General features: G+C 65.3%; 52 protein-coding genes and 1 tRNA gene (2 of these 53 cut by a window edge). 30 read left to right on the top strand and 23 right to left on the bottom strand.

Features of this window, described 5'->3' with window-relative positions:
- A protein-coding gene (gene trmFO / locus OCW50_RS12845; protein WP_262297794.1) for a methylenetetrahydrofolate--tRNA-(uracil(54)-C(5))-methyltransferase (FADH(2)-oxidizing) TrmFO crosses the window boundary here: on the bottom strand, window positions 1-434 show its 5' end (the start). The gene continues 985 nt to the left of window position 1, outside the view; 434 of the gene's 1,419 nt are visible here — the first part of the coding sequence; it begins with the start codon at window positions 432-434; its stop codon lies off the left edge, out of view.
- Window positions 435-520: 86 nt separating this feature from the next.
- Here trmFO and OCW50_RS12840 point away from each other — a divergent pair, with 86 nt between their 5' ends.
- Window positions 521-1,279 carry a glucose 1-dehydrogenase gene (locus tag OCW50_RS12840; protein ID WP_262297793.1) on the top strand — a complete coding sequence of 253 codons (759 nt, stop codon included), beginning with the start codon at window positions 521-523 and terminating at the stop codon, window positions 1,277-1,279.
- 102 nt (window positions 1,280-1,381) lie between these two features.
- On the opposite strand, the gene OCW50_RS12835 is transcribed toward OCW50_RS12840, so the two are convergent.
- Both OCW50_RS12835 and OCW50_RS12830 read right to left on the bottom strand, forming a co-directional pair.
- Complete coding sequence (locus OCW50_RS12835) at window positions 1,382-1,537, bottom strand: DUF1127 domain-containing protein (RefSeq protein WP_262267628.1); 156 nt, start codon at window positions 1,535-1,537, stop codon at window positions 1,382-1,384.
- Window positions 1,538-2,449: 912 nt separating this feature from the next.
- A complete protein-coding gene (locus OCW50_RS12830; protein ID WP_262297792.1) occupies window positions 2,450-3,334 on the bottom strand; it encodes a calcium-binding protein in 885 nt (294 codons plus the stop codon).
- Window positions 3,335-3,622: 288 nt separating this feature from the next.
- Between OCW50_RS12830 and OCW50_RS12825 the strand changes: the two genes are divergently transcribed.
- The gene (locus OCW50_RS12825) at window positions 3,623-4,453 is read left to right on the top strand and encodes a hypothetical protein (protein WP_262297791.1); all 831 of its coding nucleotides are present in this window, start codon (window positions 3,623-3,625) and stop codon (window positions 4,451-4,453) included.
- An 82-nt stretch (window positions 4,454-4,535) separates the two neighbouring features.
- Window positions 4,536-4,856, top strand: a complete 321-nt coding sequence (locus OCW50_RS12820) for a hypothetical protein (protein WP_262267631.1) — start codon at window positions 4,536-4,538, stop codon at window positions 4,854-4,856.
- A gap of 47 nt (window positions 4,857-4,903) precedes the next feature.
- Here OCW50_RS12820 and OCW50_RS12815 read toward each other — a convergent pair whose 3' ends face one another.
- Window positions 4,904-5,188, bottom strand: coding sequence for a porin (locus tag OCW50_RS12815; protein ID WP_262267632.1), 285 nt, complete (start codon window positions 5,186-5,188; stop codon window positions 4,904-4,906).
- A 60-nt stretch (window positions 5,189-5,248) separates the two neighbouring features.
- Window positions 5,249-5,800, bottom strand: coding sequence for a DUF2231 domain-containing protein (locus tag OCW50_RS12810; protein WP_262267633.1), 552 nt, complete (start codon window positions 5,798-5,800; stop codon window positions 5,249-5,251).
- A 214-nt stretch (window positions 5,801-6,014) separates the two neighbouring features.
- Here OCW50_RS12810 and OCW50_RS12805 point away from each other — a divergent pair, with 214 nt between their 5' ends.
- The gene (locus OCW50_RS12805) at window positions 6,015-7,139 is read left to right on the top strand and encodes a GGDEF domain-containing protein (RefSeq protein ID WP_262297790.1); all 1,125 of its coding nucleotides are present in this window, start codon (window positions 6,015-6,017) and stop codon (window positions 7,137-7,139) included.
- Between the two features lie 15 nt (window positions 7,140-7,154).
- On the opposite strand, the gene OCW50_RS12800 is transcribed toward OCW50_RS12805, so the two are convergent.
- Window positions 7,155-8,891: a right-handed parallel beta-helix repeat-containing protein gene (locus OCW50_RS12800; protein WP_262297789.1), complete on the bottom strand. Its 1,737-nt coding sequence runs from the start codon at window positions 8,889-8,891 to the stop codon at window positions 7,155-7,157.
- 539 nt (window positions 8,892-9,430) lie between these two features.
- Between OCW50_RS12800 and OCW50_RS12795 the strand changes: the two genes are divergently transcribed.
- From OCW50_RS12795 to OCW50_RS12775, 5 genes are all read left to right on the top strand, one after another.
- Window positions 9,431-9,646: a DUF6894 family protein gene (locus OCW50_RS12795; protein WP_262297788.1), complete on the top strand. Its 216-nt coding sequence runs from the start codon at window positions 9,431-9,433 to the stop codon at window positions 9,644-9,646.
- An 80-nt stretch (window positions 9,647-9,726) separates the two neighbouring features.
- Window positions 9,727-9,942 carry a DUF6894 family protein gene (locus OCW50_RS12790; protein WP_262297787.1) on the top strand — a complete coding sequence of 72 codons (216 nt, stop codon included), beginning with the start codon at window positions 9,727-9,729 and terminating at the stop codon, window positions 9,940-9,942.
- A 285-nt stretch (window positions 9,943-10,227) separates the two neighbouring features.
- A complete protein-coding gene (locus OCW50_RS12785; RefSeq protein ID WP_262297786.1) occupies window positions 10,228-10,650 on the top strand; it encodes a hypothetical protein in 423 nt (140 codons plus the stop codon).
- Between the two features lie 84 nt (window positions 10,651-10,734).
- Window positions 10,735-10,962 (top strand): DUF6894 family protein, encoded by a 228-nt coding sequence (locus tag OCW50_RS12780; RefSeq protein WP_262267639.1) that lies wholly within the window; start codon window positions 10,735-10,737, stop codon window positions 10,960-10,962.
- A gap of 800 nt (window positions 10,963-11,762) precedes the next feature.
- Window positions 11,763-12,686 carry a hypothetical protein gene (locus OCW50_RS12775; RefSeq protein WP_262297785.1) on the top strand — a complete coding sequence of 308 codons (924 nt, stop codon included), beginning with the start codon at window positions 11,763-11,765 and terminating at the stop codon, window positions 12,684-12,686.
- A 74-nt stretch (window positions 12,687-12,760) separates the two neighbouring features.
- Here the strand turns inward: OCW50_RS12775 and OCW50_RS12770 are convergent, their stop codons facing one another.
- Entirely contained in the window at window positions 12,761-13,570 is an 810-nt protein-coding gene (locus OCW50_RS12770) for a class I SAM-dependent methyltransferase (RefSeq protein WP_262297784.1), read from the bottom strand.
- 641 nt (window positions 13,571-14,211) lie between these two features.
- Here OCW50_RS12770 and OCW50_RS12765 point away from each other — a divergent pair.
- Entirely contained in the window at window positions 14,212-15,282 is a 1,071-nt protein-coding gene (locus OCW50_RS12765; protein WP_262267642.1) for an NAD(P)H-dependent flavin oxidoreductase, read from the top strand.
- 12 nt (window positions 15,283-15,294) lie between these two features.
- Here the strand turns inward: OCW50_RS12765 and uvrA are convergent, their stop codons facing one another.
- Both uvrA and OCW50_RS12755 read right to left on the bottom strand, forming a co-directional pair.
- Window positions 15,295-18,288: an excinuclease ABC subunit UvrA gene (gene uvrA / locus OCW50_RS12760; protein ID WP_262297783.1), complete on the bottom strand. Its 2,994-nt coding sequence runs from the start codon at window positions 18,286-18,288 to the stop codon at window positions 15,295-15,297.
- A gap of 205 nt (window positions 18,289-18,493) precedes the next feature.
- Complete coding sequence (locus tag OCW50_RS12755; protein ID WP_262297782.1) at window positions 18,494-19,831, bottom strand: calcium-binding protein; 1,338 nt, start codon at window positions 19,829-19,831, stop codon at window positions 18,494-18,496.
- A 574-nt stretch (window positions 19,832-20,405) separates the two neighbouring features.
- Between OCW50_RS12755 and ssb the strand changes: the two genes are divergently transcribed.
- From ssb to OCW50_RS12735, 4 genes are all read left to right on the top strand, one after another.
- Window positions 20,406-20,939: a single-stranded DNA-binding protein gene (gene ssb, locus OCW50_RS12750; RefSeq protein ID WP_262297781.1), complete on the top strand. Its 534-nt coding sequence runs from the start codon at window positions 20,406-20,408 to the stop codon at window positions 20,937-20,939.
- A 375-nt stretch (window positions 20,940-21,314) separates the two neighbouring features.
- Window positions 21,315-21,566 carry a DUF6894 family protein gene (locus tag OCW50_RS12745; protein WP_371823101.1) on the top strand — a complete coding sequence of 84 codons (252 nt, stop codon included), beginning with the start codon at window positions 21,315-21,317 and terminating at the stop codon, window positions 21,564-21,566.
- Window positions 21,567-21,719: 153 nt separating this feature from the next.
- Complete coding sequence (locus tag OCW50_RS12740) at window positions 21,720-22,838, top strand: M20 family metallopeptidase (protein ID WP_262297842.1); 1,119 nt, start codon at window positions 21,720-21,722, stop codon at window positions 22,836-22,838.
- Window positions 22,839-22,842: 4 nt separating this feature from the next.
- The gene (locus tag OCW50_RS12735; protein WP_262297780.1) at window positions 22,843-23,346 is read left to right on the top strand and encodes an RNA pyrophosphohydrolase; all 504 of its coding nucleotides are present in this window, start codon (window positions 22,843-22,845) and stop codon (window positions 23,344-23,346) included.
- Window positions 23,347-23,355: 9 nt separating this feature from the next.
- Here OCW50_RS12735 and OCW50_RS12730 read toward each other — a convergent pair whose 3' ends face one another.
- On the bottom strand, window positions 23,356-23,991 hold the full coding sequence (locus OCW50_RS12730) for a MarC family protein (protein ID WP_262297779.1): 636 nt from the start codon (window positions 23,989-23,991) through the stop codon (window positions 23,356-23,358).
- A 69-nt stretch (window positions 23,992-24,060) separates the two neighbouring features.
- Between OCW50_RS12730 and OCW50_RS12725 the strand changes: the two genes are divergently transcribed.
- On the top strand, window positions 24,061-24,963 hold the full coding sequence (locus tag OCW50_RS12725) for a protein phosphatase 2C domain-containing protein (RefSeq protein WP_262297778.1): 903 nt from the start codon (window positions 24,061-24,063) through the stop codon (window positions 24,961-24,963).
- A 126-nt stretch (window positions 24,964-25,089) separates the two neighbouring features.
- Here the strand turns inward: OCW50_RS12725 and rnk are convergent, their stop codons facing one another.
- Window positions 25,090-25,515, bottom strand: coding sequence for a nucleoside diphosphate kinase regulator (rnk, locus tag OCW50_RS12720; RefSeq protein WP_262297777.1), 426 nt, complete (start codon window positions 25,513-25,515; stop codon window positions 25,090-25,092).
- Between the two features lie 1,071 nt (window positions 25,516-26,586).
- Here rnk and gyrA point away from each other — a divergent pair.
- The 8 genes from gyrA (at window position 26,587) to OCW50_RS12680 (ending at window position 34,613) form a co-directional block, all read left to right on the top strand.
- On the top strand, window positions 26,587-29,268 hold the full coding sequence (gene gyrA / locus OCW50_RS12715) for a DNA gyrase subunit A (RefSeq protein ID WP_262297841.1): 2,682 nt from the start codon (window positions 26,587-26,589) through the stop codon (window positions 29,266-29,268).
- A gap of 509 nt (window positions 29,269-29,777) precedes the next feature.
- Complete coding sequence (coaD, locus tag OCW50_RS12710) at window positions 29,778-30,278, top strand: pantetheine-phosphate adenylyltransferase (RefSeq protein WP_262297776.1); 501 nt, start codon at window positions 29,778-29,780, stop codon at window positions 30,276-30,278.
- 33 nt (window positions 30,279-30,311) lie between these two features.
- A complete protein-coding gene (locus OCW50_RS12705) occupies window positions 30,312-30,860 on the top strand; it encodes a peptidylprolyl isomerase (RefSeq protein WP_262297775.1) in 549 nt (182 codons plus the stop codon).
- Window positions 30,857-31,369 carry a UCP034077 family protein gene (locus tag OCW50_RS12700; protein ID WP_262297774.1) on the top strand — a complete coding sequence of 171 codons (513 nt, stop codon included), beginning with the start codon at window positions 30,857-30,859 and terminating at the stop codon, window positions 31,367-31,369. Before OCW50_RS12705 ends, OCW50_RS12700 begins: the two co-directional genes overlap by 4 nt.
- A gap of 49 nt (window positions 31,370-31,418) precedes the next feature.
- Window positions 31,419-31,886, top strand: a complete 468-nt coding sequence (locus tag OCW50_RS12695) for a peptidylprolyl isomerase (RefSeq protein WP_262297773.1) — start codon at window positions 31,419-31,421, stop codon at window positions 31,884-31,886.
- Window positions 31,887-32,017: 131 nt separating this feature from the next.
- A complete protein-coding gene (queA, locus tag OCW50_RS12690; protein WP_262297772.1) occupies window positions 32,018-33,094 on the top strand; it encodes a tRNA preQ1(34) S-adenosylmethionine ribosyltransferase-isomerase QueA in 1,077 nt (358 codons plus the stop codon).
- A 119-nt stretch (window positions 33,095-33,213) separates the two neighbouring features.
- Window positions 33,214-34,395 carry a tRNA guanosine(34) transglycosylase Tgt gene (gene tgt / locus OCW50_RS12685; RefSeq protein WP_262297771.1) on the top strand — a complete coding sequence of 394 codons (1,182 nt, stop codon included), beginning with the start codon at window positions 33,214-33,216 and terminating at the stop codon, window positions 34,393-34,395.
- A 142-nt stretch (window positions 34,396-34,537) separates the two neighbouring features.
- Window positions 34,538-34,613 (top strand) — tRNA-Lys (locus OCW50_RS12680).
- Window positions 34,614-34,893: 280 nt separating this feature from the next.
- Here the strand turns inward: OCW50_RS12680 and OCW50_RS12675 are convergent.
- From OCW50_RS12675 to sigJ, 5 genes are all read right to left on the bottom strand, one after another.
- Window positions 34,894-35,634: an SDR family NAD(P)-dependent oxidoreductase gene (locus tag OCW50_RS12675; protein ID WP_262297770.1), complete on the bottom strand. Its 741-nt coding sequence runs from the start codon at window positions 35,632-35,634 to the stop codon at window positions 34,894-34,896.
- Window positions 35,635-35,738: 104 nt separating this feature from the next.
- Complete coding sequence (locus OCW50_RS12670) at window positions 35,739-36,767, bottom strand: alpha/beta fold hydrolase (RefSeq protein ID WP_262297769.1); 1,029 nt, start codon at window positions 36,765-36,767, stop codon at window positions 35,739-35,741.
- A 76-nt stretch (window positions 36,768-36,843) separates the two neighbouring features.
- Entirely contained in the window at window positions 36,844-37,797 is a 954-nt protein-coding gene (locus tag OCW50_RS12665; RefSeq protein ID WP_262297768.1) for a quinone oxidoreductase family protein, read from the bottom strand.
- Window positions 37,798-37,864: 67 nt separating this feature from the next.
- Entirely contained in the window at window positions 37,865-38,431 is a 567-nt protein-coding gene (locus tag OCW50_RS12660) for a TetR/AcrR family transcriptional regulator (RefSeq protein ID WP_262297767.1), read from the bottom strand.
- Window positions 38,432-38,820: 389 nt separating this feature from the next.
- Window positions 38,821-39,753, bottom strand: coding sequence for an RNA polymerase sigma factor SigJ (gene sigJ, locus OCW50_RS12655; RefSeq protein ID WP_262297766.1), 933 nt, complete (start codon window positions 39,751-39,753; stop codon window positions 38,821-38,823).
- 175 nt (window positions 39,754-39,928) lie between these two features.
- Between sigJ and OCW50_RS12650 the strand changes: the two genes are divergently transcribed.
- Complete coding sequence (locus OCW50_RS12650; protein ID WP_262297765.1) at window positions 39,929-40,384, top strand: carboxymuconolactone decarboxylase family protein; 456 nt, start codon at window positions 39,929-39,931, stop codon at window positions 40,382-40,384.
- Between the two features lie 428 nt (window positions 40,385-40,812).
- Here the strand turns inward: OCW50_RS12650 and OCW50_RS12645 are convergent, their stop codons facing one another.
- Both OCW50_RS12645 and OCW50_RS12640 read right to left on the bottom strand, forming a co-directional pair.
- Window positions 40,813-42,288, bottom strand: a complete 1,476-nt coding sequence (locus OCW50_RS12645) for an FAD-dependent oxidoreductase (protein ID WP_262297764.1) — start codon at window positions 42,286-42,288, stop codon at window positions 40,813-40,815.
- Between the two features lie 26 nt (window positions 42,289-42,314).
- Window positions 42,315-42,656 carry a cupin domain-containing protein gene (locus tag OCW50_RS12640; RefSeq protein ID WP_262297763.1) on the bottom strand — a complete coding sequence of 114 codons (342 nt, stop codon included), beginning with the start codon at window positions 42,654-42,656 and terminating at the stop codon, window positions 42,315-42,317.
- Between the two features lie 142 nt (window positions 42,657-42,798).
- On the opposite strand from OCW50_RS12640, the gene OCW50_RS12635 reads away from it, so the two are divergent.
- On the top strand, window positions 42,799-43,476 hold the full coding sequence (locus OCW50_RS12635) for a phosphoribosyltransferase (protein ID WP_262297762.1): 678 nt from the start codon (window positions 42,799-42,801) through the stop codon (window positions 43,474-43,476).
- A 442-nt stretch (window positions 43,477-43,918) separates the two neighbouring features.
- On the opposite strand, the gene OCW50_RS12630 is transcribed toward OCW50_RS12635, so the two are convergent.
- Window positions 43,919-45,793 (bottom strand): sugar-binding domain-containing protein, encoded by a 1,875-nt coding sequence (locus OCW50_RS12630; protein ID WP_262297761.1) that lies wholly within the window; start codon window positions 45,791-45,793, stop codon window positions 43,919-43,921.
- 464 nt (window positions 45,794-46,257) lie between these two features.
- Here OCW50_RS12630 and OCW50_RS12625 point away from each other — a divergent pair, with 464 nt between their 5' ends.
- A complete protein-coding gene (locus OCW50_RS12625) occupies window positions 46,258-47,571 on the top strand; it encodes a family 1 glycosylhydrolase (protein WP_262297760.1) in 1,314 nt (437 codons plus the stop codon).
- A 17-nt stretch (window positions 47,572-47,588) separates the two neighbouring features.
- Window positions 47,589-48,812: a glycoside hydrolase family protein gene (locus OCW50_RS12620; protein ID WP_262297759.1), complete on the top strand. Its 1,224-nt coding sequence runs from the start codon at window positions 47,589-47,591 to the stop codon at window positions 48,810-48,812.
- 94 nt (window positions 48,813-48,906) lie between these two features.
- On the opposite strand, the gene OCW50_RS12615 is transcribed toward OCW50_RS12620, so the two are convergent.
- Both OCW50_RS12615 and OCW50_RS12610 read right to left on the bottom strand, forming a co-directional pair.
- The gene (locus OCW50_RS12615) at window positions 48,907-49,182 is read right to left on the bottom strand and encodes an Rv2175c family DNA-binding protein (RefSeq protein WP_262297758.1); all 276 of its coding nucleotides are present in this window, start codon (window positions 49,180-49,182) and stop codon (window positions 48,907-48,909) included.
- A gap of 2,136 nt (window positions 49,183-51,318) precedes the next feature.
- Entirely contained in the window at window positions 51,319-51,879 is a 561-nt protein-coding gene (locus OCW50_RS12610; protein WP_262297757.1) for a transglutaminase-like cysteine peptidase, read from the bottom strand.
- 185 nt (window positions 51,880-52,064) lie between these two features.
- On the opposite strand from OCW50_RS12610, the gene OCW50_RS12605 reads away from it, so the two are divergent.
- Together OCW50_RS12605 and OCW50_RS12600 are read left to right on the top strand one after the other, a co-directional pair.
- The gene (locus OCW50_RS12605; protein WP_262297756.1) at window positions 52,065-52,628 is read left to right on the top strand and encodes a response regulator; all 564 of its coding nucleotides are present in this window, start codon (window positions 52,065-52,067) and stop codon (window positions 52,626-52,628) included.
- A 483-nt stretch (window positions 52,629-53,111) separates the two neighbouring features.
- Window positions 53,112-53,561: a hypothetical protein gene (locus OCW50_RS12600; protein ID WP_262297755.1), complete on the top strand. Its 450-nt coding sequence runs from the start codon at window positions 53,112-53,114 to the stop codon at window positions 53,559-53,561.
- A gap of 266 nt (window positions 53,562-53,827) precedes the next feature.
- Here OCW50_RS12600 and OCW50_RS12595 read toward each other — a convergent pair whose 3' ends face one another.
- A complete protein-coding gene (locus OCW50_RS12595; RefSeq protein WP_262297754.1) occupies window positions 53,828-54,997 on the bottom strand; it encodes a sensor histidine kinase in 1,170 nt (389 codons plus the stop codon).
- Between the two features lie 255 nt (window positions 54,998-55,252).
- On the opposite strand from OCW50_RS12595, the gene OCW50_RS12590 reads away from it, so the two are divergent.
- Window positions 55,253-55,639: a response regulator gene (locus OCW50_RS12590; RefSeq protein WP_262297840.1), complete on the top strand. Its 387-nt coding sequence runs from the start codon at window positions 55,253-55,255 to the stop codon at window positions 55,637-55,639.
- Window positions 55,640-55,653: 14 nt separating this feature from the next.
- Here OCW50_RS12590 and OCW50_RS12585 read toward each other — a convergent pair whose 3' ends face one another.
- Window positions 55,654-55,856, bottom strand: partial view of a DUF6894 family protein gene (locus tag OCW50_RS12585; RefSeq protein ID WP_262267700.1) — the 3' portion only. Its footprint extends 58 nt past the window's final position; only the last 203 of its 261 coding nucleotides appear in the window; its start codon lies off the right edge, out of view; its stop codon occupies window positions 55,654-55,656.

The following is a 55,856-nucleotide window of genomic DNA, read 5'->3' as shown; positions in this document are numbered from 1 at the left end:
GAGGTGAGGGGCCCGGTGGCGACGATGACGGAGGACCATTCCTCCGGCGGGAGGCCGGCGATCTCGCCCCGCTCGATGGTGACGAGAGGGTGCGCTTCGAGCGTGGCCGTGACTGCGTTCGAGAACCCGTCGCGATCGACCGCGAGCGCGCCGCCGGCCGGAACCTGGTTGGCGTCGCCCTTGGCCATGATCAGGGAGCCGAGCGTGCGCATCTCCTGATGCAGCAGGCCCACCGCGTTGGTCTCCGGGTCGTCCGAGCGGAAGGAATTGGAGCAGACGAGCTCCGCCAGCCCCTCGGTCTTATGGGCGTCAGTGCCCCGCACGGGGCGCATCTCGTGAAGAACGACCGGCACACCCGCCTGGGCGATCTGCCAGGCCGCTTCCGAGCCGGCAAGCCCGCCGCCGATGACATGGATGGGTTCGATGGTGCTCATGATCATTCTCCCGAGCGGCTTTGTTGACTCCATGGGGAGCGCTGGTCAAGTTGAGCCGAATTACTTTTGGGAAGGCTTAGAACGTCATGCAATCCAGACGCCCCGTCGTCCTTATTACAGGTGGAAGCCGCGGCATAGGGGCCGCGGTGGCGCAGCTCGCCGCCGCGCGCGGCTACGATGTCGCCATCACCTACCGGTCCGAGCGCGAATCCGCCGAACGGGTGCTCGAGGCCTGCCGCGCGTCGGGAGCGTCCGCGGTGGCGTGCCAAGGCGACGTCGCCGTGGAAGCCGACGTGGTGCGGATGTTCGACGAGGCCCAGTCCGTCCTGGGCCCGATCTCCCATGTGGTCAACAACGCGGGCATCACCGGCAAGTCGAGCCGGCTGGAGCAGGCTTCCTCGGACGCCATCCGGGCCTGCATCGACGTGAATGTCCTGGGGGCGATCTGGGTGGCCCGGGAGGCGGCGCGACGCCTGTCCACCAGCCGGGGCGGAGCCGGCGGCGCCATCGTCAACATCTCGTCCGTCGCGGCGAGCCTTGGCAGTCCCAACGAATATGTCTGGTACGCGGCCTCCAAGGGCGCGGTCGACTCGCTCACCATCGGGATGGCGAAGGAGCTGGCCAGCGAGGGGATCCGGGTCAACGCGGTCTCGCCCGGGATGACCATGACGGACATCCACGAGCGCAGCACCCAGGATGCCGGCCGGGTGGAGCGCATTCGGCCCCACATCCCCATGAACCGGATCGGGGAGCCGGAGGAGATCGCCGAGGCCGTGCTGTTCCTGATGTCGGACGCGGCGTCCTACATCGCCGGGGCCAACCTGTCCGTGTCGGGCGGCCGCTGAAGCCTCTGAGAGGGCTTCAGACAGGCGTCCGGACAGGGCTCCAGACAAGCGAAAGCCCGCCGGGAGGCGGGCTCGGGCCTTTTGCTGCGATGCAGCAGAAATTTACGCGAGAGCGTTCTGGCGAGCGATGCTATCGATCTGGAAGCGGGAGATGCCGAGGTCATCGAGCTCGCGGTCGGAAAGCAGCGACAGCTCACGGACAGTCTCGCGATAACGCATGTAAGCGCGGACTTTAGACAGGATGTACGATACGAACATGGGAAGCTCCTAACAGTGACCGGCCCCTTTGACCGGTGGCCTTTGTTCTTGCGTTTGCAGAGCGGATATAAGTGTGTGCGCTGCAAAAGAGGAGTGGTGATAATGTAGGTCTGTTATGCTTTAGTAGCATAACGTCCTAATGCCACGTTAACCGATGTGCGGCTCAGGAATGGCTGCTTGCCCAGGCTCCCCGGCAGGGCAAAAGGAAACGGCCCTGTTTCCAGGGCCGTCGTGATGGCTCCTCGGGGTCCGACGCAGCCGAGCGCGTGGTGCGGCGAAAGCGGGCCACTTTTCACATCGGATGCTCTAGGCCCGCGCCACACACGGATCGCGCTCCACCGTCCCCTGTCATGGCTGGGCCTGTCCCGGCCATCCCGATCTGGTGAGGTGCGGCGCGTCTCGGAAGCGGGATCACCGGGACAAGCCCGGTGATGACATGGAGACGGTGGCAAGGGCCGGTGACAATACCCTCCGCACGTCATGGCCGGGCCTCGCCTTCCTGCCGCCCTCCACACGTCATGGCCGGGCTTGTCCCGGCCATCCCGATAAGGTGAAGCGCGGCGCCTTACGGAAGCGGGATCACCGGGACAGGCCCGGTGATGACGTGGAGAGTGGTGTGAGCGGGTGACAACACCCTCCACGTCATGGCCGGCCTTGTGCCGGCCATCCCGATGCGGAAAAGCGCCGCGTCTCAAACAAGCGGGATCACCGGGACGAGCCCAGTGATGACGTGGTGGTGGATCGGCCGAGCGATCAAGACAGGGGCACGGACAAGGGGACAGCCAAGAGTGGAGCATCGCACGGGAAACCTGGGCCCGCTTTTCACGTCCGATGCTCACTTCCTGAAGCGGCGCATCGTTCGGCGCGGACCCAGCGGGCCACGCCAGCGGCCCTCCGGGTCCGTCCGATGCTCTAGAAGATGAAGAAGTCGGCCTTGGAGAGGTTCAGACCGGCCTTCAGCTGAGCGAACTTCACGGCCGCGACGCCGCCGATTCCGTCGGCATCGTAGAGCAGGGCGCCCGTCTGCTTGTTGTAGATGATCCGGTCGGAGGCATCGCGGGCAGCCGGCCCGGTCGTGAAGGCCGCCGCCGAGAGCCAGCCGTCGCGGCCCGCCCGGGTGAAGACATGGCCGTCGAGCATGATCGTGTCGTCGCTCGGCCGGAAGTCCGTGATCTTGTCGACGTTGCTTCGGGTCGGCCGCTTGTCGAAGACGAAGTAGTCGTTGCCCGAACCTCCCGTCAGCGTATCGTTGTCCGAGCCACCGCTCAGGTAATCGCTCCCGGCCCCGCCGCTTACGACGTCGCGGCCGGCACCCCCGTACAGGTCGTCGTCTCCCGAGAGCCCATAGAGATCGTCCTCACCGGCGTCGCCGTACACGATGTCGTCGCCATCGTAGGAAAGGACGGCGTCGTCGCCCGATCCGCCGCGGATGACATCGTCGTAATCATTGCCGTAGAAGGTGTCGTTCCCTCCGTTGATCGTCACATACCAGGCATAGCCCTGAAGCTCGTCGACGGTCGTGTGGAGATCGAGATCTTCGATGGACAGGATGGTCTGGCCGAAGTTTTCGTAGACCAAGTCGTCGATCACGACGGTGTAGCCGTCGCTCCAATAGCGGGCGGTGAAGGAGTCGACGATCGGACTGCCGTCGATCTCGTACTCGGCGACGGCGCCGTCGTCGTAAACGAGATCCGTTGTCACCGAGGGATCAGCCCCGATGAACGCCCAGCCCGAGCTGTCGGTGCTGGCCATGTTGAAGCCCACACCGGCTGCGTTGAACGCCTTGAAAATCGCCATGACTGCCCGTCCCGATGAAACCACGATAGCGCTAAGCTATGGCCATGACCATGAACTTAAGCTGTATCGCGCTGACGAGCATTGTTCATCATGATGGTAAAGAGTTGATTGACGGTTGCGGCGGGCCGCTCCTGGCGGACGCTCGAGAGATCTGGACATTCATGTTCTTGAACGTTTGTTCATCTTCGCCCCGCCGTCGCATGATAAGATCCGTTACTTAAAGTTATTGGGAACAGTCTCAACGGGTTGGCGTTCATCTCCCACCTTTACTGTTATGGAGATGGTTCCGTGAAGAAAATCGCTCTCGGTGCCGCCCTTCTCTTGCTGAGCAGCGCGGCCTACGCCCAGACTTCGACGCAGACGAATACCAACAGCAACACCAGCACGTCCTCGCAATCCTCCTCGGATTCGAACCAGATGCTGCGCAACCAGTCCGGCAGCGGCAGCCGGGCCCAGACGGAGACGACCGGCGCGACCCGGACCGAGCGCTCCGGGGCTCAGATCAATGTCCGGGACCGTGAGGAATCCGGTACCCGCGTCGGCATCGAGACCCGTGAGCGCTCCGGCGTCTCCGTGCGGTCCCGCACGGTGCACGAGACCGATGAGCCAAGCGTGTCGGTCACCCGCCGCCGCAGCGTGACGACCTACGAGGAGCCCGACACGGAAATCCATCGCACGGTGGTGAAGAAGAAGCCCACCAAGAAAGTGGCCGTGAAGAAGACGAAGCGGACCAACAAGGTCGTCTCCAAGACGCGTCGCTACCATGTGGTCGAGGAGCAGCCGGTCGAGGTTCGCCGCCGGACCGTGCGCCGCTACGAGGAGGTCAACGAGCCGAGCGTCTCCGTGAGGAGCCGCACGACGGTTCGCCGGACCCAGGACACCTCGCCGAGCGTCGGCGTATCGGTCGAGCAGCGTCGCTCCAATGACGTGAATGTTTCGACCAGCCGGACCCGGTCGAGCGCTCCCGAGACGACGGGAACCGTGTCGACGCGCAGCCGGACGGACATGAACGGCAACGCGGGCAGCGGCAGCTCGAACTCGGGCAGCAGCTCGACGAACATGCGCCTGCCGCAGCAGGGCGGTTCCTCGTCCCAGGGCGGCAGTACCCCGAACCAGTAAACTCAACACCGGCGAGAGCCGGGAGGGGAATCCGGACCAGGATCCCTCTCCCGCCTTTGATCGGAGTTCCGGAGAATCGACGATGAAGAAACTCTTGGTATCAGTAAGCGTAGCCCTTCTGGCCGCAACGTCCTTCAGCGGTGCGGTGGATGCCCGCCCCGGGAAGAGCAGAGGCCACGCCTATGGGCATTACAAGAGCCACCAGGCGCCCCGCTACTACGTTCAGCGGCGACACAACAACAATGCCGCCATCGCGGCCGGGGTGACCGGTGCGATCCTCGGCGGAGCGCTTGCCGCGACGGCCCGGCCCGCATACCGGACCTATGAGAGGCCGGCCTACCGGACCTATGAGGCGCCACGGCGCAGCTACTACCGTGAAGAATACTACGACGACGGGTATTGATCCGGTTCGAGCGGGGCGCCTTCGGGCGCTCCTGTCCCATCGGTCCGTCAGCGACGCTCGTTTCCCACCGAAATGAAGGCTCGGGCCGGCCCATATTCGGTCTGCTTCCTCACATCGAGCTGCACGCGCCCGCCTGCCCGCGTCCCGTAGGTGTCCGCGGATCGGGCGCGTGACGATCCCACCACCGTGTCTGCTCTCACGCGGCCGCTGACGCGCACACAGGTGTCGGACGCCTGCAGCATCGCGAAGCCCGGCGGGCATGCGGTTGCCGCCAGCGTCGGGCCGGGGGTCGCAAGGCTGACGTAAAGAAGGGCGAGGGCGCATCGCTTCATGACGGGCTCGAATGTAGCGGCCCAAGCCCGGCCGTGGCAAGGCGAGCCGCCCCGACGGGATCACACGTCCGATCCCGTCTTCCGCCGGCCATAGGATGCGGCGACGTCCGCCCGGTCCACCTCCACATGGAACTGCTCGGCCTTCGGGCCATAGTCCCGGATGGCCCCGATCCCGTAGCGGTAGGAGAGCTCTCCTCCGAGCCAGCCGCTGAACAGGAGGAGGGCGGTCTGGATGCCGGACAGCCAGAGGCCCCATCCCTGAGCGCCGGCCGCCGGATCGTCGAGGCGAACGCCGACATTGACGAGGGCCAGGGCGACCACCACGAGATTGGCCACCATGTGGGCCCAGGAGACCCAGACGTTGCGCACCCGGTCGATGGTCACGAAATCGATCAGGCCCGGCACGGCGGCCACGAGGGCGGTGACGATTCCGGCGATCAGGAGCCAGTAGGACACCTGCGCCCAGAATGCATCCTGGGTGGCCATGAAGGCGATGTCCGTTCCGAACGCCCCGATCAGGAAGGCCACGGGAAAGACGATCAGCATGTGGTGAAGGGGGTGGCCAGCGATGGCGGCCGTGCTCTGGACGCCATGACGGTGATACAGGCCCATGAAAGTCTCCCTATCCGATATCATATCGCGTCAGGACCAATGCCGAGGAAAATCCTTCGTTCCAGGCGCTTCCCGTCGGGTCCGCCCGATCCGCCGCAGGGCGGGGTTCTGGACATCGGCGGACGGATGGGAGATAGCGTCACATGCATCCCTAGGGATGGGTCGTCGGGGTTCCTCTGCGGCTTTCTGGTCGAACTCTACGGCAGCCTCTCCGATGGTCCTTGATCCTGCCACGCTCACCGTTGCCTTCGTGCTGCTTTCGGCGGTGCTCGGAACGTTGTTGCTCTTCTCCTGGGTGCTGAATCGCAGGGTCAGGGCGCTCGCCTGGTGGGGCAGCGCCTTCTGGCTCATCGCCGTCGGGATCGGATCGGCCAATCTGGCCCACGGACAGCCGGCTTACGCAATCCTGCTCGTGGCGAATGCCCTGGCCCTGCTGTGCTATGGGGTTCTCTACACGGGATGCCGGGTCTTCAACGGCCGCCCCGTATCTGCGACCGCGATGATCGCCGGGGTCGCGGTCTGGATGGCGGCATTTCCCTTCATCTACAGCTCGCACGGCTTCCGGCTGATCGTCGCGTCCCTGATCACCTTCGCCTATTCGATGCTCTCGGCCTGGGAGCTCGGTCGCCATGATGCGCGACCGCTGGCCTCCTCGCGGGTCTCCGTCCTGCTTCTGCTGGCGCTGGCCGTGTTCAATCTGTCCCGGGGAATGCTCGGGATCGGCCTCACCTCCGTATCGTGGATCGACACCTTCGCAAGCCGATGGTCGCCCTCCATGGCGCTCCTGCTGGTCATGTTCGGGCCGACCCTGGCCTTCATGTTTCTGTCCATGGCCAAGGAGAGCGTCGAATCCGAGTACAGGCAGGCTGCCCTCGTCGATGCGCTGACCGGAGTTCCGAACCGGCGCGCCTTCATGGAGAATGCTGCCCGGCTCCTCGGGCGGCTCGGACCCAAGCCGGCGTCCTGTCTCCTGTTCGACCTCGACAACTTCAAGGCCATCAACGACCGCTTCGGCCACGATGCGGGCGACCGGATCCTGACCATCTTCGGGGAGGTGCTGGCGGCGCATCTCCCGCAGCAGACCTACGGCCGGCTCGGCGGCGAGGAATTCGGCGCGATCCTGGCCGGCGGTTCCCGGGAGGCCGCTCTCCTGGCGGATCGAATCCGCCACGCCTTCGCGGCCGACGGGGCCGCCTCGCTCGGCGGCCAGGGCGTGGCAACCGTCAGCGTCGGCTGCATCACCGATACGGGAGCCGACGCCGGTGCGCTGCTGCGGCGGGCCGATGCCGCGCTCTACCAGGCCAAGCGCGGCGGCCGCAACATCGTCATCGCGGCCTGACGGGCCGCCCCGGTCTCACACGACGAAGAAGTCGTGGTAGGTCAGGGCAAGGCCCTTCTTGAGCTGGGCGAACTCCACCGGCTTGCGGGAACCCGAGCCGTCGGAATCGTAGGAGAGAACGCCGGTCTTCCTGTTGTAGAGGATGTAATCGTCCGGATCCCCGGCCCTGGTGCCGACATGGAAGAAGCCGGCATCGAGCTTGGCCGGGTTCGCCGAAGAGCCTGGTCCGAGCTTGCGGAAAACGGCGTTGTCGAGCCAGATGGAATCGTCCTTCGCCGAGTAGTCGAGGATCGTGTCGAAGTTGACCGTGCGATCCGTCCTGAAGTTTCCGAGCTTGCTGTCGAAGATGAAGACGTCGCGGCCCGCGTCGCCGCTCAGGATGTCGTTGCCGGCGCCGCCGCTGAGGCTGTCGTGCCCTTTGCCGCCGGAAACGTAGTCCTTGCCGGCATCCCCATAAAGTTTGTCGTTTCCGCCATCACCGGATACGTGGTCGTTGCCGCTCCTTGCCCGAATGGTGTCATTGCCCGAGCGCCCGCTCAGGTCCTCATCAAACCCCGTGCCCTTGAACGAGTTGGATCTCGCGGATCCGATCCAGGTCTGCTTCGATGTGAAGATGGCGCCTGAATCCGTGCCCGATATCGCGTTCCCGACGAGCCGGATGAAGGTGTTGCCCCCTGCGGTGTTCGTGGGCTCCTCGCGGATCCCGTAGCGTGCATCGACCGCTCCGTCGGAGTAGATCGTGTTGTTCAGGATCTGCGTGTTCGACGAGTAGTAGGTCAGCCCGGTCGTGGAATCGACCCGCATGCGGATGCTGATCTCGTCGAGCTGGTTGTCCCCGACCTGAGCGTTGTTGAAGATGAAGCTGTTCTGGACGACGGTGCCCGTGGAGCCCTCGATCCGCACCCCGTTACCCTGGTTGCCGAAGATCGTGGCGCCGTCGACGGTGACGTTGGCCGCCATGTTGAGCAGAACGCCTTCCTTGAGGTTGCCGTAGTACTGACCGCCGACGATCCGGACATTGCTCGGCCAGCCGATGTTCTCGGAACCTCGCTGCACGACCACGCCGGCCGACCCGTTGCCGTAGGCGATGTTGTTCTCCAGGAGCAGCCCGGTCGTCGTCGTGGTGATGTTGAACCCGTGCCGGTCGTTGCCGTAGGCGAGATTGTTCCTGTAGATGCCGTTGACGATGTAATCGGCCACGAACCCGTCGAGTCCGTTGCCGTGCGAGACGCTGCTCTCGATGGTCAGGCGCAGGGTCTGCTCGTGCGGGTCGAAGCCGTAGCCGGAGCAGTTCATCACCTCGATGCGCGCCACGTGGATGTCGCTGTCCTGCCGCGGGCTTCCCGGCTCGACGCCCGTGTAGAAGCCGTCGATCTTGCCGGTCGTGGCGCCGCGATTGCCGTCGATGGTGAGGTCGAACACGCCGACGTTGCTCGTCTCTTCGTTGAAGGGGGTGCGAACCACCCCGGTGATGCTGCCGGCCCATCCGTCCGCCACCTTGAGGATCGTCTGGCCCATGCCCGCACCCTGCAGGGCCGTGCCGGTGAGCATCTCGACCGCGCCGTCGCTCTTGTCGCCGTTGCCTTTGACCAGAAGGGTGCCGGCCGGCAGAACGACCGTGACGCGACCTGCGGTTGGATCGTTGCGGTAAGTTTCGTACGCTTCTTTGACAGCAGCGTTGATAGCGGCCGTATCGTCCATTGCGTCATTGGCTTTCACGCCGTGCTTCGACGCGTCGATAAACAGGGCCATGCAAGCAGTCCTTTTCCGACAAGGGAGGCCAGCCTGCATAACCAGCTTTCGCCGGGTTTGGTCGGGCTATTCCTGAGGATTGACCGGCATCGGAGGTAGTCATCATGAAGGTGCCGGAGACTGGCTCATCGGCTAGGAAAGAACTCTAAGGGTGATGGTCGGCACCATTCGGAGAGCCGGTCCTCCCACTCCGGTCCGCCGCCTCCCGCCGTCAAGCCCGGAAACATTGCTCGCGGCCTCTATTTCAATCGTTGAGAACTGTTATTGGGCACGGGCCGCATCGGCGGCAGATCGTCCGTGCATCGGGATGCGAGGGCCGATTCGCACCCCGGACGAAAGAATGTCGTACGCCCGACGTGGCGCGCTCATCGCCTCGCGGGGCGATCATGCCGATATCGGCACGAAGCGGTCTCGGCCCGTCAATCCGCCCGGTGGCTTTTCCGGCAAAAACGCCTCTCGTCCGCGGCTTTCATAACCTGCGTTAAAGCGCTCAAGCTCGGGTCGTGTAGTTTAGGATGGGACGGAAGCTGGAAGGCCCGATGACCCGCTATCATTTCCATGTTCAGCTTGCGGACCGTCTCATACCGGATCGGGAAGGCGTCGATCTGCCCAGCTTGAGATCGGCCTTCGAACCCGACAACGCGGGGGCCTGTGCCCCCTGGGATGCTCTGCTGAATGCCATCGGGGGCATGCCCGACAGGATCACCGTCATCACCGACGAGGCGGGCCGGATCGTGTTCGTTCTATCGGTATAAGGGCGCTCTCATGCTTCAGACCTGCTGACCCGATCCGATTACGCCCTTGTGCCGAGGTCACCGCGACGGAGGGAAACGAGATGCCTCGTTACTATTTCCATCTCCGCTCCAAGGAGACATTCGTCTGGGATCGGGAAGGCGTCGAATTACCCGATCCCGCCATGGCGTGTGGGGCGGCCGACCGGGCGGTGGCGGAGCTCCGGGGCGGCCTGATGCACGACAGCAGGCACGAGTGCTATTGGATCGTCGCCGTGACGGACGAGGTCGACGAGGTCATTCATGTGGCGTCCGTGTGACGGCGCCCCGAACGGCAGGACTAGGTCCCGATTCCCCGATTGTGCAGTCTCGACGACGGCCGGTCGATTTCATGGGCCCGACTTGCGGCTCATCGTGGCCTGACCGTATCGAAAGAGGTGCCGATATCCGGGGGGTATTTCCTTGCCGCATTGTCGGGCAAAGTACTAAAGTTCTGGCGATCTGCCACTTCTGGCATATAACTCGTGCATTACTCTGCGTTAAACTCTCCTCAAGCAGGTTGTGCAATGGTTCCTAAGGGTGGCGTAGAATGTCTGGGGGCGGGCGTGACAGACGAAGAGATTGAAGCCGTTGCGGAGGAACTGGCGAAGGCCGGTGGCACCTCGTGGTATCCCGGGCGCACGCGCGGCGCTCTCCTGAGGTCCGTGGGCGAGCGCTATCGCGACAGGGCGAGATTGGCGATCGCGGCTCTCGACCGGGTGAGGGCGGCGAATGGCGGCCCGGACGCGCTCCAGGCCTCTGAGCCGCCATCGGTTCCTGAGACCCCGACCGCCAGCAACTCGGACCGGATCCAGGTCGGGGCGATCGTCGTGTATCGTCCTCCCGGAGACCAGCGGGCGATCGCTTGCAGGATCGAGCGCCTCGAGGATGGGCGGGCCTATCTCGTTCCGGCGCCGCGGCCCGATATCGGCTGGGTCGAGTTGAACAGTTTCGACCCTGTGGGCGAGGCTTCGACCAAAGACGAATGACTGCCGGGCCGGGGTGGAGTCTTCACTTCGTTGGCAAAAGCGGATAGCAGATTCCAGCCTGTTCATAAGGGTGACGGTCCCGAAATGCGCTGCTTCTTTCACCTTGTGAACGATCACGAAGAGATCGTCGACAATACAGGGATCGAAGTTCATGACCTCGAGAGTGCCAAGGATCAGGCGCTCCTTGCCGTCACCGAACTGCGTTGCGAGATCGGCTCGGACGTCGCGGACTGGTCCGGATGGCGGCTCGACATCGTGTGTTCCCAGGGCACGCTTCTCCATTCCATGCAGCTGAACAGCACCGTGCATTGAAGCCTGTGACCGGCTGAGACTCCCATCCCGGGCAAACCTTCAAGCAACGCTCGCGCATCGGACGTGAAACGTGGACCCAGGTTTGGGACCGGATCCGATGCTCCGCACTTGGCCGGCCTATCGTTGAGTGCGGCCTGCTTTCGTCCGCAGGATGCGCTCGGCGGTCTTTCGATCGGGATCACCGGGACAAGCCCGGTGCTGCTCCCTCCACACGTCATGGCCGGACTTGTGCCGGCCATCCCGATCGGAAATGCGCGGCACCTCTCAGAAGCGGGATCACCAGGACAAGCCCGGTGATGACGTGGGAGGGTGGTGTGACCCGGTGATGATACCCTCCTGGTCGTGGCCGGCCGGTCACCACCCGAGTCTCGCCGGCCATCCCGGTCCGAGAGGCGTCGCGCCTCAGAGGATCGCGATCACCGGCACAAGACCGGAGACGACATGGAGAGGGACGCGGCTCTCCCGTGCTAGATCATCGGACGGACCCAGAGGGCCGCGTCAGCGACCCGCTTTCGCCCGCACGATGCAATCGCTGCCCCACTCCAATCGACAGCAACAGTGTGATGTATATTCGCACTGTCTACTCATGTTGTATCGTATTGACGTACGGTGGAAGTATTTTTCCTGCGATAAATATTCAAAGATGTGGAACTAATTTCCTCAAGCCTGAGTCTTTTCATGCGATAGCCCCGACGGGGTAACTCCTAGGGAGTACAGAGATGCATTCGCGTGGACGGTTGTTTGGCTTCAGCCGCAAGACTTCAGTGTGCGGTGCGGCGGTTCTTCTGATCTCTTCTTTGATGTGGCAGCCGGCTGCAGCGCGGGACCGCGGCGGGAGCGGCGGCCGTTCGGAGGGCCTCGGCGGTGGGCTCGGCGTGAGCCTTGGCGGCGACAACGGAGTGTCCGCCGGCGTGGGAGCGACTATCGGCGGGAGCGGCGGGATCGCAGCCGGTCTTGGGACAAGCATCGGGGGCTCCGGCGGAACGGGCGCAGGCCTCGGCGCCAATGTGGGCGGCTCCAACGGAGTTGCGGCCGGGGCTGGAGCCAGTATCGGCGGACCGACCGGGGTCTCGGCCGGAGCCGGCGCGAATGTCGGAGGCACGGGCGGAGTCGGCGCCGGGCTCGGGGCCAATGTCGGCGGCTCGTCGGGACTAAGCGCGGGCGGTCGCGCCAGCGCCGGCGGATCCGGCGGGGTCACGGCTGGCGCCGGCGCGAGCCTCGGGGGCCCCAGTGGCGTCGATGCAGGTCTGGGCGCGAATGTCGGCGGATCCGGCGGCGTAACGGCGGGCCTCGGCGCGAGCGTCGGCGGCTCGCGCGGGGTGAATGCCGGCGTGGGCGCCGGGGTCGGGGGCTCGAATGGCATCGGTGTCGGGGGCGGCATCGGAATCGGGGGCGGCGCCGGTGCCGGAGGCGGCACGGGCGGCTCCGTCGGGACCATTGGGGCGGGAGGCATCGGCAGCAGCGGCGCCACGGGCGGCCTCGCGAACCCGGGCTCCCTCGGCACCGGCAGCGTGCGCAGTCCATCCGCGACGGGAAGCGTCAATCCGGGGCGGCCGGATCGGCCCGGCCAGGTGGAACGTCTCAGGGCCGAGATCCGCCAGATGAGCAACGACGACCGCATGAAGCTGCGTCGCAGCTGCGCCATGGTCGCAGCCTCGCCGGACGGGTACGATTCCGACATGCAGGCGCTCTGCCGTCTGATGAGCCGGATGTCGGCGCGCTGAGGCGCTCCTGTCACACGCAAAGGGCGCGCTCCATGGGAGACGCGCCTTTTGCTCCCACCCCGTCGCCCGGTCCGTCAGCGCCAGGCCGTCACGGTCAGGGCGCTCATGCGGTTCTCGACCGGCGATGAGCCGAACCGGGCCGCGAGCGCATCGGCCACCCTGTCGGTGATCTCCTCCAGGCGCTCCGGGGCCCTGGCCTCGATCTCGGACCGTAGTGGGGTGCCCTGGCAGAGGCCGATCGCGGGATCCCGGGATGAGGATGCCCGGGCGACCTTCTCGACCACCACGATCTCCACGTTTTCGAACCCGGCCTGCTGCACCTCGCCCCGGATCCGGTCCGGATCGGAATAGCCGAATGGCACGCGCTCGTAGAAACGGGGCGGGTCGTCGGGAAGAAGCTTTCCGACGGTATCCGAGACGATGCGGCTGACCTCGTTGCGGTCGAGCGTGTCCCACACGCTGAACAGGAAGCGTCCGCCGGGTTTGAGCACGCGCAGGGCCTCGCGGTAGCCCGCCAGCTTGTCGGGGAAGAACATGACCCCGAACTGGCATGCCACCGCGTCGAAGGACGTATCCTCGAACGGAAGCCTCTGCGCATCGGCCTGCCGCCATGTGACGTTCGGCGCCTGAAGCCGCTCCGCAGCGTGATCGAGCATGGGTTGGTTCAGATCCGTCGCGACGATCTCGACCTGCGGCGGCAGCGCCTTCGCGAGGGCCCGCGTGGCGATGCCCGTGCCGGCGGCCGTTTCCAGGATCCTCCCCTGGGTGATGTCCTTCAGACGCTCCGCCAAGTCCTCGGCATAGGGCTCGAACAGCAGGGGCCCCATATAGCGCTCGTAGATCGCCGGAATCGACCCCGCAAAGGCCGTATCGGTGGCGCCCATCGTTTCCTCCGCCGCGAAAGCCGGGATGATCGCGCCGGTGCACCGGGCGTGCAAGGTCTCAAAAGGCTAGGGCGGCGTCGTTCCCCCGACGCGGCCGGGACGGGCTCGCCGGCCATCCCGATCGGTGGGGCGCGGCGCTTCAAACAATCGGGATCACCGGCACAAGGCCGGTGATGACGTGGAGGGTTGTGTGAGGCGGTGCGAACACCCTCCCACGTCATGGCATCCTCCGCCCTTCCTGTTACCCTCCACGTCATGGCCGGGCCTGTCCCGGCCATCCCGATGCGGAAAAGCGCAGCGCCTCTTGGAAGCGGGATCACCGGGACAAGCCCGGTGATGACGTGGAGGATGATCCTTGCTGTGGCTTGACCTTTCCCACGTCATGGCCGGCCTTGTGCCGGCCATCCCGATAAGGTGAAGCGCGGCGCCTCTCGGAAGCGGGATCACCGGGACAAGCCCGGTGATGACGGGGTGGTGGACCGGCCGAGCGATCAGGACAGGGGCCCGGACGATGGGCCAGCCAAGAGGGGAGCATCGGACCCGAAAGTGGGTCCCCTTTTGGGGCCGATGCTCTAAAGTGCGTTCCGCGTCACGAACGGTGCTCTCGCTCTCGTTCCGCTCGGACAGGAAAGGCCGCGGACATGTGGAAAGATCGACGCGTTCTCGATCTCTTCGGGATCGAACGTCCCATCATCCAGGCTCCCATGGCAGGTGCCAACCTGTCCGACATGGTCGTCGCCGTGTCGGAGGCGGGAGGCCTGGGTTCGCTGCCCTGCGCGCTGCTGAGCCATGACAAGGCGAGGGAGGAACTGTCCCGGATCCGGCAGGCGACGTCGAAGCCCGTCAACGTCAATTTCTTCTGTCACCGCGCTCCCGTCTTCGACGCCGGGCGGGAAGCGGCCTGGAAGCAGCGTTTGAGCGTCTATTATCGGGAACTCGGGCTCGACCCGGACCTCCCGACCCCGCCGTCGACGCGTGCGCCCTTCGACGAGACGTTTCTCAGCCTGGTCGAAGAGTTCAGGCCGGAGGTGGTGAGCTTTCATTTCGGGTTGCCGCGACCGGACCTGCTGACGCGCGTGAAAGACGCCGGCGCCAGGGTGATATCCTCCGCGACGACCGTCGAGGAGGCGCGCTGGCTCGAACGCGAGGGCTGCGACGCCATCATCGCGCAGGGCTTCGAAGCGGGCGGCCATCGCGGCCTCTTCCTGAGCGATGACATCTCGACCCAGGTCGGCACCGTGGCCCTGGTCCCGCAGGTGGTCGACGCCGTCAAGGTGCCGGTGATCGCCGCGGGCGGCATCGCCGATGCGCGGGGCATCGTGGCGGCACTCGCCCTCGGCGCGTCGGCCGTGCAGATCGGGACCGCGTATCTGTTCACCCCGGAAGCGATGATATCCCCAGTCCATAGACAGGCGCTCAAGGGTGCGGACGCCGAGACGACGGCCTTGACGAACGTCTTCACCGGGCGCCCGGCGCGGGGCATCGTCAACCGGATCATGCGGGAGGTCGGCCCGATAGCGGTGGACGCGCCCGCATTTCCGCTTGCAGGCGGCGCGCTCGCCCCCTTGCGTCAGACATCCGAGCCCCTCGGCTCGGGCGATTTCATGTCGCTCTGGTCAGGGCAGGCGGCCCGCCTGGCCCGGGAGACATCCGCCGGCGATCTGACCAGGAGGCTTGCGGACGAAGCCTTGGCGCGGCTCTCGTCCCGGTGAGGACCGGCAGGCCTACTCGGCCGCCTGCCGGGTCACCTTCTTGTCCTTCTTCGCCGGCGCCTTCTTGCCGGAATCCTTTGCGGCATCCTTGGCGGGGTACTCCTTCTTCAGGGGGCGGCGCTCCAGCACTTCCTTGAGGAAGCGGCCGGTGTGGCTCGCCTGCGCTTCGGCGATCTCTTCCGGCGTGCCCTGGGCGACGATCTGGCCACCGCCGCTGCCACCTTCGGGGCCCATGTCGATCACCCAGTCGGCCGTCTTGATGACCTCGAGGTTGTGCTCGATGACCACGACCGTGTTGCCCTGGTCGACGAGCTCGTGCAGCACCTCGAGCAGCTTCGCCACGTCGTGGAAGTGAAGGCCCGTGGTAGGCTCGTCGAGTATGTAGAGGGTGCGCCCGGTGGCGCGCTTGGACAGCTCCTTCGACAGCTTGACGCGCTGCGCCTCGCCGCCGGAGAGCGTCGTCGCCTGCTGGCCCACATGCACGTAGTCGAGGCCGACGCGCGCGAGCGTCTGCATCTTCTCGCGGATCGACGGCACCGCCTTGAACAGCTCGCGGGCTTCCTCGACCGTCATGTCGAGCACGTCGGCGATGGACTTCTCGCGGTACTTCACCTCGAGGGTCTCGCGGTCGTAGCGCTTGCCCTTGCACACGTCGCAGGTGACATAGACGTCGGGCAGGAAGTGCATCTCGATCTTGATCACGCCGTCGCCCGAGCAGGCCTCGCAGCGGCCGCCCTTCACGTTGAAGGAGAAGCGGCCCGCCTGGTAGCCGCGCGCCTTCGCTTCCGGCAATCCTGCGAACCACTCGCGGATCGGCGTGAAGGCTCCCACGTACGTGGCCGGGTTCGAGCGCGGGGTGCGGCCGATGGGCGACTGGTCGATGTCGATGACCTTGTCGAGATGCTCCAGGCCCTCGATGCGGTCGAACGGCGCCGGATGCTCCAGGGCGCCGTTGAGCTTGCGCGCCACGGCCTTGTACAGCGTGTCGATGACCAGGGTGGACTTGCCGCCGCCGGACACGCCGGTGATGCACGTGAAGGTGCCGAGGGGGATCTCGGCGGTCACGTCCTTCAGGTTGTTGCCCTTTGCGCCCACGAGCTTGATCTTGCGCTTCGGGTCGGGCTTGCGGCGCTTGCCCGGCACCTTCACGGACATCTCGCCCGTCAGATATTTGCCCGTCAGCGACTTGCGGTTGGCCATGATCTCGTCGGGCGTGCCCTCGGCGACGATCTGGCCGCCGTGGATGCCGGCCCCGGGGCCGATGTCGAACACGTAATCGGCCTGCAGGATCGCATCCTCGTCGTGCTCGACCACGATCACCGTGTTGCCGAGATCGCGCAGGCGCTTGAGGGTGACGAGCAGGCGCTCGTTGTCGCGCTGGTGCAGGCCGATCGAGGGCTCGTCGAGCACGTAGAGCACGCCCGTGAGGCCCGATCCGATCTGGCTCGCGAGGCGGATGCGCTGGCTCTCGCCGCCCGACAGGGTGCCCGACGAGCGGGCGAGGGTCAGGTATTCCAGGCCCACATCGACCAGGAAGGTGAGGCGCTCGCGGATCTCCTTGAGGATGCGGCCCGCGATCTCGTTCTGCTTCTTGGTGAGCTTCTTCGACAGGTCGCTGAACCAGAGATGGGCGTCCTTCACGGAGAGCGCCGTCGCGTCGCCGATATCGGAACCGGCGATCTTCACCGCGAGCGCCTCCGGCTTCAGGCGCTTGCCGCCGCAGGCCTCGCAGGGGGTCTCGCCCATGAAGCGGCCGATCTCCTCGCGGGCCCAGTCGCTCTCGGTTTCCTTGTAGCGGCGCTCCAGATTGGGGATCACGCCCTCGAAAGGCTTTCTCACCTCGTAGGCGCGAAGCCCGTCGTCATAGGCCATGCGGATGGTCTCGCCGTCCGACCCATAGAGGATCACGTCGCGCACCTTCTCCGGAAGCTCCGTCCAGGGCTTCGTCATGGACGCCTTGAAGTGCTTGGTGATGGCCTCGAGGGTCTGGCCGTAATAGGGCGAGGTCGACTTCGCCCAGGGCAGGATCGCACCGCGCTTGAGCGAGAGCGTCTCGTCCACGACCAGCGCCTCGTCGATGCGCATCTCGTGGCCGATGCCGCTGCAGGTCGGGCAGGCGCCGAAGGGATTGTTGAAGGAGAACAGGCGCGGCTCGATCTCCGGGATGGTGAAGCCGGAGACCGGGCAGGCGAACTTGGACGAGAAGACGATTCGCTTCGGCTGGCCCTTCTCGTCCTTGTCGTCGGCATATTCGATGACCGCGATGCCGTCCGTGAGCTCGAGCGCCGTCTCGAAGGATTCCGACAGGCGCGCCGCGATGTCGGCCCGCACCACGATCCGGTCCACCACCACGTCGATGTCGTGCTTGAACTTCTTGTCGAGAGCAGGGGCCTCGTCGATGGCGTAGTACTCGCCGTCGATCTTCAGGCGCTGAAAACCCTTCTTCTGGAACTCGGCGATCTCCTTGCGGTACTCGCCCTTGCGGCCGCGCACCACCGGGGCCAGCAGGTAGAGACGGGTCTTCTCCGGCAGCTCCAGCACCCGATCGACCATCTGCGACACGGTCTGGCTCTCGATGGGCAGGCCGGTGGCGGGCGAATAGGGGATGCCGACCCGCGCCCAGAGCAGGCGCATGTAGTCGTAGATCTCCGTGACGGTGCCCACCGTCGAGCGCGGGTTCTTCGAGGTGGTCTTCTGCTCGATGGAGATGGCGGGCGACAGGCCGTCGATCTGGTCCACGTCCGGCTTCTGCATCATCTCCAGGAACTGGCGCGCATAGGCCGACAGGGACTCGACGTAGCGGCGCTGCCCCTCGGCATAGATCGTGTCGAAGGCCAGCGACGACTTGCCGGAGCCGGACAGCCCCGTGAAGACCACGAACTTGTCCCGCGGGACCATGAGGTCGACGTTCTTGAGGTTGTGCTCCCGCGCCCCCCGGACGGAGATGACGCGCGCATCCGGGTCTCCCGCCTTCGCGCGGTTGAACAGATCGTCGAGTTTAGCCATTGCCCGCTAGCCTTTTGAGGAAATCCAGCCTCGTCAGGCCGGTCCCCGCATATGTGATGCCTCACCCGCCGGTGCAATGCGGCGGATGATTCCAGGTGTTTGATCCTAGAACAAAGAGGGTACGGCGGGCAAGCGGATCCATGCGCCGTGCTTCGGACAAACAAAAGGCCCGCCGGGGCGGGCCTTCGGCTCAAGGTGACCGGCTTCACAGCACGAAGGCGAAATCCGCCGCCTTGAGGGCCGCCTTGTTGGCCAAGGTTGTCACCAGTTGGAGATCAGACTTCAGCCCGGTCCCATCGAGGTCGACGTAGAGCTTGCCGTCGTCCGTGTCGTAGAGGAACTGCGCCAAAGCCGTGGTGGCCTTCGGGTCCGTTCCCATCACGAGACAATTGCCCGGATCGAAGACCGGATCGACGAATTTTTCGAGGTCGCCATCGTAGTACCGGAAGCTGCTCGCCTGGACGAGGAAGTAGTCCTTGCCCGAAAAGTCCGCGATCGTGCATCTCGAGGACCGGCTCAGGATGAACTGATCGTCGCCCGATCCGCCCACAAGGGTGACGTTGCCCGAACCGCTCAGCTTGTCGTCGCCCCGGCCGCCGACGAGCATGATCCCGGCGCCGGCGGCGCTGGCGGTTTCGCCATAGGCCGAGAGGGTGTCGTTGCCCCCGCCGCCGTCGATCGTGCCGCCCTTGCCGCTCCCGTAGAGCGTATCGTTGCCCTTCGAGCCGGTCACGACGCTCCCGGAATCCATGTCGTAGACCGAGACGTCGATCTTCTCGAACTGCCCGGCCTTGATGCCCTTGTAGCCGAAATCCGCGGCCCGGCTGCCGGTCACCTTCGAGAAATTGACCGCGTAGACCGTGTAGTCCGACGATGGGTTCCCGTGAAGCTGGACGTTCAGCACGTCCATGCCCCTGCCGCCCAGGGCATAATCACCGTCGTCGACCGAAACCCTGTCGTTGCCGTCTCCGGCAAGGAGCCTGTCATGCCCCATGACGGGCGCCGGCATGCTGGGATCGACGATGACGGATGGGTCGCGACCTTCGAGGACATCGTCTCCGGCCCCGCCGGACAGGTTGTCGCTGCCGGCTCCGCCATATAGGTAATCGTCGCCCTTGCCCGCATCCAGCCGATCGTTGCCGTCATTGCCGGACAGGGAATCATCGTCGTCGCCGCCGTAGAGCTTGTCGTTGCCGTCGTCGCCGGAGAGATTGTCGCGGCCCTTGTCCCCATAGAGCGTGTCGTTGCCTTCCTCGCCGCTCAGGTCGTCCCGGCCGTCGCCGCCGAAGAGCCTGTCGTCGCCGAGATTGCCGACGAGATCGTCTCCGCCCAGGCCGCCGAGGATCTTGTCCGACCCGGCGCCGCCGTGAAGATAATCGTCGCCGTCGCCGCCGGTGAGGCTGTCGCTGCCGTCGCCGCCGAACATGGTGTCGTTGCCCGAGCGGCCGTCGAAAATGTCCTTGAATTTCGAGCCGAAGAAGGAATCGTCCTCGATCGTTCCTTTCAGGGGCTTTCTTTTGGTCGTGATGCGGTAGGTTGTCATAGGGTTCCTCAGTGTCAGGCTGCTTTTCATGACACGTTATTCAGTTTCGTTCAACCGATGCCCGCGAGGCCCTGGCGTTCTCTTCGGCCCGGCGTGTCGGTGTCGATTCGGGGCAAGACCACACCGGGCCGCGGCGCCGAGGAAGTCCCGACACACCTCGCCCGGCTGGCACCGTCGTCAGGAGCCCGACCAGAAACATCGGCTCGCTCGACGCACCTGCGAACGTCGACAACAGGGCGCTTCAGGAGGGCGAGGCGGCGCAGGACAGGGGCGCTCGCATGATGGCGAAGACCTCGGGCGAGATGCATTTTGCGAGGCGGACGGATCGGGGAGGGCGAAGCCGTGGCCCCGGCCGAACAGGAAGGCCACGGCGTTGGTCGAGGCCGGCGACCTCTTCGAGGTCTGAGAGCCGGCGGCCCCGCAGGGCGCATGGGACAGGTTTCCTCGACGGCGTCCTTCCGGCACGGGAGCCCGGATCTAACCTGGGGACAGGGCTGTGCACAAGCGACGGCCCAGCTTGCCGCCCGGCGTCCTTGGCCCCAGAACTGCCTCACGTGAACAAGGAGAGCGTCCGATGGCGGGCAGTGTGAACAAGGTGATCCTGGTTGGGAATCTGGGCCGGGACCCTGAGGTGCGGCGTCTGTCGAACGGGGAGCCGGTGGTGAACCTTCGGATCGCCACGTCGGAGACCTGGAAGGACAAGGGCACGGGCGAGCGCAAGGAGAAGACCGAGTGGCACTCGGTGGTGATCTTCAACGAGAACCTGGCCCGGGTGGCGGAGCAGTACCTGAAGAAGGGCTCGAAGGTGTATCTCGAGGGCCAGCTGCAGACGCGCAAGTGGACCGACCAGAGCGGCCAGGAGAAGTACACCACCGAGGTGGTGCTGCAGCGCTTCCGGGGCGAGCTGACGATCCTGGACAGCCGCGGCGGCGGCGGGGCCTCGGAGTTCGGCGACGACGAGCCGGGCCAGGTCAGCCGCGGCGGCGACTTCGGGCGGGCGTCCCCGCAGGACCGTCGCCCGGCTCCGTCCTTCTCCGGGGGCGGCAACGGTGGCGGCGGCGGCGGCGGCTCGCGCTACAGCGACCTCGACGACGACATTCCCTTCTAGAGCATCGGACGGAAAAGTGGATCCGGTTTTCCGCTCTGACCGATGCTCTCATTCAAGAAGAAAGCATCGGACCCAAAAGTGCAAGTCCACTTTTGGGTCCGATGCTTTAGGCGCAATGGTGCGGGCAGGAGGGGCTTCCGGAACGGCGGCCTCGCCTCCCGGGCGTCGCGACCGACGCGACGCCATGCTCGCTCCGGGATCGCGTGGCTGGGCGATCGAACTTCTGGCGACTGAATGCTTGAGGACATATTCACCGGTCGGATTCACCGGTCGGATGCTTAAGTCGCCGCCAGGCTGAAAACTTACCTTGCGTCAGACTGTGGAAGCTGCTCATCTAACGGTAGATTCCGGGCATTGGCGAAGCTCGTCGGTTGAGTGAAATTTCCAGGGTTTCCTGTCGTGCACTGCTACTTTCATCTTGTGCACATGCACGAACGGATCATCGACGAGGCTGGGATCGAGGTCTCGGATGTGGAAGCGGCCCATTATCAGGCGCTCAAGGCCATCCAGGAGCTGAGACAGGAAGGCGAGGCCGACGAGGTCGACTGGAGCGGGTGGCAGCTCGAGGTCGTCGACGAGTCGGGCAAGGTCTTGCTGTCGATCCCGCTGAACGTGGCGCAGCACTGAGCATTCCCCCGCGAACGGACGCAGCGGATCGTATGCTTGCGTCATATGGCCGTAGCTTCGCTGCGGCGCGAGCCGGGCGGCGACCATCTCGGGCTTGATGTTTCGGGCGAGGAGTGGTTAGCCAGCGCGACGATCATTCAGAACGAAGACATCATGAGCCTCTCCTCGCCCTCCCTCGACACGCTCTTCACCTGGATCCGCACCGAGAGCCCGACCCACGACCGGGCCGGGGTCAACATGATGATGGATCTCGTGGTCGCGCAGATGCAGGACGCGCCGGTGGCCGTCGAGCGCGTCGCCGGCGGGCAGGGCCTGGGCGACGTCCTCGTCCTGCGGGCCGGGCCGCAGACCTCCGCGCCGGGCGTGCTGGTCATGTCGCATCTCGACACGGTGCATCCCGTGGGCACGGTCGAGGCCGAGCTGCCCCTGCGGGTCGAGGGCGACCGGCTCTACGGACCGGGCATCTACGACATGAAGGGCGGCGCCTGGTTCGCCCTGGAGGCGTTCAAGGACGTGGCCCGCCGGGGCAGCGCGGCCCGACCCATGGTGTTCCTGGTGACGCCCGACGAGGAGATCGGCTCCCCGATCACCCGACCGATGATCGAGGAACTCGGCCGCCGCTCGGCCGCGGTGCTCGTGACGGAGCCCGCCCGCGACGGCGGCCAGATCGTGACGGCCCGCAAGGGAGTAGGGCGCTTCGACGTGCATGTGGAGGGCCGCCCGGCCCATGCGGGCTCGCGCCACAAGGACGGGCGCAATGCCGTCTACGAGGCCGCCCGCCAGATCCTGGCCATTGAGGCCCTGACCGATTACGGACGCGGCATCACCACGACGGTCGGCATGGTGTCGGGCGGCACGGCGGTGAACACGATCCCGCAGCATTGCCGCTTCCCGGTGGACCTGCGGGTCGAGACCGTGGCGGACGGGGAGGCGGTCACGGCCGCGATCCTCGGGCTGAAGCCCTCGAGCCCGGACTTCAGGCTCACCGTGACGGGCGGCATGAACCGGCCGCCCTACGAGCGGTCCGAGGCGACGTCCAGGCTGTTCGACAACGCCCGGTCGCTCGCCGCCGAGATCGGGTTCGACCTCGTGTCCGCGCCGCGCGTGGGCGGCGGCTCGGACGGCAACTTCACGGCGGCCCTGGGCATTCCGACCCTCGACGGTCTGGGCATCGACGGCGACGGGGCGCACACCCTCCAGGAATACGGCCTGATCTCGTCGATCGCGCCGCGCCAGAAGCTCATGACGCGCCTCCTCGAAACCCTGTGCTGAGCCCGTGCCCGAGGCACGCTACCGGCCGAACGTCGGCATCGCGCTGTTCAACCGGAGCGGCCTCGTCCTGATCGCCAGGCGCCTGCGCGACGACGGTCCCGAGATCATCATGCCAGGCCACGACTGGCAGATGCCGCAGGGTGGTGTCGACGCGGGCGAGGACCTCCTGGCGGCGGCCAGGCGCGAGCTCTGGGAGGAGACGAGCGTCACGAACGCATCCCTTCTCGGACAGACGTCCGAATGGGTCGCCTATGATTTTCCGCCCTATGCGGGGCCGATGCACCGCCTGTCCCCGTTTCGCGGCCAGCGCCAGCGCTGGGTCGCCTTCCGCTTCACCGGCGCCGAGGACGAGATCGAGGTCTCGGGCATCCGCGGCGGCGCCGTGCCGGAATTCAGCACCTGGAGCTGGGAAAGGCTTGAGCGGCTGCCGGACCTGGTGGTTCCCTTCAAGCGCCATGTCTACGAGCACGTGGTGCGCGAATTTGCGCCGTTCGGCTCGGATCTTTGACACCCGGCCCTAAGGCTGCTGGCGGAGCAGGGCCAGCACGCCGTCGATGATGAACTGGACCGCGAGCCCGGCGAGGATCACGCCCAGGAGGCGGGTCAGCACCACGTTGCCGGTGACGCCGAGCCAGCGGGAGACCCGGTCGGCCGCGGAGAACACCACGAGGCAGCTCAGGATGCCCAGGGCGATCAGGATCAAGAGCGCCGTGAGATAGACCAGGTTGCCGTCCGCCCGGCCGGCGAGCAGGATCACCGCCGTGATGGCGCCGGGACCGGCCATGAGCGGGATGGCGAGCGGGAAGGCCGCGACGTTGCGGATGTGGTCCTCGGTGATGGCGATGTCGGCCGTGTGCTGCTTGCGCTCGTTGCGGCGTTCGAACACCATCTCGAACGCGATCCAGAACAGGAGCAGGCCGCCGGAGATGCGGAAGGCCGGGATGCCGACCCCGAGAAGCCGCAGCAGCACCTCGCCGCCGAGGCCGAAGAATGCCAGGATGCCGAAGGCGATCAGGCAGGCGCGCATGGAAACGCGGCGGCGCTCCGCGGCGTTCATCCCCCGGGTCAGGGACACGAAGATCGGCGCCAGCGCCACCGGGTCGAGGGTGACGAGAAGCGTCACGAGAGCAGCGGAGATGTAGTCGAGGAGCATCGGCTGGACCTTCCTGCAAGCTTTGCTTTATGGGGTGATCGAACCGGTTTGGCGAGGGGCGACGCGACGATGTTCACGGTTATGGATCGGATCAGCCGGCCGGGCCACCCGGCCAAGCCCAACGAGGACATCTGCGGCGTCTCGGGCGATTGGGCCTGGGTGATCGACACCTCGATCTTCCCCGGCACGAGCCCCGTCATGCACAGGACGAGCGATGCCACCTGGCTCGCGACATTCGCCGACGAGCGGCTCTCGAACCTCGCCCCGCACGCCCAGGACGGCGTCGCCCTCCTGCGCCACGTGATGGAGGAGGCGCGCACCGCCTATCGGGCGGTCGCGCCCCGGGAGCGGCACGACGATTTCATCACCTGGCCCCTCGGGGCCATGACGCTGGTGCGCCGCGGGGGCGATGTTCTCGACGCCTGGACCTTCGGCGACACCACGGCCTATGTCCGGCAGCCCGACGGCTCCGTCGCGACCCTCGGGGACGCGCCCGGCCTGCGCGACGCCGAATCCGCCAAGGCGGCGGAATTGATCGGGCAGGCGGGGTCCCGGCCCACGGCCATCCTCGACGAGTCCGTCTTCCTCGCCTGGCTCGGCGAGCGCCGGGAGCGGCAGCGCAAGAGCGGCATCCCGGCCGCCCTCCTGAGCTTCAACCCGGACGCCGTCGGCCGGCTGCGCCACGAGACGGCGCCGTGCCCGGACGGCACCACGATCCTCCTGGCCTCGGACGGCTTTTCGGCCCTGGTCGATCTTTATCGGGCGATGGATGCGACCGCCCTCATGGACGCCGCCCTGTCGTCCGGCCTCGACCCTCTGGTCACCCTCGCGCGGGAGATCGAGACGGAGCGCGATCCGGACGGCAGGCTCTTCCCGCGGTTCAAGGCGAGCGACGATGCGACGGCGATCCTGCTGAGGCCTCTGCCCACGGGCCGGCCCCCGCGGCCGGGGCCCCCACGATGCGCCGCTTGAGGGGTTGAGCATCGGACCCAAAAGTGGGTCCACTTTTCACGTCCGATGCTTGAGCCGGGTTGCCGTCCCGTCTCCTCGCCCGTGCCACGATGGGATGACGGGGCACGGCGGCGCGGCCGCCCCGGCTCACAGGGTTTCGCGTGCCCGAACGGGATCGCCGACCTGCAGGACCGTCAGGCGCCGTGATTCCCCCGTGCGCGTCGTCCAGTCGATCGACTGGCCGAGCGGCAGCCCGATCAGGGCGGTTCCGATCGGCGTCAGCACCGAGACCTTCCCCTTCGAGATGTCGGCCTCGTGCGGATAGACCAGGGTGACGGTCTGCACCCGTCCGGTCGTGTCGTCCCGGAAGTCGACTTGGCAGCCCATGTGGACCGCGTCGGGGCGGAGCCTCCCTTCCGCAAGAACATGGGCCCGGTCGAGTTCGGCGCTCAGCTCCCGTGCCACGTCAGGCAGGGTGTGGGCGGCCGCCTCGGCCAAGGTCGAGAGCTTTGCGAAGTCGGTCGCCGTGAGGGTGATCCGCGGCCTTGCGCCGGTCGATGCTGTTCTGGTCATGGATGTCTCCTGGACGTCGAGATGCCGCAGATCCGGAAGCTGCGGCGGGGCGGGATGATGGGAATTCCGGTGGACAGGGAGGGGGCGGGCGCGTCCCTTCGACGGCGGCCGTTCCGGCCTACCGCGATGAGGAGCCCGGGTGGTCCGCTGCACGGGCGAATTCGGCCCTTCCGGCGGATCCGGGTTTGGAAGAGGCAAACACGACGGGGGTGCCCGAGGCACCCGCGTTCTGCCTGACAGGATGTGCGGATGCGCAGCTGTCTTGAAGCGCCCCGAGCCCGGGGCGCCGACGCGCGTCGAACTCGGGGCTAATGGCCCGCGATGAGGTTGCCTGCCCGATGCAGGCCGCGACGATGCGTGAAGAAGTTCGACATGACGGGTTGAGGCTCCTACACCCGGCCGGCTTTGTCAAATGACGGCGACGCTGCGCGATGCTCGTCGCAATCGCCGGTCCCGCTGGGGCATCGCCATGGCCGGCCCTCGTCCATCATTCCACCCGTCCGTCATGGCCGGCCTTGTGCCGGCCATCCCGATCGGACAAGCGCCCCGCCCGACAGAAGCGGGATCACCGGAACAAGCCCGGTGATGACGTGGCGGGTTGGTAGAAGCCGGTGCTGCTCTCTCCCCATGTCATGGCCGGCCCTGTGCCTCCACCGGTACGGTTGGTCGAAACGACGCGGAATCAGTCACTTAGACCTGGCGGTTGATCCGGAATCTCACCGTCCGGGCAGGGCCGTGAAAGGCCCGCAGGCAGCCGGTCGCCCGAGGCTACGCCCGATCCAGCAATAAGTTGCTGAAACGTAAACGGATTTCGCCCTTCGCCTAAACTCTGGAAAACCCGTCAAAAAGCTTGAAAATTGTGGCGTTCTCCCCCATCTAAGAGGCTGATTTCAATTGGATTCGCGGGCCTGCCGAACGGCTTGACGAAGCGGCGCTGATAAGCCGCTCTCGCGAAAGGGCAGACCGTTTTAAGAAAGACCAACCTTGACCGATCCGAACGATATCCGCTCCGGCGGCCCCGCGGGGGACCAGCCGGCGAGCGACATCAAGCTGATTTCCATCGTCGACGAAATGAAGCGCTCCTATCTCGATTACGCCATGAGCGTGATCGTGAGCCGCGCTCTGCCCGACGCGCGCGACGGCCTCAAGCCCGTGCACCGGCGCATCCTCTACTCGATGCACGAGAACGGCTATACGCCGGACAAGAAATACGTGAAATCCGCCCGCATCGTCGGCGACGTGATGGGTCAGTACCATCCGCACGGCGACAGCGCGATCTACGACGCCTTGGTGCGCATGGCCCAGGATTTCTCCCTGCGCCTCATGCTCGTAGACGGGCAGGGCAATTTCGGCTCCGTGGACGGCGATCCGCCGGCCGCCATGCGCTACACCGAGTCCCGCCTCGCCAAGCCGGCGATGCCGCTCCTCGACGACATCGACAAGGACACGGTCGACTTCACGCCCAACTACGACGAGTCGAAGGATGAGCCGTCGGTCCTGCCGGCGCGCTTCCCGAACCTGCTCGTCAACGGCGCCGGCGGCATCGCGGTCGGCATGGCGACGAACATGCCGCCGCACAACCTGGGCGAGGTCATCAACGGCTGCCTGGCCTTCATCGACAATGACGGCATCTCCACCGAGGAGCTGATCGAGCTCATCCCGGGTCCCGACTTCCCGACCGGCGCGCTGATCCTGGGCCGCGCGGGCGTCAAGTCCGCCTACACGACCGGTCGCGGCTCCATCGTCATGCGGGCGAAATCCGAGGTCGAGGAGGTCCGCAAGGACCGCGAGGCGCTGATCTTCACCGAGATCCCGTATCAGGTGAACAAGGCGTCCCTGATCGAGAAGATCGCCGAGCTCGTGCGCGAGAAGAAGATCGAGGGCATCGCGGACCTGCGCGACGAATCCGACCGCGACGGCATGCGCATCGTGGTCGAGATCAAGCGCGACGCCATGGCCGACGTGGTGCTCAACCAGCTCTACCGCTACACCCCGCTCCAGACGAGCTTCGGGGCCAACATGGTGGCGCTCAACGGCGGCCGCCCCGAGCTGATGAACCTGAAGGACCTGATCAAGGCCTTCGTGGACTTCCGCGAGGAGGTCGTCTCCCGGCGCACCAAGTTCCTGCTCAACAAGGCCCGCGAGCGCGCCCACGTGCTGTGCGGCCTCGCCATCGCGGTGGCCAACATCGACGAGGTCATCCGCCTCATCCGGACCGCGCCCGACCCGAACGCCGCCCGCGAGGCCCTCATGGGCCGCGACTGGCCGGCCCATGACATCGCGCCCCTGATCGCGCTCGTGGACGATCCGCGCCACACGATCAACGAGGACGGCACCTACCGGCTGTCCGAGACGCAGGCCCGCGCCATCCTCGACCTGCGCCTGCAGCGCCTGACGGCCCTCGGCCGGGACGAGATCGGCGACGAGCTCGCCAAGCTCGCCGCGGAGATCTCCAACTATCTCGAGATCCTTCGGTCGCGCGCCCGCATCATGGGCATCATCAAGGACGAGCTGATCGAGGTCCGGGACGCCTTCGCGACCCCGCGCCGGACCCAGATCGTCGACTGGGATTCCGACGTCGACGACGAGGACCTGATCGCCCGCGAGGACATGGTCGTCACCGTGTCCCACGCCGGCTACATCAAGCGCGTGCCGCTCTCGACCTACCGGGCGCAGCGCCGCGGCGGCAAGGGCCGTTCGGCCATGACGACCCGGGACGAGGATTTCGTCACCCGCCTGTTCGTGGCCAACACCCACACGCCGGTGATCTTCTTCTCCTCCGAGGGCCAGGCCTACAAGGAGAAGGTCTGGCGCCTACCGCTGGCCGCTCCCAACGCCAAGGGCAAGGCCCTGGTGAACATGCTGCCGATCAAGCAGGGCGAGCGCATCACCACCATCATGCCGCTGCCCGAGGACGAGGCGTCCTGGGACAAGCTCGACGTGATGTTCGCCACCTCCCGGGGCACGGTGCGCCGCAACAAGCTGTCGGACTTCGTCCAGGTCAATCGCGGCGGCAAGATCGCCATGAAGCTCGACGAGGGCGAGCACATCGTCGACGTGCAGATCTGCTCGGAGAACGACGACGTGCTGCTCACCACGGCCAAGGGGCAGTGCATCCGCTTCCCGGTGACCGACGTGCGCGTCTTCAAGGGCCGCGACTCCATGGGCGTGCGCGGCATCAACCTGGCCGAGGGCGACGACATCATCTCGATGGCGATCCTGCGCCACGTGGAGGCGACCGGCGAGGAGCGCGCGGCCTATCTCAAGATGCGCCGCGCCGTGACCGGCGAGCAGATGGGCGCGGATGCCGACGCGTCGGACGATGCGGAGGAAACGGAAGGCGCGAACTTCTCGCTCTCCCAGGAGCGCTACGCGGAGATGAGCGCGCAGGAGCAGTGCATCCTGACGCTCTCCGAGAAGGGCTACGGCAAGCGCACCGTGTCCTACGAATATCGCATCACGGGGCGCGGCGGCAAAGGCATCACCGCCATGGCGGTCAACAGCCGTAACGGCAAGCTTGTGGCTTCGTTCCCGGTCGAGGGGTCCGACCAGATCATGCTCGTGACCGATGGCGGCCAGCTGATCCGCGTTCCGGTCGAGGGCATCCGCGTCGTCGGCCGCAACTCGCAGGGCGTCACCGTCTTCTCGACCAAGGACAAGGAGAAGGTGGTCTCGGTGGAGCACATCGAGGGCGAGGACGAGGACGGCGAGGACGACGTTTCGGCCGAGGGCGGCGAGACTTCGGAGGGGTAAGAACCTGCGCCTGGCCTTGCGCATCGTGCGGCCCTGCGGGTCCGCGCCGAACGATGCGCTCTCCAAAGAAGCAGGAGCATCGGAATCGATCCCAAAAGTGGGTCCACTTTTCCCGTCCGATGCTCGAGAGAATTGGAAAACCCGCCGGCTCAGGTCGGCGGGTTTTTCGTCGGTGCGAAGGCGGTCGGACCCGCCCGCCGTTGCGCTCAGACAAGGCTCGACAGCGCGGCCGGGCTCAACACGGCCACGGCGGTGATGAAGACGATGACAAGACGGACGATCATGGCTCTCTCTCCTGACCTGGAGCATCGGACCCAAAAGTGGTCCCACTTTTGGGATCGGATCCGATGCTCATCTCCTTGAGCAGCGCATCGTTCGGGGCGGAAAACCGGGTCCACTTTTCCGCACGATGCGATTAGGTAAGCGTTATCTCTCATGGCGCCGTCCGGCCCGCCGTGCGCCAGCGCACGGCTTGCCGGGCGGCCCTAATCCGGCTACGCCTTGGCTCCATGACCCGCACCGCGCTCTATACCGGCAGCTTCGACCCCGTCACCAACGGGCACCTGGACGTCCTGCGCCAGGCCTGCAGCGTGGCCGACCGGATCGTGGTCGCCATCGGGGTCCATTCCTCGAAGGCCCCGGTGTTCTCCGCTCAGGAGAGGGCCGAGATGCTGCGCGAGGTCTGCGGGCCGGTTCTGCAGGAGCTGGGGGTCGCGCTCGAGGTCGTGACCTTCAACGATCTCGCCGTCGAGGCGGCCCGCCGCCACGGCGCGAGCCTGATCGTGCGCGGGCTCCGCGACGGCACGGATTTCGACTACGAGATCCAGATGGCCTCCATGAATGCCGCCATGGCCCCCGAGATCCAGACCCTGTTCTTCCCGGCTTCGCCCCCGGTCCGCCCCATCACGGCCACGCTTGTGCGCCAGATCGCCGGAATGCGCGGCGATGTCTCGGCCTTCGTGCCGGGGCTTGTCGCCGAGCGCCTGAAAGCCAAATTCAGGCAGCCATAAGCTGCATCATCCTCGATAAGGAGATTTCCCACCATGAAGCGTTTGCTCGCCGCCGGAGCGTTCGTGCTCGCCGGCCTCGCTCCGGCCCTCGCCCAGCAGGCCAACGACCCGCAGAACACGGTTTTCCTCGACACCAAGGACGGACGCATCACCATCCGCCTGCGCCCGGATCTCGCCCCGAAGCATGTCGAGCAGATCAAGGCCCTGACGAAGCAGGGCTTTTACAATGGTGTCGTGTTCCACCGGGTGATCGACGGCTTCATGGCCCAGACGGGCGATCCGACCGGCACCGGCACCGGCAAGTCCAGCCTGCCCAACATCCCGGCCGAGTTCACCAAGACCCCGTACAAGCGCGGCTCGGTCGGCATGGCCCGGTCGCAGAGCCCGGATTCGGCCAATAGCCAGTTCTTCATCTGCTACGAGGGCTGCGGGCCGCTGACCGGCCAGTACACGCTGTTCGGCGAGGTCGTGTCCGGCATGGACGTGGCCGACAAGATCAAGAAGGGGGATGCCGCCGCCAACGGGATGGTGTCGAACCCCGACAAGATCGTGAAGATGCAGCTCGCCGCCGACGCGAAATGATGCGCCCCCATCCGGGATCCGGAGCGCGGCTGGTCCTTGCCGCGCTCCTGTTCGGGGGCCCGGCGGCTCCGCCGCTTGCCGCTCAGGTGCTCTCCCCGGCTCTCGACCCCTATGCGTGGGAAGAACCCTACCAGCCGCCGCCTCCGCTTCCAGAGGGCCTCAGGGGCACGGTCCGCCCGAACCCCGACGCCCCGAAGGTCGAGCGCATCGACCGGATCGCCCAGGTCTTCCAGGCCATTCAGGCCTGCTGGCGCCCGGCCTCCGGCAGCGGTTACTCCGGCCAGGAAATCACCCTGCGCCTGAGCTTCAAGCGCAGCGGCGAGGTGCTGGGCCAGCCGCGGATCACCTATTACAAGGCGGGAACCCAGGACGATCGGCGGGAGCCCTTCACCCGGGCCGTCCGCGAAGCCTTCGAGCGCTGCACACCGCTTCCCTTTACGGAAAGCTTTGGACGTGCCATTGCCGGGCGCGTCTTCTCCTTCCGTTTCGTCGACGCCCGGCCTATGTGAGCGGGCAGGCGACTCAACTCAGCCGATACAGCCAGCACAGGAGATCCCGATGGCAGATCCGGAAAACACCATCATCATGGAGACCACCAAGGGCCGCGTGGTCATCGAGTTGCGTCCCGACTTGGCTCCCGGTCACGTGGAGCGCATCAAGACCCTGGCCCGCCAGGGCTTTTACGACAACGTGCCGTTCCACCGGGTGATCGACGGCTTCATGGCGCAGACCGGCGATCCGACCGGGACCGGCACCGGCGGTTCGGACCTGCCGGACCTGAAGGCCGAGTTCAACGCGGAGCCGCACGTGCGCGGCACCTGCTCCATGGCCCGGACCAACTTTCCCCATTCGGCGAATTCGCAGTTCTTCATCTGCTTCGACGATGCCCGCTTCCTGGACAAGCAGTACACCGTCTGGGGCAAGGTGACGGAGGGCATGGAGAACGTGGACAAGATCAAGCGCGGCGAGCCCGTGCGCGATCCCGATCGCATCGTGTCCATAAAGGTCGCGGCGGACGCGGCCTGAGGCGTTATCGTTCGTCATGGCCGGGCTTGTCCCGGCCATCTCGATTGGAAAGGTGCCTTACGTGGCGGGATCGCCGGGACAGGCCCGACGACGGCCGCGGAGCGTACCGGCCGCCCTGGCAATTTGGATCCATGCGCGTCGACCTGTTCGATTTCGATCTTCCCGAAGACAGCATTGCGCTCCGCCCCGTGGAGCCGCGGGATGCCGCCCGCATGCTCGTGGTCCCGCCCGATGCCGGCTTCCAGGACAGAATCGTCCGCGATCTGCCGGATCTGCTTCAGCCGGGCGACGTGCTCGTGCTCAACAACACCAAGGTCATTCCGTCTCGGCTTTACGGCCTGCGTGTCCGCGAGGAGACGGCCGCGCGGGTCGAGATCATGCTGCACAAGCGCGAGAGCGCCGACCGCTGGCGCGCTTTCGCCCGTCCGGCCAAGAAGCTCAATGTCGGCGACCGGATCCGCTTCGGGGACGAGTCCGAGAGCTCGGCCTGCGAACTCGTGCGCCTCGACGCGGAGGTCGTGGAGAAGGGGGAGGGCGGCGACGTCGGCTTGCGCTTCTCCTTCGCCGGCGCCTTCCTGGACGAGGCCATCGCCCGGCTCGGGGAGCTGCCGCTGCCGCCCTACATCGCCGGCAAACGACCGACCGACGACAAGGACCTGTCGGATTACCAGACCGTGTATGCCAGGGACGAGGGGGCGGTGGCAGCCCCGACGGCCGGCCTTCACTTCACGGAGGACCTCTTCCGTCGCCTCGACGAACGCGGCATCGCGCGCCATTTCGTGACGCTCCACGTCGGGGCGGGCACCTTCCTGCCGGTGAAGGCCGACGACACCGACGAGCATCGCATGCACGCCGAGTGGGGATCCGTCTCGGCGGAGACCGCCCGGGCCCTCGACGAGGCGCGGGCCCGGGGAGGGCGGATCGTGGCGGTCGGCACGACCTCCCTCCGGCTGCTGGAGAGCGCCGCCCGGGGCGATGGGACGATCGCCCCCTTCTCCGGCGACACCGCGATTTTCATCACGCCTGGCTATCGCTTCAAGGCGGTGGACGTGCTGATGACCAATTTCCACCTCCCGCGCTCGACGCTCTTCATGCTGGTTTCCGCCTTTGCAGGGCTGGAATGCATGAAGGCGGCCTATGCCCATGCCATCGAGACGGGCTATCGCTTCTACTCCTATGGCGATGCAAGCCTCCTGTATCGCCGCTGAGCCGCCTGCCGCCCCTGGCCGTCAGACGGTCGGGCAGGGGATCCATCGACGACGCGTGGCGGTTGAGAATAGCCTCCCCTTCGCGGCGCTTCGACCGGGAACGACCTGAGAGTTTGTGAATGACCACCGAGACTTTCACCTTTACCGTCAACAAGACCGACGGCGCGGCACGCAATGGCGAGATCCGGATGCCACGGGGCGTCATCCGCACGCCCGCCTTCATGCCGGTCGGAACGGCCGCCACCGTCAAGGCTATGTATCCCGACCAGGTGAAGGCGCTCGGTGCCGACGTGGTGCTCGGCAACACCTATCACCTGATGCTCCGCCCCGGGGCGGAGCGCGTCGCCCGGCTCGGCGGGCTGCATCAGTTCATGAACTGGCCCTATCCGATCCTGACCGATTCCGGCGGATTTCAGGTCATGTCCCTGTCGGCGCTGCGCAAGATCGACGAGACCGGGGTGACCTTCCAGTCCCATATCGACGGGTCGACCCATGTGCTGACGCCGGAGCGCTCGATCGAGATCCAGGGCCTGCTCGGCTCCGACATCCAGATGCAGCTCGACGAATGCGTGAAGCTGCCCTGTTCCGACGAGGTGGCCGAAAAGGCCATGCGCCTGTCCCTGCGCTGGGCCGAGCGCTGCCGGGTGGCCTTCGGCGAACAGCCCGGCAAGGCGATGTTCGGCATTGTCCAGGGCGGGGCGGTGGAGCGGCTGCGCATCGAAAGCGCCAGGGAACTCGCGGCCCTCGGCCTCAAAGGCTACGCCATCGGCGGCTTGGCCGTGGGCGAGCCGCAGGACGTGATGCTGCGCATGATCGAGACGGTCGAGCCGCACATGCCCCGGGAAAAACCCCGCTATCTCATGGGAGTCGGCACCCCGGACGACATCGTCGAGGCGGTGCGCCGGGGGGTCGACATGTTCGACTGCGTCATGCCCACCCGGGCCGGGCGCCACGGCCAGGTTTTCACCCGCCACGGCCGCATGAACCTGCGCAACGCCCGCTTCTCCGAGGACGTGAGCCCGCTCGATCCGGAATCGAAATGCACCGCGTCCAACACCTATAGCCGAGCCTATCTCCACCATCTCGTCCGATCGAACGAGATCCTGGGCATGATGCTCCTGACCTGGAACAACCTGGCCTATTACCAGGAGCTCATGGCCGGCTTGCGCAAGGCGATCGCCGAGGGCAGGCTCGACGACTACATCGGTGAGGTCAAGGAGGGATGGGCCAAGGGCGAGCGGGACAGCAAGGCTGAAGTCGGCCAGCACGCCGACAACGTCGCCATGGGTTCGGAAGGTTGATCGACCGGGTCAGGCCGGTTCCTGCCTGAGGCGACTGGCTGAAACACCCCTCGCAGGCGACAGCGCCCGAGGTTTCGCCCTCCCGGCAAGGCTTTTCCATTGACCGGAAGCGCGATAGCCCCTATCTCGGGCTCACCTCTGGGAGCGCGTAGCTCAGCCGGTAGAGCATCTGACTTTTAATCAGAGGGTCCTGGGTTCGAGTCCCAGCGCGCTCACCACCTTAAACCCTTTGCCGGCAAGGGTTTTACGACTTTTCTGTGTCTGAAGTTCCACGCTCTAATTTCCTCCGGGTAACACCACGGGTAACAGCAGACGAACTCCGAGCGATCTGCGCCAGCCCTGCCTCACTTCGCGCTGGACACCAAAATGTCCGCAAATGCGCGACGAGCGGACATTCATAAGGCCACGGTTAAAGGCCGTTCGTGACCCGAAGCCGACTCACGTAGCTTTCGCTTCGCGACTGCCCGCGAAGCGCACCTTCCGTATTGTCCGTCGTCGCTACAGAACGAAACCGCCGTCGATCGTGAGGCTCGCCCCGGTCATGTAGCCGGACTCGCTACGGGCGAGGTAGGACACGGCGCCAGCGATCTCCGCCGGGTCGGCGACGCGCTTCAGCGGGCTCATACTGGAGAGCATCTGAATCGAACCGGCGTTGATGTCCGTATTCGTCGGGCCGGGCTGGATGTTGTTGACTGTGATCCTTCGCGGCGCAAGGTCGAGGGCCAGGCCTTTCACCATCGCCGCGACAGCCGCCTTCGTGAACTGATACACACTCGATCCTGGAAAGCCCGTCCGGATCGCCACATTGCTGCCGATCGTGATGACGCGGCCGCCATCAGCCATGTGCGGCACGGTTGCCTGGATCGACAGAAAGACTCCACGTACATTGATGGCAATCATCTGATCGAGCTCTTCGAGCGACACCGCGTCGAGAGTCGCCATTTTGAAGATTCCGGCATTCACCACAACGGCGCTGATGGTGCCAAAGCGCTCGGTCGCTTGGCTGACAGCGGAACGGATTGCAGCGGGATCGGCACTGTCGGCCCGGATCGCAAAGGCCTCGCCGCCTTGGCTCCGGATGGCCGTCACAACATCCTCGGCCTTGTCCGCGTGGGCGACGTAGGTGAGAGCGACCCTGAAGCCGTCCTCGGCAAGCCGCTTGGCCGCGGCGGCGCCGATGCCGCGCGAGCCGCCGAAGATGAGGGCGGCAGGACGCTGTTCTGTGGTGTCGTTTGACATGGTCATAGATCTCCTGTTCACCGGGCTGACACCGGCGTTGGTTCCGAAGGTGGATGGGGGTTCGCGTGGCTGCCGCCAGTGAGACTGAGGCAGCCTGCGGCTGGTCAGGTGTGGGCTATGTCGAGGACAGCCCGGGCAAAGGCCTGCGGCGCCTCCTGTGGCAGGTTGTGCCCGATCCCGCCTGTGATCAGCCGGTGCTCATAGCGGCTCGTAAACTTCTTGGCGTAGGCAGCGGGCTCGGGATGGGGCGCGCCATTGACATCGCCCTCCATCGTGATCGTCGGCACGCCTATGGTGGGGAAGCTGGCAAGCTTCTCCTCGATCGGGTCGTAGCGGGCCTCGCCCGGAACGAGGCCAAGCCGCCAGCGATAGTTGTGAACAGAGATGGCGACGTGATCGGGATTGTCGAAGGCCGCTGCCGATCGGGCAAAGGTAGCCTCGTCGAAGCGCCATTGCGGGGAGGCGAGCTCCCAGATGAGGCGCGCGAACTCCGTCGTGTACTTGGCGTAACCCTCCCGACCGCGCTCCGTGGCAAAGTAGTACTGATACCACCATTGCAACTCGGCCTTAGGCGGCAGTGGCATCCGGTTCGCCTCCTGGCTGCCGATGAGATAGCCGCTGACCGAGACCAGTCCCTGGCAGCGCTCCGGCCAGAGCGCCGCGAGGATGCAGGCTGTGCGAGCGCCCCAGTCGTAGCCGGCGATCACGGCCTTTTCGATCTTGAGCGCTTCCATGAAGGCGAGAGTGTCGACGGCAAGCGCGGCCTGCTGGCCGTTGCGCATGGTGTCGGCGGACAGGAAACGGGTCGCGCCGTGGCCGCGCAAATATGGCACGAGCACGCGGTACCCGGCAGCAGTGAGGAGTGGCACAACCTCAGTGTAGCTGTGGATGTCGTAGGGCCAGCCATGCAGCAGCACGACAGGCCGCCCGTCCGCAGGCCCGGCCTCAACATAGCCGACGCTGAGGACGTCGGTCTCGATCTGCTTCAGCGGACCAAACCCGGTTCCGGGCGAGGCAGCAGGGACTGATTGACCTTGGGCCTCGTCTGTCGAGACCAGCGGCGCGAGGGCGACAGCAGCCGCTGCACTGGTCAGGAGGGATCGGCGCGTCAGGTTGGTAGGATGGTAGAGCATGGGACGTCTCCGGGTGATGGAATCCACGAGAGGCCAGCGCTGTCGTCTCTCGCCGCCTCCTCGTCGGGAAAGCGTACTAGGGAATGAGCAGCAGCTTGCCTGACGTCGCCCGGCTCTCCAGGGCGGCGTGGGCCTTTGCGGCATCGGCAAGCGGGTATGTTCCGCCGATGTGTGCCCTCACTGCACCGCTCGCGACCCAGTCGAAGAGGCGCGCGGCGCGCTCGCGCAGGAGACGCGGCGTGGGGATGTGGTCGGAGAAGACCGCGTAGCCGATCTTGATGCTCTTCGGCAGGCTCATGATGTCGAGCGCCCCTGGCCCCCCCAGCACGGGTCCGTACCAGCAGAGAGTGCCCGAGCGGTGCAGGGATGCCAGTGATCCTGCGAAGGTAGTGGGTCCGGATCCGTCATAGACGACATGCACACCCTCGCCGCCGGTGAGGCGCAGAACCGCGTCGGCGAAGTGTCCTTTGGTGTCGACGATGACGTGATCCGCGCCGGCCTCCTCGGCGGCGGCGACCTTGTCGGCACTTGAGACGCGCCCGATGACACGGCCGCCGCGCAGGCGGATGATCTGGGTGAGTAGCAGCCCCAACCCGCCTGCGGCAGCATGGACGAGAGCGACGTCGCCTTCCTGCACTGGGTAGAAATCAGTGGCGAAGTGGCTGGCGGTCAGGCCCTGCATCATCACGGCCGCCGCGGTGCGATCGTCGATCGCGTCAGGCACACGAACGAGCGAGTCCTGAGGCATGACGACCTGCTCGGCGTAGCTGCCGGGTGCATAAACCCAAGCAACACGATCGCCCGGCGCAAAGCCGTCAACGCTTTCGCCAACCGACAGCACACGCCCAGCCCCCTCGACGCCAAGGACCTTGGGATTGGGCATTTCCTGCCAAAACATGCCGCGCCGGACGCCGATGTCCATGAAGTTGACGCCCGCCGCAGCAACCTCGACGAGCACCTCGCGCGGTCCGGGCTCCTTAGGCGGCCGCTGGAGCCATTGCAGCGTCTCAGGCCCGCCCGCCGCATTCATTACGATAGCTCTGCACATAGCATCCTCTTATTTGAATAATCGTTCCAGAATAAGGCAAAAAAAATAATCAGCGAAGCGCCCGTATGGCGAGATCCGCGAGCGTTTGCAGCCCGGCGGCGTTCGCGCCTCCCCGGCCTGCAACGCGCAGGCCGGCGAAGGTGGTGATAAGGAAGGCGGCCACATCATCGGGCCTCAGCTCTGCCGCGATGTCGCCGGCAGCCTGTGCTTCCACGATCCGATCCCGGATGGCGGCTCTGAGAACGCGACCGTGCGCCTCCTTAATCTCTTCGAGATCGGGCCGTTCATTCCCGAACTCCCAGGTCGAGCCAACGCCAAGGCATGGGCTCTTGGCATCTTGGGCGACGCGATCGACCATCGCCTTGATCCCGTCGATGGCGCGGGCTGGCCCACGCAGGGCTGCGATATGAGCTGTGGTCTGAACGGTGGAGTAATGATGCACGGCCATGCGGTAGAGCTGCCACTTGTCGCCGAACGTGTCGTAGAGGCTCTGCCGGCCGATCCCCATGGCGCGCACCAGCATCTCGGCCGAGGTCGCTTCATAGCCGTGCTTGCGGAACGTGTTGACCGCCGCTTCAAGCGCGCGGTCTTTGTCGAAGGTCTTGGGTCTCGCCATAGCACCAACATATGATTCTGGAACGATTAGTCAATAACCAATCGCTTGGTCACAAACTCTGTGATCGCTGCGCCGATGCCGCCGGTCGCATCTGGCCGTTGGCGCTCTGGAGGTCCGATCGGGCAGCCGGGCCAAGCCGGGAAAGAAAGGTATTTAGTTGATCAGATCATTCCTTGGCTCGCTGAGGCTTGCCAGTATGCCAGCCGAACGTCTTCAACTGGCACGGGGCGAACCTTAGCCGCAATTCTGCATTGAATAGGGATCTCAGACGCCCCCGTCAGTGAACGATCTGCACTGGATAACCCCAAGGAGACGTTCGACCGTGCCCGAGCAACATGTGCCGCCCATCGAACGGTTATCCGCTCTACCGCAGTCACTCAGACGGCTCATCAGGCCGGTGGTATCGACGAGTTGCGTTTTGGAAAGTCCACTTCTGCCGCCACGTGAGACAGCTTGTCCGGATTTTTGACAATGTAGATCGCGGCGATGCCGTCCTCGCGGATGTCGAGCGCAGTTGTCTGAAGCACGCCGCCTCCATCGAGGCCGACGTAGCCTGGTAGGCCGTCGATCGTGACAACACGAAGCAGCGTCGGCGGCAGGGCATCCTTGCGCCGCTGGCCGTCAAAAAGGCGCAGGGCCCGCTCGACCCCCCGGATGACATTGCGGAAGGCAAGGACCTTGCCGCCGCCATCGGTATGGATCTCGACGTTCCTTGCCAGCAGCACTGATAGCGCCGCCACGTCCCCGTCGCGCGCCGCGGCGAAGAAGGCTCGGGTGATCCGATCCGCATCCGCGGGTTCGACGTCAAAGCGAGGACGTGCGGCCTGCACGTGCTTGCGGGCGCGCGCCGCGAGCTGACGAACCGCGGCCGGCGCGCGGTCGAGGGTGATGGCCACTTCGGTCAGTGGCACGTCGAAGACGTCATGGAGAAGGAAAGCGGCCCGCTCCAGGGGCGACAGACGCTCAAGGGCCAGCATCAACGTGACCGTGATGTCGTCGACGACCGTCTCGTCCGGCGCCACGGAACCCACGAGAGGATCTGGCAGCCAGGGTCCGACGTAGGTTTCCCGCCGCGCCCGCGCGGAGCGGCGTCGGTCGAGGCACAGGCGTGTGACGATGCGGGTGAGATAGGCGGGAGGGGAATCGATGCCACCCTCCACCCCAACCCACCGCAGCCATGCGTCCTGCACGACGTCCTCCGCCTCGGTGAGCGAGCCCATCATCCGGTAGGCCAGGCGTGTCAGGCGCCTGCGCTCCGCCTCGAATTCGGTGGTCCGCCGATCGTCCATCGCCTCCATCCGCCCCGTTTCCTCGCCGACCATATCCGCTTTCCCTTCGCTCGCGCATCCCGAACCCGAGGACAAGACGATCGGGCGTGTCCGGATGTGACATCGGCCGCTGCGAGCGGAAATGCTGAGCGGCATGTCACACCCTGACCGCTTGGCCCGTCATGGCTTCGAACGTCGATCTCCGGCGTTCCGAACAGAGAGACGTGTCATGAGCGAGAACAAACGGCTGGTCTGGAACGAGGTGGCGCCGCAGGGTGCGAAGGCCCTTTTCGGCGTCCACCACTATATCACCACGGGTACTGACCTGCCCCCCGAACTGATCCACCTCGTCTTCCTGCGGGTTTCGCAGATCAACGGCTGCGCGCACTGCATCGACCTGCACACCCGTGACCTCCTGGACACGATGCCGGTCGAGAAGGTCGCCCTCGTTCCGGTCTGGGCCGAGGTGCCGCACCTGTTTCCCGACCAGTACCGCGCCGCGCTCGCGTGGGCGGAGGAAGTCACACTCGTCAGCGAGACGCACGCCTCCGACGAAGCCTATGCGGCCGCAAGCGCGGCTTTCGCGCCCAAGGATCTCGTGGACCTCACGATCACGATTGCGGCCATGAACGCGTTCAACCGGCTGGGCGCGCCCTTTCGGCTCCCGGTCAAGGCCAAGGCCTGATCCGCTTCTTCGCATCGTCACGGAACGGCCCCGGCGCCGTTCCGCTTCCACCACTTAGGATCCAACCCATGGCTGCGAGCATCGGCTGCGAGACACTGGATCAGAAATACCACCCGGAGACCGGGAATGTCGCATATTGGCACTGGGCTGACCTTAGCGATAATTCCGCATTGGTAGCGTGAGTTGACCTTCACACGGCCAAGCTGAAGGGAAGTCCGTGACCCGAATGAGACGTTCAGGCAAACCAAGTGCATCGGCTCGCTATGCAACGTGGAACCCGTTGAGTTGCCCAATGCTAAATTTAGATCGATCGTTCAGGGGCATCCTCTCTCCAGTCGACGCGGCATTCCTGTTCTCCTCCGGGGTGCCGTAAGAGCTTGGGCGGAAGGCGGACCTCGACCCAGACACATAGCGTCGCGCAGTGGGCGTCAGATCGCCCGCGGCGGCAGCGGCTCACGGGCCGGGCCGTGAATGACCGTTCCATCAGCTTCGAACATCGAGCCGTGACAGGGACAATCCCAGGTCCGGTCCGCGTTGTTCCAGGTCACGGTGCAGCCCTTATGCGTGCAGCTGGCGGACACGGCGTGGAGATCGCCACGGTCATCCCGCCAGACGGCAATCCTCTCATCGCCGCGGGTGATCACCCCGCCTTCACCCGGCGCAATCGCAGCAACGTCGGAGACGAGGGATTGTGTATCACCGCTCTGGTGGAAGTCGTCGGGTGCAGGGCGCGCCGGATCGTAGAGCTTGCCCCAGAGGCGTGAGCCGGTCGCAATCTCAGCGGCAATCAGCAGGCCGGCAGCTGTGCCGTTGCTGATGCCCCACCCGTTAAACCCAGTCGCCACATGGAAGCCTGAGGCCTTCTTCGGGTCAGGCTGGCCGACATAGGGCATGCGGTCCGCAGTGTCGTAGTCCTCGTTGCACCAGCGCCAGACCACCCCGCGGATGGGCAGGTTCGCCCGAGCCCACTGCTCCAGATCCCGGAAGCGCCGGGCGACATCGCCGTCCTGGCCGGTGTTGAAGCGAGGACCCAGCGTGATCAGCAACGGCCCGTCCTGATCCCGGGCGGCACGGATCGAGTGGGTCGGATCGTCGATGCCGATGAACATGCCATCAACGGCGGCAGGACCCTCTGGCCGGAATGCCATGGCCACATGGCTGCGGGGCTGCGTGCGGTTGGCATAGCCGACAGGGCTCTTCACGGTCATGTTGGTGGCGATGACCACCTGGGCTGCCTTGATGGTCCCCTGAGCGGTCCCGATCCGCCAGCCGTCGTCCTGGTCGAAGGACGTGGCCCGGCTCTGCTCGAAGATCCGACCGCCGCGAGCCGCGACAGCCTTGGCGAGACCCACCAAATAACTTGCGGGATTGAACTGGGCCTGGTCAGGGAAGCACAGGGCTCCTGCCATGGGGAAGGGCAGGGGTGCTCGGTCAAGAACCTCGGCATCAAAACCTAGGATCCGGGCCGCCTCGGCCTCCTGCCGGATGTCATCCGCCCGTTGTGGATCGCAGGTGTAGGTATAGGCCGCCTTGCGTTCGTAGTCGCACGCGATGCCCAATGTCTCGATCCAGGTGCGGATCTGTTCGACGGCCGCGCGATTGGCCTCGGCGTAGAGCATCGCGATGTCCTGGCCAGCGGTGTCGATCAGGTAGCGGTAGATGAGACTGTGCTGGGTCGTGATCTTGGCCGTCGAGCGGCCCGTCACCTGGCCTCCGACCCGGCGGGCCTCCAGCACCACGACCGACTTGCCGGCCTCACACAGGGACAAGGCCGCTGTCAGCCCGACGATCCCGGCGCCGACGATCACCACATCGCAGTCCTGCGAGCCGCTCAAGCTCGGGAAGCTCGCCTTCGGGGCTGTCGCAACCCAGCAGGATTCATTGCGTCCGGGGAGTGCGGCCATCAGGTCCTCCAGCGCCGGTTGCCGGGTCAGGACGGCTCGCGGCCATGCACCTGAGCCGGCGGAGCCGTGGCTTCGATAGCCGTGAAAGTCTCCAGGATGCGATAAGTGTGCTCGGCCCCGGCTGGAACGACCCAGGAGTCGCCCGGCTCCAATCGCACCGTCTGCCCCTCGATCTCCAGCTCGGCCCGTCCCGCGATCACGTAGCCGACCACTTCGTACCCATGCTTATGCAAGGGTTTGTCGTTCCTCGGCTGCTCATCGCGCCACATCCGCATCGAGACGCGTTTGCCGGACGCGAGGTAGACCTCGCCTTGAGCACCTGTGGGCGAGTGGGCGCTGCTGACCTTCTTCACGGTCGTGTCGGTCATCCGCTCCTCCTGTCTCATGTTGGGAGAAACGGGGCCGATACCTAGCGCGTTCCCCCACAGGCCGCTTGAGTGATCTTTCCGTGTCCGGCAACAGCGGCGCGGGACTGATTCGTCCGGTGGCTGCACCAAGGAGGCCTGGACCATGCAGCCGGAGGACCTGAGCTTTCGGGACAGGGCGGACGCAGGGCGCCAGCTCGCTCAGCGTCTGATGGGCTATGCGGTGCAGAACCCGGTCGTGATGGCGTTGCCGCGCGGCGGCGTGCCGGTGGCCTTCGAGGTTGCCAACGCCTTGCGGGCGCCGCTCGACCTCATCGTCGTGCGCAAGATCGGGGCGCCTGGCCAGGCCGAGTTCGGCCTCGGTGCGGTCGTGGACGGAGCCCATCCGCAGGTCGTGCTGAACGAGGAGACCCTTGGACATCCCAAGGTGCCACCCGGGTACATCGAGGAAGAAGCCCAGAGGCAGCTCAGGGAGATCGAGTGCCGGCGCATGCACTGCCTGACGGGCCGGCGGCCGGTCGACGTGAAAGGCCGCGTCGCCATCGTGGTGGATGACGGCATCGCCACGGGCGGCACCGTGCGGGCGGCGCTGAAGGGCGTGTCCCAGGCCCATCCCGCCCGGCTGATCCTGGCGGTTCCGGTTGCGCCCACGGACGCCATCGATCGGCTCCGAACAGAGGCGGACGAGGTGATCTGCCTGATGACGCCCGAGCGGTTCTACGCCGTCGGCGAATACTACGATGACTTGCGTCAGACTTCGGACCGGGAGGTGACCACGCTTCTGGACGAGGCTCAGCGTTGGAACAGGCAGGATGGCCCATGAACGTCACCGAATCTTGGTAACCTGCCATTGCTGAGCTCCAGGAAATCCGCCGCGTCGAAGGTCAGCCGGGGAGGCCGTGCCCCGGCAGGACGATGTGGCAGCGCCGCCGGTCCTCAGGGTTGCCGGTCGTGGGCGTTGAGCAGTCGGGTGAAACACTGAAGGTTGGATGCGCTGAGCTGCCGGCACACAAGTGAGATGAAATGTGGACGGCTTCCGGGCTCAATCCTATCGAGGAGATCGAAGATTTCCGCCCATTCCATGTTCCGGTGCTCGCGAGCAATCCAGGCTGTGCAATTTCTCAGACGCCGTGTGGTCGCGTCGTCCATTCACTGGTGACGCTCCGTGCGGTCTGAAGATCCCGCAGCGTTGCAGAAACCACGGCGCTGACGACAAGAGCTCTCCCGACATTCGGCATTGAGGCAGTCCTGCTGGCGAGAGATGCCTATTCCTGCCCACGCTCACGCCGCCGCCGTTCCACCTCCTGTTTGATCAGCACGTCCAGGATCTCGCTTGGCACCGCCTTCGAGGGACGGCTGTTGATGGCGCGCACGCGCTCGATGTCGAACTTCGGCTCGCGGTTCACGGTGAGGAGCCCGTTGGTCTCCTGGGCGGTGTCGGTGAGCTGGGTGTAGCAGAACCCGGCCAACGCGGTGGAGGCAAGCAGCGCGTCAACGAGCTCCTCATAGCGGACGAGCAATTCGTCGGCGCTGGAAAACTGGCCATAGCCGAACCAGTCCTCGGTCGCTTGGGGCACGAAGCCCAAGCCCCCGAACTCGCTGATCACAATCGGCTCGTTCTCGATCTTGGCACCCTCGCCCAGCAGCGGATGGTGGTGCGGGCGCACCTCGCGGAACGTGCGCGCGATGGTCTCCCGGTCAGCATACCGCTCCCGCAGCATCTCGCCGGAGGGCGCATAGTCATGCACGCCGAAGATGTCGCCCACGGCGTGCTGCCAGCCGTCATTGCCGATCACCGGACGGGACGGGTCGAGCGCCTTGGTGAGATGGTAAAGCGCCCGCACGAAGTGCCGCTGCTGGGCCGAGCGGTCAAGATCCGGCACACCCCAGCTCTCGTTCAGCGGCACCCAGGTGATGATGGCGGGATGATTGTAGTCGCGGCGGATCGCTTCCAGCCATTCGCGCGTGAGCATTTCGGCCGCACGGTCCGAGTAGACATAGGCATTGGCGGCCTCGCTCCAGACGAGCATGCCGAGCCGGTCGCACCAGCAGAGAAAGCGCGGATCCTCGATCTTCTGATGGATCCGGATGCCGTTGAAGCCGAGTTGTTGGGCCAGCTCCACCTCGCGCCTGAGCGCTTCGCCATCCGGGGCAGCCAGAAGCGAATCCGGCCAGTAGTTCTGCGCCAGGACGAGCCGCAGGAAGATGGGAATGCCATTGATGATGAAGCGCCCGTCCCTGGCCTCGATCCGGCGCAGCCCGAAGTAGCTCTCGACCCGGTCGACGACGGCGCCATTCCCATCGATGAGTTCGATGGTCGCCTCGACGAGGTTGGGATGCTCGGGAGCCCACAGCAGCGTGCGGCGCCGGCGAATCGCCGCGTCGTTGATGTCCAGCAGCAGGTCGCGGCGGACCTCCCGGCCCGTGAGGAGACAGATATCATCGACGAGGGTCCGCAACGGCCGGTCGCCTCTCAACTGCACGCGCACGCGCCAGTCATCGGGCGGCGTCTGGTCCAGCCTGATGACCAGGCCCACACCGAAGCGGTCGACATCGGGCGTCCAGCGCAGCTCGGCAATCGCCACCGTTGGGACCGGCTCCAGCCAGACTGGCTGCCAGATGCCGGTGGTCCGGTGATACCAGATGTAGCCGGGCTCCTTCTCCCAGTACTGCTTGCCGCGCGGCTGCTGCAGGTCCCGGGGCTCGTCCTCGGCGCGGACGACGATCACCTGCGTTTCGCCAGGAACGAGCAGGGGGGTGATGTCGGCCGAAAAGGGCGTCTGCCCGCCGACATGCTCAACCGCCATACGGCCGTTGACCCACACGGCGGCCTTGTAGTCGACCGCGCCGAAATGAAGGAGCAGCCGGTCTCGACGATCCGCGTCCTCGACCCGGATCTCACGACGATACCAGACCACCGGGTGAAACCCCGTGTCATGCACGCCCGACCGCTTGCTCTCGGGCGGAAACGGCACCACGATCTCGCGGTCGAAGGGCTCCGCCCGCTCAAACCAGCGCTCGGCAAGCCCCCGGTCCTCATCGTCGAAGGCGAAGCCCCAGAGGCCGCACAGGTCGATCCAGCGCTCCCGGCGCAGCTGCGGGCGTGGATGGAGGTCGGCCTGGGAGATCGTCTCAGTCATGTCTCGTCCACTTCGTGGTCATCACGTCGAACTCAGTAGCGGCCTCGGAGATAGCGAAGGCCAGCCGGTGGGGTGATCAGGGTCAGAGGCGTTTGCTCCGGCTGTGCCTGCGGAGTGGCTCCGCCACGAGATGCGCAATCTTCCTGCGGAGGCGGCACCTCATGCCCATGGACTCGCTGTTCACGATCCGGTCTGGATGACACCCTCTTTGGGCCGGCGTGGCGCTGACGGTTAAGGGGATCAGTCCGGGTCGGCATGGCCGCGCTCCCCCGGCAGAAAGCCGGATCACTCACTCGCCCCCGACCAACGCACGAGCGCAGGGGAGGTTCTCCAGCGCCGGATCGGATGCAACTTTCTTGGCTGTGAGCAGTTTCCTACCTTGGACCACATGACGGCCGAGGTTGATCCACGGCCCAACCGCTGTGCAGCAGTGGCAGCACTGACGCTCAAGGGACGGCCCCGGCATGACCCAAGCGCTTCCGCCTCGATCCCAGCTGTCGCGCCTGTCCGCGCCCGATGCGTTCTGGTGGTCGACCGGCATTGAAGACACCTTCATCACGGCACCGCACCCGGTCACCGGGCGCACCCTGGACGAGTACGAGCTGACTGGCCACTACGACCGGTGGCACGAGGACCTTGGTCTTGTGGCTGAATTGGGCGTCCCGTGCGCCCGCTATGGCGTGCCGTGGCATCGGATCCAGCCTGAGCCGAACACCTGGGACTGGACCTTCCCGGATGAGACCCTGGAGCGGCTGCTTGATCTTGGGGTCGAGCCTCAGGTTGATCTCGTCCATTATGGGCTGCCGGCCTGGATCGAGAACGCGTTCCTGCATCCTGACTACCCGAAGCTCGTCGCCGAGTATGCCGGGCGTCTCGCCGAGCGGTTTAGAGGACGGATCACCTGGTACACGCCGCTCAATGAGCCTCGCATCACCGGATGGTACTGCGGGCGCCTGGGCTGGTGGCCGCCGTTCCGGCGCAGCTGGCCCGGCTTCGTGGCGCTGATGCTGGCCATCGCGAAGGGCATGGTCGAGACGGTCAAGGCTCTGGAAAGCGTCGATCCCGAGATCGTGCCCTACTTCGTCGATGCCACCGACCTCTTCGATACGGACGATCCTGCTTTCGAGGACGAGGCCCGGCGCCGGCAGGAGGTCGTCTTTCTTGCCCTTGATCTCGTCTCGGGCCGGATCGACAAGCGCCATGCCCTGTGGCCATGGCTGCTGAAGAATGGAGCGCGGGAGGCCGATCTCGCCTGGTTTCTCGACAATGCCGTGGCGCTGCCGGTCATCGGCATGAACCTCTACCCGATGTTCACGCAGAAGAAGCTGCTGCGGGATGTCGGCGGGCGCTTTCGCATCCGCATGCCCTATGCAGGCGCCGATCTCATCATCCGGCTTGGACGCCTCTACCACGAGCGCTATCGCGTGCCGCTCATGATCTCGGAGACGGCCTCAATGGGCTCTCTGCGGCGTCGGCTCGACTGGCTCGACGCCTCCATCGCGGCGACACGGCAGCTCCGCCAGGAGGGCGTTCCGCTGGTGGGCTACACCTGGTGGCCGATGTTCTCCCTCGTCACCTGGGCCTACCGCCAGGGCCGCCGTCCCGTGACGGAGCATCTGGCTGAAATGGGCTTGTGGGACATCGTCCCGGACGAGGCGGATCCATTGCGCCGGGTGCGGACACCCGCCGTGGACATCTACCAGCAACTCGTGAGAGGCGGGATCGAGGCGGTCGGCATGCTGACGGAAGCCTCGCCCCGTGCGGCCGCACTGCGCTGAGATAAGGGGAGGGCGGGATGTTCCGAAGCTTCTTTCTCGCTGGGTTCGAAGGCTCTACTGGGTACAACCGGCACGGCCACTGGTTCGACCAGGTGGTGGCGACCGGCCACGACGGAACAGTCGATGAGGATTACCGGCAACTCGCAGACCTCGGTCTACACGCGGCACGGGAGACCATCCGCTGGCCCCTGGTGGATCTCGGAAACGGGCGCTACGACTTCTCCACAGTCGAGCCGTTTGTCGAGGCAGCACGCCGCCATCGCATCGAGATCATCTGGGACCTGTTCCACTACGGCTATCCGCAGGGGCTGGATCTCTGGGGTGATGGGTTTCCGAAGCGTTTCGCCGACTACTGTCATGCGGTCGGCCGGTACATCGCCCGGCATGGCGAGGGGACTTGCGCCTTCACCCCGGTCAATGAGCCGTCATTCATGTCCTATGCGGGGGGCGAGAAGGGCCTGTTTGCGCCGCACATGACCGGACGCGGCTGGGATCTGAAGGTCGCACTCACGCGCGCCGCGATTGGGGGTATCAATGCCCTCTGGGCGGCCTGCCCGGATGCACGCATGGTCAATGTGGATCCTTTGTGTCGTGTAGCCTGTCCCTTTGACTGTCCTGATCTGGAGGACGAGGTGCGCGACTTCAACGAACGACTCGTGTTCCAGAGCTGGGACATGCTGTGCGGACGCCTTCTGCCGGAACTGGGTGGCAGCCGCGCGCACCTGGATGTGGTGGGCATCAATTATTATTGGACCAACCAATGGGAATGGGGCGTCCCGCCCGGAGAAGATGGGGTCATCCCGCCGCTCGCCGACGACGATCCGCGCCGATGGTCCCTGAGCGCTCTCGTCCGTTCGGTGTGGGAGCGATACGGCGGTGAGGTGATGATCACCGAGACCAGCCATGTTGGTGACAGCCGTGGCCGCTGGCTGCGGGAGGTGGCGGACGAAGCGGAGATGCTTCTCCGCGACCGCGTCCCGATCCGCGGCGTGTGCCTCTACCCGATCCTCGGCATGCCGGAGTGGCATGATCCGGACATCTGGACGCCAATGGGCTTGTGGGACCCCGTCTGTCACCATGATCCCTCTGGCGAGCGCCTGATCTGCGGGCCGATGCTGGAGGCCCTGCAATCCGTGCGCCATGTCGACGACCTTCATCAAGCCGTTCTTGCCAGCCCCAGCATAGTTGGGCCAATAGGCACGCGAAGAGGGCGCGAGAGTAGGCAGATGGCGGCCGAGTAGATGAGTGGGGGAAGAACCAGCCAAGATCTTCGGCCTGGTTCAACCTGGTTGAAGGCCGCGGCTCATTCGGGATCCCAACAGAGTGGAGAACGGTTCATCCGGCCCCATGCAAGCGGGCGAGCTGGATCACTTCCGTGACGTTGCCCCGCCGCAGAGCCTCGATCGGCGCTGCGCCACCGAGAGCGGGATCCCCGCTCAGCAGCCACTCAAGGATCCGGGGCGAGCGGATCGGCATCGAGCGGAGCGCCCCCGGCAGGCCTGTCACCGTGCCGCCGATCTCGAGCTGGCACGCCGGATAGGCGGTGCCGCCCGGCAGAGGCAGGGCAATGATCGCACCCTCGGCGGCCAGCTTCTCCTGAGTTCGACCCATTCGTCGACGAGGCGGCGAATGACAGTGCCGCTCTCTTGCCGGGTCATCGATCTCTCCTCATGCCCCGCGAAAAAGCTTCGTCGCCGGGAGGCTGGGAGGGAGCGGTTCGATTGTCGTTCCATACTGGCGATTACACGATACGACTCGCCGGATTTCGCGCGCGACCAAGCCGGAACTCCAACGAAAAGAAGTCGCGCTCGTTCTTGCTGCCCTCAATCGTCAGATTAACGACTGCTGGTCGGCTGCCAACCCGTGCGCTGGAGAATGGCCCACTATCTGCCAGTATCACCTCGATTGCGCGCGCTGGCGCCTTCCGATAAGGCCCGGCACACGCCGTTGATACGCTGCTCCCCCACCATGCATTGTCTTTCCTGAGGGCCCGGCGCCGCGAACGTGGGCCCGAGCCCAGCGAGCAGTACCCCAGCAAGTGCGAATCCGTATGCCTTGATCATCGGCCTTCTCCGTTGGCGATGATTGGACTTTGGACCCCGTTGCAGACGGGGACTGTGCATTGCGTCACACTGGCGATATTCGCAACCCTGCAAAGGGGCAGGCCCCGAGGGGCGTCAACGACAATAGCCAGAGGCTAAACTGCCTGTCGGGACGGACCGTATGCGAAATTGATGATGATCCGGAAGATTGTCTAATGGCACTTCTCGGAAGGTGGCCGATGGTCTGCTCTGGCAAGGAGCAGCGGAAGTTCCGTGCGGGCATGGGATCGTCAGCGCGTGACCCAGGGCGGACTTTTCACCCAAACCGGGTGATTGGTTCAGGCGGCTTGTAGAACCTCCACCAAAGTGCGAGCGAAGGTCCCGCTTGCCTGTAGAATTGCCCGTTCAGCCCTTGGCTGTTCAAGCAGCCAAGGGCCCAGGCAAGTTTCTATGTCGACCTGTGGATCGGAAGGACGCACAGGCCGGATTATCAGGCCGACGGCAGGAGCCGATGATCAGCGCCTTCCACCATTGCCCCCGCCATGACCGCCCCCATTGTCATTTCCACCACCATTGCCATTGCCGCCTCGACCGCCCCCGGCACCCGCGTTGCCGCTGCCACCACCGGGATTGGAGGGATCGGTGCCCTTCACGTCGGTACTGGTGTTGTCGGCAGGCTCTGATCCGTTGCCGAGGCCGTTGTTGTTGCCCGGCCCCTGACCGTTTCCGTTCCCCGGTCCGTTGCCATTGCCCGGCCCGGCACCATTGGCGTTGCCGCCGGATCCTGCCGACCCGCGGCTGCCATTGCCGCTCGAGCCTCCGATGCCGCCGCTGCTGCCGGCCGGGCTGCTGCCACCAGCCGAGCTCCCGCCGATGGAAGCGCCAGCCGATGCATCTCCTGGAGCGGCTCCGGCGAGGCCTCCGGCTGCGGATCGTCCGGCTGCACTACCGGAACCCGAGTTCCCGACTGCGCCTGCCATGGCGCTGCCGGAGGAGGTCGCACTCCTGCCCGTCGCGGAACCAGCAATTGCAGGAGAACCCGCCGCGGATCGCGCTGACGTGCCGACTGCGACGGAACTCGTGCCAGAGCCGAAGAGCCGATCCAGGAACGATGTTCCGGGCGCCCCAATGGATCCGGTCGTCTCAGCTCTGGTGCCCTGGTCGACCGCACGTCGTGCCTGCGGACGGATTGCGCAGCGGCAGACTTCCTGGCCCTGGACGATGCGGAGGTGGCAGTTGCCGTACATGGATGCATTGGCAACGGCAGGCTGGCACTGTTGGCCTGACCTGGGCATCTGGGCCTGAACGGAGGCCGACGTGGCAACAAACAGGGTCATCGCGGACAAAGCGAGAGCGTGCGAACGCTTCATGGTTCACCTTACAAGAGAGTACTAATGGAGGCTGATCGCAGAAGAGCGGCTCAGGTTGCTAGATGACGCCTAACTCCGGACATGGTTCCGGCACATTCCTGGAAATTTTTTCAGACGATATGTGGATATGCCTGCGCCAATTAACGGGTATTCAATCTTTATACCTGCCCGCACCTCGGATTTAGCCTGTCTTGCGAGCGCAAACTAAAGAAAAGCCCCTGATAGTCTTCAGCTATCAGGGGCAAGCAATACTCGACGGGACGCTGATTTGGCCCAAACGGTGCAACGATCCTATAGCCAACTCAGTTCCACGGCTTACCTGGAGAGGGAGCGGGTCAGCCGCGCGGCCGGCGAAACCCGGCCTGCGCTACGGGCAGGCTACGGGCGACGGGAAGATCCACCGTCGGCTCGCTGGTTCTTGCGCCCGAAGCCGAAACCCACCCGCGACCCGTCTGCCGTGAGAGGAACGTGTGGCCTGTTTGGGCGGGCGGCAGGATTGATGAGGTCAGGTTGTCCAGGACGTACTCGCCACTGGCCGTTGTCACGACAAGCACCGCATGCGGCTCGCCGGACGAGGTCGTGCCGACCGAGATCGACAGCGCCGAGGTCGGCCAGCCGCGCTGCAAGAGCAGTTTGCGCTTCAGCAGTGCGAAATCCTCACAGTCGCCCCGGCCACTCGTTGGAAGCGTCCAGACGTCCTCGCGTCCGTACTGGTCCATGTCGGACACTTCGACAATGGTGCTGTTCACATGGCTGTTGATCTGCCGCAGCTCCGACATCCGCTCCGGCGTGAGGGTTACGTGCGCAGCAGGCTTAGCCGAGACCGGAACGGAATAAAGCGCCGTTGCCAAAGTGAGCACAAGGCCGCCAGCCAGGCAGCGAGAGATCGACATCATACGAATGCCCCCCGAACGAATTTGGTCCAAGTCGCCATCTGCGGCACTCGACCCGGTTGTTTTGTTAGGAGCGCATTAACTATGAGTTTAAGCCTAGAATGAGGCGGCTTAAGCCAAGCGCAACCGCCATCGATCGGCTCCTGCATTGGAGCGCGATGCTCCGAGAAGGAACCAAAGCGTGGCCGATGCGTTTCGTCTCGCCATTCTTTCGTTCTGTTCGTCCTGTGTCGCATTTGTTTCTCGGAACCGTATTGCGGGTCGAGGACGAGCCGCTGATGCGGTTGGTAACGGCTGACCTGCCGATCGAAGCCGACTTCCGTGTTGCCGAAGCGGCCAACGCCGACGAGGCCCTCACCCTCCTGAGCGCCGGGGTTGATGTCGACGTCGTGTTCTCGGACGTCGAAATGCCGCCGGGCCTTAACGGCTACGCGCTCGCCCGCCAGGTTCACGAGCAATGGCTCAGCACCGAAATCCTGATCACCTCGGGACGGGAATGGCCGAGGGGAGGAGATCTGCCGCCTGGGGGCGCGATTCTGGCCAAGCCCTGCCCGAGCGAAACCCCGGTGTCCTATGTGCGATCCGCCGCAGAGCGTACTCAGGCTGCCAGAGCAGGGCGTTCGGCCGAACAGAGGTCGATCGGGTGGATGGCACGGTTGTGCCATTTCCCAAGGCCGGCTAACGCGAGAAAGGCCAACACAGCGTCCCACAGGTCCCCTCACGCTGCCCAGGCGAGGGCTAGCGTCTTGTGAAGTGAATTTCTTTTCCGGTTCATCTGGACCCAAGCGGAGCTGCAAGCACTTTGAGTCGGTGGCGGTTCTCGCCCTGGGCGTGGCCATCTGCCGTGCGGCGGCCGAAGCATGGACTCGGCCGACGAAATGTCCGGACGTGGCACGGGGCGGAGGAAAGCCGAACTTCCGTCGTCATAGGGTAAGCTGACCTTCATACGGCCAAGCCCAAAGGCTCAGCTTGACCCGTTCCTAACCCTTCCTGATGAGTTCACCATTGGGCCCTGCATTTCATAAGCCCCGTTCGGCGAAATCAGGCTACGCGGAGAATGTTCTCACGTGCACGAGGCCGATCCCAGTTGCGCTTGCAAGGAGCGGGACATCAGACACCATCTAACCGACATGGGCAGCCAAGCTGTTGTTACATCAAACAATTTGACATTCTGACGGGCGAGGTTTCGACTCTTCAGGTGCGGATTTCGCACACGCCAACTGCTGGAGGAAGCCATGACCGAGTTCATGAGTCGCAGATCGGCAGTAACACTCGCGTTGACCACCGCTACAACAGTCCCTTTACTTGCTTTGGTGACGCCTGCGGGCGCAGCAGCAGTCCCGGGCATTCCGACCTATGGCCCTAATGACGGCAAGGAACTCAGCCCAGGGCGCCGGCTGGTGGAGGTTGGGGAAGCCCCCTCCGAAATTGCTGCCTACAAGAGCATCAAGATCATCGATGTTGTGTATCAGCCTGGAGCCGGCGATCCGACCGAGGCGGAAATGGACATGGACATGGTATGCCATATCCTTGCGGGCGAGTTCACCATCAAGAAGATGGGCAAAGATCCATACACCGTCAGAGCCGGCGACATTTACACCTGCGGGAAGGGCAGGACGGATCAGGCGAAAAACATCAGCAATGAGGTCGGCATCCATAGGATTGCGCTATTGATCCCGGCCTAACAGGCTGCTGCCCTGGCTCAAGGAGTGATGTGCAAAGGCTTACCGCCGAGCCAGGGCCACTTACGCTTTACGCTGGTCAAAAACGGCCTTCCGCGAAATCGAATCGAGATCCCGAAAGGTCGCTTCATGGCACTTCCCGGAAGTATAGCGAAATTCTGCAAAGACACGACAAGCGGGCCTTCATTCGGCTCGCCTAATGTTACTGTTTGACCCAAAGCCGCCCTTCCACCATGTTCAAGGAGCAAACCAACCCACTGGACCGAACATCACAGCGGCAAAGGAAACCTGACGCAGGTACGCGTGCCCTTCTCGACCGGCTTCCGCTCCACCTGCCCATCAAGCTGATTGGCAAAGGCGTCGATGAGCTGAAGGCCGAGCCCACCCTTGCGGGGCGGTCCCATCCCGCGTCCATTGTCCTCGACCGCAAGGTAGGCCTCACCGAGCTCGGACCGTGTCGTGAAGCTGACCCGGATCGTGCCGCCGTCTTCATCAAACGCGTACTTGAGCGAGTTGGTCACCAACTCGTTGACGATCAGCCCGGCTGCCACGGCTCGATCCAGAGGAAGCAGCGCTCCGCGCTCTGCCTCGACATCGATGGTCACCGTCTCCCGTTGCGGGTCGATGTTGGCGCATAAGGCCCGCAGGTAATCGCCGAACTCCACGTTGCTGATGCCTGCCTCGAACGAGAGCTGGTCCTGAGCCAGGGCGATGGCATGCACCCGGTCCATGACGCTCACGAAGCGGTCCCGGTCCTCCTGCGTCGAGGCGTGCCGCCGTTGCAGCGCCAGGAAGGAGATGATCGTCTGAAGGTTGTTCTTCACCCGGTGCTGGAACTCGCGCAGGACCACCTCGGCAAAGGACTTCTCCCGCGCATACCCTGCGGCTGCCTCCGCCGCCTTGGTCTCGGTCTCCAGCCGCAACAGGGCCACGCCCAGGATGTTGGCCATGGTGGTCAGGAAGGTCACGTCGCCCTCTTCAAACGTCCGTGGCTCCTCAGCATCCACCTCCAGCACGCCCCAGATGCGACCGTCGATCCGCACCGGCACGTTCACGAGCGAGATGATGCCATGCTCGCGCAGGCTCGGGTGCATGCGGAACTCAGGATCGTTCGGCAGGTCCTCGACAGTCACTGGAGCGGCTGTCTGCATGCACCGTCCGGCGACAGAGGCATTGTCGAGGGCGAAGGTCGTCTGACCCACCACGCCAGGTTTCCAGCCCACCCCGGCCACCATCAGCAGGTCGCCATGGTCTGGACGGTAGCACAGCACTTTCACATGCCTGATATGGGTGACCCGCGAGACCTGGGCCGTGACGTAGTGCAACAGCTTCTCACGCGGCAGAACTTCGGAGGCAATCCGGCCGAAGGCGGCGAGCGCACGCTGGTACTCGTGCATGCGCTTGAGTTCAGGGCTGGGACTGTCGCTCCTTCTCGGCATCATGCCTCCTGCTCAGATCCCCATCGGGGTTGTCTTACTGCAAGGCTGGAAAAGCCCAGCGGCTGCGCTTGGTTCCAAGAGGCGTGATAGCCGGCGTGACAGCAATCGGCTCCTGATTTCAGAAAGAGGCAATGGCAAAGTTGTCTCAGCACCAACTCTCAAGGGTCGACCCCGGCTGATCCACGCCTATCTAGGAGGCATTGTTTGAGATCTTGACCTTAGGAACAAAGACCGTTGCTCCCTCTTTCATCGGGCATGCCTGGCCCGAACCCTTACCCGCGTGCTCTCATTCTGGTTGTCGAAGACGAGGCGCTCGTGCGAATGACCCTCGTCGATGTGCTGGAGGATGCCGGCTTCAAGGTGATCGAGGCCGCCCATGCCGATGAGGCGCTCCGGGTTCTGAGTGCCGTCTCGGGTATCCACGCCGTGGTCACCGACGTCGAGATGCCGCGTGGGAGCATCAACGGCTTCGAGCTGGCCCGGAGGGTCCGTTCGGAGCGCGAGGACATCGGGATCCTGATCGCGTCCGGTCGTGCCGCGCCCAAGTCAGGGGACCTGCCGGAGGGAGCCCTGTTCCTCAGCAAGCCCGTCCATCCCGAGACGCTCGTGCGACTGCTCAAGACGCTCCTGACCTCGGGGTAGACATCCTGGGAAGATTACCTCTGCGGACGGTCTGCCCTCACGGAAGGGTATTCCACGATCAGGGAGAGTGCAGCTCGGAGCACCACGTGTCCCGCCTCGTCCCTGACGCTGACGATGAACGTGCGTTCGTCACCATCGGGCAGCTCGTCCTGGGCCATCAGTGGCAGTTCCTCCTGAGCAACGGCCTTAGCCGCCTCAAGGTTTTCCAGCTCCTGCC

Origin of the sequence: Microvirga sesbaniae (assembly GCF_025460805.1) — a bacterium.
Classification (GTDB): Bacteria; Pseudomonadota; Alphaproteobacteria; order Rhizobiales; family Beijerinckiaceae; genus Microvirga; species Microvirga sesbaniae.
The sequence above is the reverse complement of the archived record's forward strand: the minus strand, read 5'-3'. Positions and strand labels throughout refer to the sequence as shown.

Bases quoted from the DNA above. Each gene is read 5' to 3' on its own strand.
- OCW50_RS12820 (WP_262267631.1), top strand. From the start codon at position 4,536: ATGAAGAAACTCTTGGTATCAGTAAGCGTAGCCCTTCTGGCCGCAACG.
- OCW50_RS12725 (WP_262297778.1), top strand. From the start codon at position 24,061: ATGTTCACGGTTATGGATCGGATCAGCCGGCCGGGCCACCCGGCCAAG.
- OCW50_RS12755 (WP_262297782.1), bottom strand. From the start codon at position 19,831: ATGACAACCTACCGCATCACGACCAAAAGAAAGCCCCTGAAAGGAACG.
- OCW50_RS12610 (WP_262297757.1), bottom strand. From the start codon at position 51,879: ATGATGTCGATCTCTCGCTGCCTGGCTGGCGGCCTTGTGCTCACTTTG.
- OCW50_RS12775 (WP_262297785.1), top strand. From the start codon at position 11,763: ATGTGGCAGCCGGCTGCAGCGCGGGACCGCGGCGGGAGCGGCGGCCGT.
- OCW50_RS12790 (WP_262297787.1), top strand. From the start codon at position 9,727: ATGCCTCGTTACTATTTCCATCTCCGCTCCAAGGAGACATTCGTCTGG.
- OCW50_RS12840 (WP_262297793.1), top strand. From the start codon at position 521: ATGCAATCCAGACGCCCCGTCGTCCTTATTACAGGTGGAAGCCGCGGC.
- sigJ (WP_262297766.1), bottom strand. From the start codon at position 39,753: ATGGTCGGCGAGGAAACGGGGCGGATGGAGGCGATGGACGATCGGCGG.
- OCW50_RS12670 (WP_262297769.1), bottom strand. From the start codon at position 36,767: ATGCTCTACCATCCTACCAACCTGACGCGCCGATCCCTCCTGACCAGT.
- coaD (WP_262297776.1), top strand. From the start codon at position 29,778: ATGACCCGCACCGCGCTCTATACCGGCAGCTTCGACCCCGTCACCAAC.
- OCW50_RS12605 (WP_262297756.1), top strand. From the start codon at position 52,065: ATGCGTTTCGTCTCGCCATTCTTTCGTTCTGTTCGTCCTGTGTCGCAT.
- OCW50_RS12765 (WP_262267642.1), top strand. From the start codon at position 14,212: ATGTGGAAAGATCGACGCGTTCTCGATCTCTTCGGGATCGAACGTCCC.
- OCW50_RS12590 (WP_262297840.1), top strand. From the start codon at position 55,253: ATGCCTGGCCCGAACCCTTACCCGCGTGCTCTCATTCTGGTTGTCGAA.
- OCW50_RS12620 (WP_262297759.1), top strand. From the start codon at position 47,589: ATGTTCCGAAGCTTCTTTCTCGCTGGGTTCGAAGGCTCTACTGGGTAC.
- queA (WP_262297772.1), top strand. From the start codon at position 32,018: ATGCGCGTCGACCTGTTCGATTTCGATCTTCCCGAAGACAGCATTGCG.
- OCW50_RS12810 (WP_262267633.1), bottom strand. From the start codon at position 5,800: ATGGGCCTGTATCACCGTCATGGCGTCCAGAGCACGGCCGCCATCGCT.
- OCW50_RS12625 (WP_262297760.1), top strand. From the start codon at position 46,258: ATGACCCAAGCGCTTCCGCCTCGATCCCAGCTGTCGCGCCTGTCCGCG.
- OCW50_RS12665 (WP_262297768.1), bottom strand. From the start codon at position 37,797: ATGAATGCGGCGGGCGGGCCTGAGACGCTGCAATGGCTCCAGCGGCCG.
- OCW50_RS12805 (WP_262297790.1), top strand. From the start codon at position 6,015: ATGGTCCTTGATCCTGCCACGCTCACCGTTGCCTTCGTGCTGCTTTCG.
- OCW50_RS12695 (WP_262297773.1), top strand. From the start codon at position 31,419: ATGGCAGATCCGGAAAACACCATCATCATGGAGACCACCAAGGGCCGC.
- uvrA (WP_262297783.1), bottom strand. From the start codon at position 18,288: ATGGCTAAACTCGACGATCTGTTCAACCGCGCGAAGGCGGGAGACCCG.
- OCW50_RS12595 (WP_262297754.1), bottom strand. From the start codon at position 54,997: ATGCCGAGAAGGAGCGACAGTCCCAGCCCTGAACTCAAGCGCATGCAC.
- OCW50_RS12705 (WP_262297775.1), top strand. From the start codon at position 30,312: ATGAAGCGTTTGCTCGCCGCCGGAGCGTTCGTGCTCGCCGGCCTCGCT.
- OCW50_RS12645 (WP_262297764.1), bottom strand. From the start codon at position 42,288: ATGGCCGCACTCCCCGGACGCAATGAATCCTGCTGGGTTGCGACAGCC.
- OCW50_RS12830 (WP_262297792.1), bottom strand. From the start codon at position 3,334: ATGGCGATTTTCAAGGCGTTCAACGCAGCCGGTGTGGGCTTCAACATG.
- ssb (WP_262297781.1), top strand. From the start codon at position 20,406: ATGGCGGGCAGTGTGAACAAGGTGATCCTGGTTGGGAATCTGGGCCGG.
- OCW50_RS12780 (WP_262267639.1), top strand. From the start codon at position 10,735: ATGCGCTGCTTCTTTCACCTTGTGAACGATCACGAAGAGATCGTCGAC.
- OCW50_RS12615 (WP_262297758.1), bottom strand. From the start codon at position 49,182: ATGGGTCGAACTCAGGAGAAGCTGGCCGCCGAGGGTGCGATCATTGCC.
- OCW50_RS12640 (WP_262297763.1), bottom strand. From the start codon at position 42,656: ATGACCGACACGACCGTGAAGAAGGTCAGCAGCGCCCACTCGCCCACA.
- OCW50_RS12630 (WP_262297761.1), bottom strand. From the start codon at position 45,793: ATGACTGAGACGATCTCCCAGGCCGACCTCCATCCACGCCCGCAGCTG.
- OCW50_RS12700 (WP_262297774.1), top strand. From the start codon at position 30,857: ATGATGCGCCCCCATCCGGGATCCGGAGCGCGGCTGGTCCTTGCCGCG.
- OCW50_RS12635 (WP_262297762.1), top strand. From the start codon at position 42,799: ATGCAGCCGGAGGACCTGAGCTTTCGGGACAGGGCGGACGCAGGGCGC.
- OCW50_RS12815 (WP_262267632.1), bottom strand. From the start codon at position 5,188: ATGAAGCGATGCGCCCTCGCCCTTCTTTACGTCAGCCTTGCGACCCCC.
- OCW50_RS12675 (WP_262297770.1), bottom strand. From the start codon at position 35,634: ATGTCAAACGACACCACAGAACAGCGTCCTGCCGCCCTCATCTTCGGC.
- gyrA (WP_262297841.1), top strand. From the start codon at position 26,587: ATGAAGCGCTCCTATCTCGATTACGCCATGAGCGTGATCGTGAGCCGC.
- tgt (WP_262297771.1), top strand. From the start codon at position 33,214: ATGACCACCGAGACTTTCACCTTTACCGTCAACAAGACCGACGGCGCG.
- OCW50_RS12740 (WP_262297842.1), top strand. From the start codon at position 21,720: ATGAGCCTCTCCTCGCCCTCCCTCGACACGCTCTTCACCTGGATCCGC.
- OCW50_RS12730 (WP_262297779.1), bottom strand. From the start codon at position 23,991: ATGCTCCTCGACTACATCTCCGCTGCTCTCGTGACGCTTCTCGTCACC.
- OCW50_RS12660 (WP_262297767.1), bottom strand. From the start codon at position 38,431: ATGGCGAGACCCAAGACCTTCGACAAAGACCGCGCGCTTGAAGCGGCG.
- rnk (WP_262297777.1), bottom strand. From the start codon at position 25,515: ATGACCAGAACAGCATCGACCGGCGCAAGGCCGCGGATCACCCTCACG.
- OCW50_RS12835 (WP_262267628.1), bottom strand. From the start codon at position 1,537: ATGTTCGTATCGTACATCCTGTCTAAAGTCCGCGCTTACATGCGTTAT.
- OCW50_RS12800 (WP_262297789.1), bottom strand. From the start codon at position 8,891: ATGGCCCTGTTTATCGACGCGTCGAAGCACGGCGTGAAAGCCAATGAC.
- OCW50_RS12650 (WP_262297765.1), top strand. From the start codon at position 39,929: ATGAGCGAGAACAAACGGCTGGTCTGGAACGAGGTGGCGCCGCAGGGT.
- OCW50_RS12600 (WP_262297755.1), top strand. From the start codon at position 53,112: ATGACCGAGTTCATGAGTCGCAGATCGGCAGTAACACTCGCGTTGACC.
- OCW50_RS12770 (WP_262297784.1), bottom strand. From the start codon at position 13,570: ATGGGCGCCACCGATACGGCCTTTGCGGGGTCGATTCCGGCGATCTAC.
- OCW50_RS12795 (WP_262297788.1), top strand. From the start codon at position 9,431: ATGACCCGCTATCATTTCCATGTTCAGCTTGCGGACCGTCTCATACCG.